The organism is Cohnella abietis, from assembly GCF_004295585.1.
GTDB lineage: Bacteria > Bacillota > Bacilli > Paenibacillales > Paenibacillaceae > Cohnella > Cohnella abietis.
Map to the genome: position 1 here is coordinate 4,197,132 of NZ_AP019400.1, position 57,671 is coordinate 4,254,802.

Sequence of the window (57,671 nt, forward strand, 5' to 3'; positions counted from 1 at the left end):
AGGTTGAATTCCTGGAAGGACGGGAATGCTTCGCAGACTTCATGGAAATGAATTACACATTAGCACGTCGATTTAAGCTATACGCGCTTCGCAGATATACTCTCGAATATAATGCTAACGATCAGACACTCACCATTAGTCCTTCACCGCTCAGCGAGACTGTTGCGGTCATTACACCGAATACATTAAGCCCCAGCGCACTGTCTGTAGGCTATGAGCTGCTCTCCAGACTGGGGATACCTGAGCGCCAAGGTGCTCTTATTAAAGTTCGTCAAGGTCGAAACGTTGTTCGTACTCGTTTGATAGTCCCTGCCAATTTGTCGGATGATAGGCTCCGGCTTTCTTCCTATTGGTTTCAAAAGTGGAGGCTGAGAGCGAATCACTCCTATTCCTTACAATTCGACCAGAGAAACTCAACCTTAAGCCTTGCTCCTCATACACCAACCAAGGATGGGCTTAAGTAGAGAAAGGACCACGCAACCAGCGTGGTCCTTTCTCTTTATTATGATCTTAGTCGCACTCTTCCGGAGCTTCAGCAGGAGTCGCTGCTTCCACGTCGAGCTTCTCCGCAACTGAATCACGAATGATGGAAACAATTGATTGAAGCAAGTAGTTCACATCTTCTTGGCTTTGCTGGAACTGCTGTACAATCGGAATATTGTCCAATTCATCTTGGATAAGATCAATCTCCGCCCCAATTTTATCAACCATGGTTTGGTTTTTGAACGTCTTTTCGAAGGCTACCAGTTCCTTTTGCTTTTTCTTAATGGTAGTAATAAGTCCCTGAACCTTCTCGTGACCTTGAATAAGCTTCTCCGAGCGTTGATACAAATCTACTTCTTCCGTAGTCGTAATAAGATGAGCCAATTCCTTAGCGCGTGCTAATATATCCTCACGAACAATCAGCTCCCGATTATCGAATACTGGTACTGAGCAGCCGTCCCCGTGGTTATGATTGTGATCATGTGCTTCTGCAGACATTTTATTTTCCTCCTGCTCGATTTGTTCTCGTAATCCGTTTATACTGCTTGGCTAGCCAGCGCAGGCTCACTTATTGCTTCCGCCTTCACGTACCAGGTTTGAGCAGCCGTTACCCGCACTTGAATGAACTTGCCAATCCAATCCTTGGGCCCTTCAAAATGAATCAGCTTATTCGAGCGCGACCGCCCAGAGAGGACATTCGCGTTATTCTTACTCTCGCCTTCTACTAGCACCTCGAAGGTTTGTCCAATAAGACCCTGATGATAAGCTAGCGATAGCTCTCCAATCAGAGCATTCAAGCGAGCTAGCCGCTTCTGCTTCTGCTCTAGAGGCACATCATCAGCCATATCGAACGCCGGCGTACCTTCCCTCGGTGAGTAAATGTACGTATACGCAGAAGTAATTTGAGCCTCGCGCATTAGCGTCATCGTCTCTTCAAACTGCTCCTCAGTCTCTCCTGGGAAACCAACGATAATATCTGTCGTTAACACAGCGTTCGGGATAGCCTTCCGGATACGGTTAGTTAGCTCCAAATACAATTCTCGCGAATACTTCCGACTCATCCGCTTCAGAATTTCTGTGCTTCCTGATTGTACGGGCAGATGGATATGCTCCATCATATTGCCGCCTTTCGCAAGCACTTCAATTAAGCGATCATCGAAATCTCGAGGATGAGAGGTTGTGAACCGAATACGCGGAATGTCAACTTTATGGATGTCATCCATGAGATCGCCGAAACGATAGCTTCTATCCACGAAATCCTTGCCATATGCATTGACGTTCTGTCCGAGCAGCGTAATTTCCTTGAAGCCTTGGCGCGCCAGATCACGAACCTCTGCAATAACATCCTCAGGCATACGGCTTCTTTCTTTACCACGCGTATAAGGAACAATGCAATAGGTGCAAAATTTATCACAGCCATACATGATATTCACCCAAGCACGCAATCCTTCGTTACGTTTCTTAGGTAAATTTTCAATGATGTCGCCTTCCTTGGACCACACCTCGATGACCATTTCTTTACCGAAATGAGCGTCCTGCAATAAATACGGAAGACGATGGATGTTATGCGTTCCGAAAATAATATCTACATGAGCGTGCTTCTGCATAATCCGATTGACGACAGAAGCCTCCTGCGACATACACCCACAAACACCAAGTATAAGCTCCGGACGCTGCTGCTTAAGCACCTTCATATGCCCAAGCTCGCCGAACACTTTATCCTCTGCATTTTCTCTTACTGCACAAGTGTTGAACAAGATGACATCAGCTTCCATGCGATCATCCGTAGACACGTAACCCATATCTTCGAATAAACCGCGCATCACTTCCGTATCGTGCTCATTCATCTGGCAGCCGTACGTATAGATCAAATACTTCTTCCCTATTCCGAGGTTCTTTAGCTCGTCCGTTACGGCATTCTCATAGTGGACTTGAATTTCTTCTTTGCCCCGCTTTTTCTCATCTCTATAATTAGGGGCAGAATTAATTTGGACATTACGGCCTTTTATTCTGTAAGTTGTCTTCCCATCCTCTTCGCTCAACAATTTCGCATCAGAGAAGTCGAAGTACTTGGAATAGTCCTTGTCTGAACCCTTGCCAGATTTTAAGTCTGGTGAATTCTCAGTCTCCTTCGTCAAAGTATTTCACACCCTTTATCTTCATTGGCAATATGCAATTATCTATATTTTTAAAAGTATCAATGAAAAATTATACCACATTCCTCATGACTAATCCATTGATCAATCAGGGGACTGTCAGCAGAATTTAACGAAGTAAGCATGGGTTATATTCAGACCGCTTACTGTACACAAACATATTGGAAATGAATAGAGAAAAAAGGAGATCTCTATGTCTTCACTTTGATAAAGAACTGCTCTTCTTTAATTTGAGCAGCTGCAAAAAAAGAAAAAGCCAAACACTATGTTTTGGCTTCTTCATTTCAGATATTTTCCCTTAAACACTTTATCCCTATTCCATAATCTCGCCAAAGTCCCCTGTGTTGACTGCAGCCGCATTTCCTTCGTCTGTGTCAATGTGCATATCTAGAGCGAACTCATCGGAGACACGTGCTAATACTTGCTCGAATACAATGCCGCGCTCACCACCAACACGAACCTTCAGCAATTGCTTATCAGCTATACCCCAACGCTCAGCATCCGACGTATGGAAGTGGATATGACGTGCAGCGACGATAACCCCTTTGTCTACCGTAACTTCCCCAGCAGGTCCGACGATGCGTATACCCGGGGTGCCTTCAATGCTGCCAGACTCACGCAAGGGCGGTTTAAGTCCTAAAGAGAAAGCATCCGTCCGAGACACTTCTAGCTGAGTCGCTTTACGTGCAGGGCCAAGAATACGAACTTTAGGAAAAGAACCTTTCGGTCCGAAAATAGCAACTGTTTCATTAGCGGCGAACTGACCTGGCTGTGACAGCGGTTTGAATTCCGTTAACACTGCTCCCGCTCCGAATAAGATTTCCACATGCTCCTGTGCAAGATGAATGTGACGAGCCGATACGCCGACGGGTACTTTCTTACTCTCAGACAAGAGCGAAGATGAAGATGTAGACATGAGCAACCCAACCTTTCCTTTACTTTCCTCCCTTTAGTATAACGCAAGAGACGCACGGGACAAACCCGTGCGCCTCTTATTAACGTTACTTATTTGAATTCCGTCAACAGTTTGTCAAAGTCTTCACGGGACAGCTGTAAATCCTGCTTCACAAGTCCCTCTTCTTTGAACCCAACAATTAACTCATCGTAAGCTTTACGTTCCTTGTTCTGGTAGATCAGACCCGTAATCATCCCGTTCGTTTCCATGATCTTAGTCATCGCAGCGATTCGGTTCGATGGATCATAATCTGGGAATTGCTCTAGGTTAACGATATTACTCTTAAACCAGTCATACGTATTCACCTTGTTAAAAGTAACACAAGGGCTAAATACGTTGATAAGCGAGAAGCCTTTGTGCTGCAGCCCTGCTTCAATGAGCGCCGTAAGCTGCTTCAAGTCGCTAGAGAACGATTGCGCTACGAATGTCGCACCGGCTGACAACGCAATTTCTAGTGGAGACAAAGTCGATTCGATGGACCCTTCCGGAGTTGACTTTGTTTTGAAGCCTTCCGCACTGCGCGGGGAAGTCTGTCCTTTAGTCAATCCATAAATTTGGTTGTCCATTACAATGTATGTGACGTCAAGGTTACGACGAATCGCATGAACGGTATGACCCATTCCTATTGCAAAGCCATCTCCGTCACCGCCAGAAGCGATTACGGTAAGCTCACGGTTAGCAAGCTTTACGCCTTGCGCGATAGGAAGTGAACGTCCATGAATACCATGTAATCCATATGCGTTAATATAACCAGAGATCCGACCAGAGCAGCCTATTCCCGAAATAACAGCTAGCTGCTCAGGCTCCAAGCCTATGTTAGCCGCTGCACGTTGAATTGCCGCCTGCACGGAAAAATCACCACAGCCCGGGCACCAGTTCGGCTTAACATTATTACGAAACTCTTTAAAAGTTGCCATCTAGTTCAGCTCCTTACAGGCTTTGTGAATTTCCGAAGGCAGGAATGGAGTTCCATCATATTTAAGTAGATTACGGATTTTATCGTGATACCCGATGTTCTGCTTAATTAAGTTAGATAGCTGACCAGTTGCATTGTTTTCTAACACTACAACCTGTTTAGCAGCATTAAGATACGGCTCCAGCAATTCACTTGGAAAAGGGTGCATTTGCCTAACCATAATCTGATTCGTCGCTATGCCGTCAGCTGTCAAGCGGATACGAGCTTCTTCAATCGTACCCCCTGTGGAACCCATCGCAATAATAAGAAGATCTGGATTCTCGTTCGGGGCATCCGCTTTAATCGCGTTAGTAACACGAAGCTCGCTGATTTTTCCTAAGCGTTTGTCCATCATTTTCTCGCGATTAAGCGCATTCTCAGAAGGTCTGCCCTCTTGGTCGTGCTCAACTCCCGTTACGTGATGGATGCCATTCTTCATGCCTGGAATGACACGAGGAGATATTCCATCCTCCGTCAGCTCGTAACGCTTGAACAAACGATTATCCTCGTTAGCTGGTAATTCGCCCGTCAGCAGCTTGCCACGATTAATGACAATCTTATCGTAATCAAGAGCCTCCGATGTTTGCTTTCCAAGGGATAATTGCAAATCTGTCGCAATAATGACAGGGATTTGGTATTGTTCCGAGATGTTAAAGCCCTCTATCATATCGTAAAAGCATTCTTCGATCGTGCTCGGCGCAACTACTAACTTCGGAATTTCGCCGTGCGTACCGTAGATAAGCGCATTGATGTCTGATTGTTCTTGTTTAGTAGGCAAACCCGTAGATGGACCGCCGCGCTGCGTATCAACGATAACAAGTGGTGTTTCCGTCATACCAGATAGTCCAATTGCCTCCATCATTAGAGAAAGCCCTGGACCAGCCGATGCCGTCATCGTACGAACACCTGCATAGTTAGCGCCGATGGCCATTGTGACCGCCGCGATTTCATCCTCCGTCTGAACGACTGTTCCGCCGAACTTGGGAAGCTTCTTAATTAAGTATTCCATAATTTCTGAGGCAGGAGTAATCGGATAAGCGGCCATTAATCGGCAGCCTGCAGCAACGCAACCAAGTGCCATCGCTTCATTGCCAATCATGAACAGCTTCTGCTTTCCGTCTGCATCCTCAAGCTTGAATTCGTCTAACGGGCCACCTGCTTGCTCAAGAACAAATTCAGCGCCTCGACGAACAGCCTCTATGTTCTTCTCTACTATTGCCGGACCTTTGCGTCCGAACTCTTCTTCTACTGCGGTATTAAATACTTCCATCGGTAAACCAAGCAGCCCCCAGGAAGCGCCGGAAGCAACCATATTTTTCATGAGGGAAGTGCCAAGCTCTTCTGCAATTGCCGTAATAGGTACTGCGAAAAGTCGTGCTTGCACACCTTCAGGGATCGTCGGGGAAAATTTCGCATCAGCGACAACAACACCACCCGGACGAAGCTCACCTGCGTTCAGATCAATACTTTCCTGGTCAAAAGCAACTAGAATGTCCAGATCATCGGAAATCGCTCGAATCGGATTCGTGCTGATGCGGATTTTGTTATTCGTGTGTCCGCCCTTAATCCGCGAGGAAAAATGTCGGTACCCATACAGGTAGTAGCCCAGACGGTTCAATGCAGTAGAAAAAATACGATCCGTACTTTCTACGCCCTCCCCCTGCTGGCCGCCAATTTTCCATGACAGTTGACTGATCACAGTGCCCATCTCCTCTTAATCTCCGGTTCGTCGATTTTCGACAGAATAACCCTATATTATATTTTTATTACCCTAATAAATATTATGTTTTAGCTGAATAAATTGCAAGATATATTCGTGTAAACGAAGTATAGTTCTTTGCGATCAGATCAATGCCATTCCGAGATGGGTACAAACATAAAGGTTCACTTAGGGAGATTTTTTGTAAAATAACGGATTGCATTCCCGCTCATAAATCCTTCTACCCTATCTTCTGAATAATGCTTTAATAGCTCCTCTATCAAATCAGGGTATTTGCCCGGGTGCTCCAGCCCTTGAACATGTCTCGATATTCCGTCGAAGTCAGAGCCGAACGCAATATGATCCGCTCCTCCAAGCTCACACACATGCTCGACATGACGTATAAAATCATCAATCTTTGCAGGCTCCGGCGAAGAGACGAACCAAGGCACAAAGGTTAGCCCAATAATGCCTTGAGCCGCTATAATCGTCTGAATTTGAGCATCCGTTAGATTACGAGGGTTATCCTTGATTGTACGTGCATTAGAGTGCGAAGCAAAAAAGGGCCTTGTAGCAAGCTCGGCCACATCCCAGAAGCCCCTATCAGATAAATGTGACACATCTATTAGGATGCCCAAAGATTCACATTCTGTAACTAGCTGTTTTCCCGCCTTCGTGAAGCCAGCTCCTCTAGGCTCTAATGCGCCATCACATGCCCAATTGGCGTGATTCCATGTGGGGCCTAACAATCGCAAACCCAAACGATATAAGAGATGTAACGCCCATAGATTCCCTTGCAGTCCATCGACACCTTCGAGGGAAAGCAGAGCACCTATTTTCCCGGCTTCCAGTGCATGCTGAATGTCCTCGCCCCTGCGAATCAGCTTCATCCCGCGAACCGACAGAACCTCACTCCAAAAAAGCTCCGCCGCGCGGAAAATAGATTCAGGATTACTCGGAATAGTGTCTGGCAAATAAATCGCAAACACCTGCAGCTCCACACCGCTCTCCCTTAAACGCTCAGGAGTAACATCGAACAGCCCCTCAGGCTGAGATTTTCCCCACTTGGCATCTGGATATTCAAGCATTTTACAAATTACATCTACATGCAAATCGGCTATCTTCACGTTATTCACCCCAGCACATATCAATCTGCTTTCTGTTCGTACAAAAAAACCTGCTGCATCGATGAAATTACACGGTAACGTCCATCGCGTTACTTGCGTCATTCATCCTGGAACAGGTCAACATACTTCAAAGCTGTTAGTTTATCTCGGTTCTACAATAAGCTTAATTGCTGTCCGATCCTCACCATCAATCACAATATCCGTAAAAGCCGGAATGCAGATGAGATCTACTCCACTTGGTGCTACAAACCCGCGGGCAATTGCGACCGCTTTAACTGCTTGATTAAGCGCTCCAGCGCCAATAGCTTGCAGCTCGGCTACACCTCGTTCTCGAAGCACACCTGCTAGCGCTCCTGCTACGGAATTGGGATTGGATTTTGCAGAAACCTTTAATACTTCCATGACCAGTACCTCCTCTTATGACAACCTGCATATGTCTCCGGTTGCATCGGGGGATGACAACTGAGGGCTACACAGGGTGCAGCTACGGCGGTTGCATCGGTATTAAGCGGAAATCAAAGGATAGGCTCACTAAGCCATACTTATTCGGTAAACCCTATGATAATTCCTTCTTTTCCCAAGCCGTTTGGTCATGGAAGCAATAAATATTTAAAAACAATTACATCAAGGTTAAACTGCGATCCAAGAATCCTCATCCACTGTTATATTCTGAACTTTTACAGCCTTCCCCGTTGCTTCATCAATATCTACAAACACGCCGTTTAATGTCCATTTCCCATCGGCAACGGTAAACCTACCTGGCATTCCGGTAATGAAGCGTCGAAGCACAACCTCTTTATCCATTCCAAGCACCCCATCGCGCGGGCCAGTCATCCCTGCATCCGTTAGATAAGCCGTTCCTTCCGGCAAAATCCGTGCATCATTGGTTTGAACATGGGTATGTGTGCCAACTACCAGAGAGGCATAACCATCCAAGTGCCAGCCCATTGCGATCTTCTCGCTCGTTGCTTCCGCATGAAAATCTACAAGCACGCATTTTGTGTGGCGGTGTAGCTCTTCAATTTCATCATCGGCTGTTCGGAACGGGCATTCTGCTGGAGGTAGAAAAGTACGCCCAATAAGATTTACGACACCAAGCTCCTTGCCGTTTCCTTTTACAATCATGCTCCCCCGTCCCGGTGTGCCTGGCGGCAAATTCGACGGTCGAATAATTCGAGGCTCATCATCTATAAACTCAAATATTTCACGATTATCCCAAGTATGATTACCCATCGTTATACCATGCACGCCCCACTCAAAAAGCTCACGAGCGATCGATGCCGTAATACCGCGGCCCCCGGCTGCATTTTCCCCATTAGCGATGATGATATGTGGATTGTATTTATCCTTGATCCAAGGCAGCAGCCGCTTAACGGTATCCCGTCCAACGTTGCCGACAATATCCCCAATAAAAACGACTTTCATGTCTTTCACTCTCTCTTTCACTTTCGGTATAAAAAAGGGAAAAGTGGCTGCATTTGCCGCAGCCACTTTTCACCCTTCCTGCCAAACGTCATTTATTTCGCGTATTCCACAGCACGTGTTTCACGAATGACCGTAACTTTAATGTGTCCTGGATAGTCCAGTTCACCCTCGATCTTCTTCGTAATATCCCTAGCTAAGCGGAAAGCTTCTGTGTCATCGATTTTCTCTGGTTGAACCATGACGCGAACCTCGCGTCCGGCTTGAATTGCGTACGATTTCTCGACGCCCTCGAACGATTCGGAGATGGCCTCCAGCTTCTCGAGCCGGCGGATGTAAGTCTCCAAAGTTTCACGGCGTGCGCCCGGACGAGCGGCGCTAAGCGCGTCAGCCGCGCCAACAAGCATTGCAATAACCGAAGTAGCTTCGACGTCGCCATGATGGGACGCAATACTGTTGATAACCACGGGATGTTCCTTGTACTTCTTGCCCAATTCCACGCCGATCTCGACATGCGAGCCTTCCACTTCGTGGTCAAGCGCTTTGCCGATGTCGTGAAGTAAGCCGGCACGTTTAGCAAGCGTGATGTCTTCTCCTAATTCTCCAGCCATTAAGCCAGTTAAATAGGCAACTTCCATCGAGTGCTTCAACACGTTCTGACCGTAGCTCGTCCGGAATTTCAGACGACCGAGAATTTTGATCAAGTCTGGGTGCAGACCATGAACGCCTACTTCAAAAGTAGCTTGCTCGCCATACTCGCGAATTCTTTCGTCGACTTCCTTGCGGGATTTCTCCACCATTTCCTCGATGCGAGCCGGATGAATACGTCCGTCTGCCACCAATTTCTCCAGTGAAGTCCGTGCAATTTCACGTCGAATCGGATCAAAACCTGATAGTATAACCGCTTCCGGCGTATCATCGATGATGAGGTCAATCCCCGTCAACGTCTCAAGTGCACGGATGTTACGGCCTTCGCGACCGATAATTCGACCCTTCATCTCTTCGTTAGGCAACGTTACAACGGATACCGTTGTTTCCGCCACGTGATCCGCGGCGCAACGTTGAATAGCTAGTGAGATAATATCGCGAGCTTTCTTGTCGCCTTCTTCTTTCGCTTGGTGCTCGATTTCCTTGATCAGCTGCGCGGTTTCGTGACGCACTTCCTGCTCCACATTCGACAAAATCATCTGTTTGGCATCTTCTGTCGTTAGGTTTGAAATGCGCTCCAATTCCTGCATCTGTTGTTTGTGTAGCAATTCAATTTGATCTTGGGTTTCTTCAACCCGTTTCTCTTTGCTGGCGACTTGCTCCTCTTTACGTTCCAACGCCTCTAGCTTGCGATCCAGCGACTCTTCTTTTTGCAGCAGTCGCCTTTCCTGGCGTTGAATTTCGTTGCGGCGCTCGCGAATATCGCGTTCCGCTTCATTACGGAGCTTGTGCACCTCGTCTTTGGCTTCCAGCACCGTCTCTTTACGAACGGCTTCCGCTTCTTTCTTGGCAGCTTCAACGATCTGAATGGCAGCCGCTTCGGCGCTAGAAATTTTGGCTTCCGCAATGGATTTACGTGCGACATAACCGATCCCAAAGCAAAGGACGCCAACAACGAGAATAATTACGATCCAGATCCATGAATCTATCATGGTCTTTCACCTCCTCGTTGCATCACCAAGGCAATCGCTTGGGGACACTTATTCAATTGATTGTCCGGTTTTCAAACCGCTTGATTACATTTGAACAAAGCATAATGGGTCGAATTAACACGTTCCGAATCGTCTTTTGGAAGGAAAAAACGTTCAGTTGGTAAGATTAATTACAAATTCATTTTATCTTTTGATAAATTAGATTGTCAAGCAAGGTTCATATGTAACTTACGACACCGATGAGCCTTGTACCATTAATCTTCCATATATTCCGATTCGAATAGCCCACCCTCTTCATAATCAGTGTCCACAGCTTCCTCTTCCAACTCCAAAATGGCCTGCTGTACCGCGGTTTTAACAATCCCTAAAGAGAATCCCCTGCGCAGAAGCATCGTCATCAGCTTTTGCCTTCGTTCCCTGTCAATTCCTTTAATATTAGGCCATTTTTTTCGCGCTAATGCGAGTGCCGAATTGTGCTCAATTTGCTCATCTAACTCTCCGATTGCTTCCTCTGCATCCTCACGTCTTACTCCACGCTGCATAAGCTCCTGCTTAATCAGCATACGACCCTTACGCTGTCCCACTGCACGCTGCTCCGTGAAGCGTTTTGCATAGGCGGTATCATCTAACATCCTCCGGGATTGCAGACGCTGTAAACAACCTTCTACGACCTCTGGGGCGTATCCTTTGCGCTTTAACGCCTTGGACAATTCCGCCGTTGTCCTCGCTTTGCGTTCCAACATCATCAACGATGACCGATAAGCCTCTTCCTTCTGCTCATCTAGCTTTAATACTTCATATTCCTCAGCCGTCAACCGCCGACCTTTAAGTAGTCGCCAGCTAACAAGCGTATCCTCATGAATAGTTACTAAAGTCTCTCCCGCTCCGCTACTCTTCCCAGCAGCTTGAGCACCTGCAATAAGAGCATCCACCTCATCCGCCCAAACCACGGTAAGCTGCCCTTCCTGCACGACATCTAAATCAGTCTCAATTCCCCCCATTTCCTCATCTTGTGATTCATCAAATTCCAGCTTCAATATTACACGATACATATGAGGCTTCTTAGGATGCACCTCAATCGCTATCACTTCAGCTCCGACCACAGACATTTCCATTGCCGATCCCTCATCATTCTGAGCATTCCCAGCATTTCCGGCATTTCCTGCATTTCCGGCATATCCGCCATATCCGCCATATCCGCCACGCCTACCATTTCTAGCATTCCCACCATATCCAGTTTGGCTGACATTCCCGCTATGCCCACCATATCTACTTTGTCCAGCTTCTCCAGCATTCCCACTATGCCCAGCTTGTCCAGTTTGGCCAGCATTTCCGCTATGCCTACCATATCCACCTTGTCCAGTTTGGCCAGTTTGGCCAACATTCCCAGCGTTAGACCATCTGCTAGCTTTAGAGTTAGCTGCCTCCCCTGTAGGCAATCCGTCTTCCCCGTGACCATCTCCCCAGTTTTTGCGTCCGCTTGCGCGTTTGGGTATATTCATCCGATCCCCCTCCAATTCCATTTAAAACAAAAAGCGGCAAAAATACGCCGCCTTACATGTTATAAATAATGACTTCTCAGTTCTGAGAATGCTAAGTGCTAGTGCTTTCTTGCTATAGTGCTTTCTTGCTATAGTGCTTTCTTGCTATAGTGCTTTCTTGCTATAGTGCTTTCTTGCTACTTAGTTTTCTTCTTCAAATTCACTATCATCATCAACATTATCTGCTGCTAATGAACCTGCTTGAGCTACTATCGAGGAGCTCAGAAGGGCTTCACGAATTTGCTTCTCAATTTTTTCAGAAATCTCTGGGTTATCCTTCAAATATTGCTTCGCGTTCTCGCGACCTTGACCGAGACGCTCGCTATTATAAGAGAACCATGCCCCGCTCTTCTGAATAATATCCTGCTCAGCACCAATATCAATGATGCTACCTACTTTGGAAATGCCTTCACCATACATAATATCAACGTCCGCTTGTTTGAACGGCGGCGCTACTTTATTTTTCACGACTTTGATCTTAGTCCGGTTACCGACCACATCATTGCCTTGCTTAATAGCTTCAACACGACGAACATCGAGACGTATGCTTGCGTAGAATTTCAGAGCTCGTCCACCCGGAGTCGTCTCTGGATTACCGAACATAACGCCAATCTTCTCACGAAGCTGATTAATAAAGATTGCAAGACATTTGGACTTGCTAACAGCTCCAGAAAGCTTCCGCATAGCTTGTGACATTAGACGTGCCTGCAAACCAACGAAGGAATCACCCATATCTCCTTCGATTTCCGCTTTAGGAACCAATGCTGCTACAGAGTCAACAACGATAATATCGACTGCTCCACTACGAACGAGGGCTTCAGCGATTTCTAAGGCTTGCTCACCTGTATCCGGTTGAGATAGCAATAGCTCATCAATATTGACGCCAAGACTCCTGGCATATGCCGGGTCAAGAGCATGCTCTGCATCAATAAATGCTGCAGTACCACCAGCGCGCTGAACTTCAGCAATCGCATGAAGGGAAACTGTCGTTTTACCTGATGATTCTGGTCCATACACTTCTATAATACGCCCACGTGGGTATCCGCCTATGCCAAGAGCAATATCCAACGCGAGAACTCCGCTGGAAACCGTTTCAACAGCGAGCTGTGCATTCTCTCCAAGTTTCATTACCGAACCCTTACCGAACTGCTTTTCAATCTGGCGCAAAGCCATGTCTAATGCGGCGCGACGATCTGACAAGACACCCACATCCTTTTCTTTGATAGTTTTATCATACCTTGTTTCCAAACGTTTGCCAAGCATTTTAAGAACATTTGTTCGATTTTTTACAAAAAAAGAACCGCAGCAAAGTTAAACTTCGCCACGGTTCTTCCGCAACTTTCTATTTAACCATATCACAATTCCAAAATTTTTACAACTATCGACAATTTTCACAACAGAAAAACTAGAATCATATTCCCAGCAACACACCTAATGTGCCAAGCAAACCCCTATCTCCAACCTCGTATTCACATTATCCCCTTAACTCAGAACGTACACACTATATATGCATTTCTACTAAAATGGTTTCGATGGGTCGAGTTTACTTGGAGTGTGTACCATATCGTTTGCGTATTAGCCACTTTGGAGAAAGATAAGTAGTTGGCAGTTCTCTATTTCAGTGCTGAAGCTCCGGTGCGACGGATTAAGTAGCCCTCAGTGCGTTGTTCGTCCGGGGACGAGCCTTTGCAGCTCTATTAGTAGCCCTCAGTGCGTTGTTCGTCCGGAGACGCGTTTTTGTGACTTTCTTAGTAGCCCTCAGTGCGTTATTCGTCCAGGGACGCGTTTTTGCGGCACTCTTAGTAGCCCTCAGTGCGTTATTCGTCCAGGGACGCGTTTTTGCGGCACTCTTAGTAGCCCTCAGTGCGTTATTCGGCCAAAAATGAGTTTTTGCGGCTACCTTAGTAACCCTCAGTGCGCTATTTCGACGAGGAGTCCATAAGTAGCTTTCAATGCTCTATGTAGAAATTAGACAAGCTGTGCCCTTGCTTCAAGCGAACTTCCAATATAAAAAGACTATTAGTGACGAGGACATCAACTGAGCCTTAGGGATAATGGACATACGTGGTCGAGATAGTTGGTGGGCTTGTTGGTGGGCTTGTTGGTGGCTTGTTGGTGGGCTTGTTGGTGGGCTTGTTGGTGGGCTTGTTGGTGGGCTTGTTGGTGGGCTTGTTGGTGGGCTTGTTGGTGGGCTTGTTGGTGGGCTTGTTGGTGGGCTTGTTGGTGGGCTTGTTGGTGGGCTTGTTGGTGGCTTGTTGGTGGTTGTTGGTGGGCTTGTTGGTGGGCTTGTTGGTGGGCTTGTTGGTGGGCTTGTTGGTGGGCTTGTTGGTGGGCTTGTTGGTGGGCTTGTTGGTGGGCTTGTTGGTGGGCTTGTTGGTGGGCTTGTTGGTGGGCTTGTTGGTGGGCTTGTTGGTGGGCTTGTTGGTGGGCTTGTTGGTGGGCTTGTTGGTGGGCTTGTTGGTGGGCTTGTTACCTGAGTCTCAGGGATAATGGAAATAAGCCGCAAATAACCGATGCTAGCCTTCAACCTCGCCACCTGCATTATCAACAACCCTCATAGCTAACCTGAGCTAACGGGATAATGGGCATAAGAGGAAAACTCCAACAGCCGACTAAGCTAGGGAGGCTACCAACACTTCTTTCCCTAGCTTCGACCGACTAAACTATCATCGCTTCTCTCTCACCTAGCTACGATCGACTATGCAACCAGGACTTCTCTCTTGCCTTGCCACAACCGACTAAGCTACCAACATCTCTCTAACCTAGCCACGACCGGTTAGAGACAGCCACAGCATGTAGAGAGCCCGCTTAGTTGCACGGAGGCGGATGCCCTCGCGGTCACCGGATAGCTGAAGCTTCTCAACCCGAGTCTCACGTTCCCGCTCAGCTAGGCCCACATAGACTAGTCCAACCGGCTTATCCTCAGCCGCTGCAGGACCTGCATTGCCCGTTATGGACAATGCAAAATCAGAATCTGCAGCAAGTCGCATACCTTCCGCCATTGCCGCAGCAGTCTCCGAGCTAATTGCCCCCGGTGCACCGTCCCCTTCAAGCAGTTCAGCAGGAACGCCCACTTGCTGCATTTTCATTTGATTACTGTAGGTCACAATCCCACCAAGAAAAACAACTGCGCTGCCAGGAATTGTGGTAATGAGCTCAGATACCATACCTCCCGTGCAGCTCTCAGCCAATGTTAATGTCTGCTGCTTCTCGGATAGTAAACGCACTATCGCAGCTTCAATAGGGATGTCCTCTTCTGCATACAAGTAAGCCACTGTCCGACCGCGGATTTCAGTTAGTACACCCTCAAGCTTCCGAGAGGCTTCTTCTGAATCCGTTGCTTTCGTCGATACCCGAATGGCAACCTCCCCTTCTTTGGCGTAGGGAGCGATCGTTGGATCCTGCTGGTCACGTATGAGATCAATTAACAAATCCTCTAGACCGGATTCTCCGATGCCAGCGAATTTGAGCATAACCGAATGCAGCATTAATGCGGGGCCTAGTTGTTCCTTCAACCACCCCGTTCCATCATTATCGAACATTGGCTTCATCTCACGTGGAGGTCCCGGAAGCAGCAAATAACAAGTTCCATCGACATTCAAAGCATTGCCCACAGCTAGCCCAGTATCATTACGCAACGGAGTTGCACCCTCAACCAGCAAAGCCTGACGGCGATTACTTTCGACGAAGGCACCGCCTCGGTTAGCGAACATCTCCATAATTTTTGCCATAGTAGGCTCATGCAATTCAATACCAAGGCCAAGAAATTCTGCTAACGCATCACGCGTTAAATCATCAAGCGTAGGTCCCAATCCACCCGTAAATACGAGCAAATCCGCTCTATCACGAGCAATGCCGATTGCTTGCTTTAATCTCTCTTTGTTGTCACCCACCACAGTCTGATAATAAACATCAACACCCAGCTCTGCCAAACTACGTGACAGATACTGGGCGTTAGTGTTTACGATTTGACCGAGGAGTAGCTCTGTGCCGACAGCTATAATTTCTGCTCTCATGCTTGTAAAGCACCTCGATATGTCCGGTCTAGTCTAAGACTAAGCTTAATCTACCGGGATTAAATTTTTATTTTTCACAAAATAATCGACACCAGAGTAGACCGTAATTAATACAGCAGCCCACACGACGTACAAGTCGATACGCAGATCAATGAAGTTAAACGGGAAATTATTGAGCAGAAGCACTATAATCATCGTGATCTGCACAGCAGTCTTCCACTTACCCCATTTACTCGCAGCAAGCACCGTGCCTTCCAGCAAAGCTATCTGCCTCAAGCCTGTAACAGCCCACTCACGGCTAATAATGATTATGGCAACCCAAGCACCTAGCTTCTCCATCTCAACTAGTGCAATGAGTACTGCAGCCATGAGCAGCTTATCCGCTAACGGATCCAGCAGCTTACCTAAATTCGTCACGATCTTACGTTTACGTGCAATATAACCATCTAACCCATCGGTGCTCGCAGCAATAATAAAAATTAATAAAGCAAACACCTGATTATAGGAGATGGAATAACTACCTATGGAAAGTGGTTCAACGTCTAATTTGATTAAAAGAAAGATCGTCATCACAGGTACTAGAAAAATCCTTACAAGCGTGATCCGATTAGCAAGGTTCACGCAATTCCCTCCCCTGACAAATCATACTCGTAAGCATGCGTAATTCTAACCTTGCTTATTTCACCAATTTGCACTGGGCAATTCGAGATATAGACTTCTCCATCAACCTCAGGAGCATCAAACTGACTACGCCCAATAAAGACATCACTACGTCCATCATAACGTTCTACAAGAACGTCTATCGTACGTCCTACATATTTAGAAGCATTATCCTTAGCGACTTCACGTTGGATTTCCATCAACGTATTCTGACGGAACTGCTTCACTTCATCTGATAGCTGATTAGGCAAACGGCTCGCAGGTGTATCTTCTTCTTGAGAATAGGTGAACACACCTAAGCGGTCGAACTTGATCTCGCGAACAAACTCACATAGCTTCTCGAAATCCTCTTCCGTCTCACCAGGAAAACCAACGATCATAGACGTGCGTAGAGCTACTTCCGGAATACGAGAACGAATTTTGCCTACGAGCTCACGAACATCGCGTTGGCGTCCCGGTCGGCGCATTCTTTTTAAGATAGAATCCTCACTGTGCTGCAAAGGCATATCAATATAATTACATACTTTAGGATTATTCGAGATCGCCTCGATTAGTTCATCTGTAAAGAAGCCCGGATATGCATAATGAAGTCGTACCCATGCGATCCCTGGTACTTCACTAACCCGATTAAGCAATTCTGGTAGCTTAAAGCCCTCATACAGATCAGTACCATAGTTAGTGGAATCCTGAGCGATCAAGCTAATTTCCTTAACACCCTGATCCGCCAACATTTTCACTTCAGCCAAGATAGACTCTATTGAACGGCTGCGGAACTGTCCCCTCATAATTGGAATGCTGCAGAAGGTACACGCATTATCGCAGCCCTCTGCGATTTTTACATACGCAGTATGACGAGGAGTCGACAAAAGTCGTGGCAGGTTTTCTTCATAATTAAAAACGGGGTTTCCTACATAGACCGGCTTGCGCCCACGAAGTGCCTCGTCAATAATATCATTAATACGATGAAAATCGCCTGTACCAACAATCCCATCGATTTCCGGCATTTCTTCCATTAATTCTTTCTTATAGCGTTGAGTCAAACACCCCGACACAATGAGTGCTTTCAGACGTGACGTATCCTTCAATTCTGCCAAATTAAGAATCGTATTTACGGATTCTTCCTTCGCAGCATCGATGAAGCCACATGTATTAACAATAATAACCGTCGCATCTTCCGGCTTTTCAACCAATGAGAATCCTCTTTGGTGAATGAGTCCCGACATAATCTCGGAGTCGACTAAATTTTTCTCACAGCCTAGCGTGACGACGCTGACTTTCTCTATCATTGATGACTTCCCCCAAACGTTCGTCCGTTACTATTCACAACAGTATAATCGAACCCACATGACGTGTCAAAATGGTAAATGATTAACGATAATTAATAAATTGCAGCTCCAAAGGCAAATCTGCCCCTCTTAGCAATGTCATAATAGCTTGCAGGTCATCCTTGCTCTTCCCTGTTATCCGCAGCTGGTCACCTTGAATCTGACTTTTCACTTTGATTTTGGAATCCCGAATCAGAATATTCATCTTCTTAGAATTCTCTTGATCAATTCCTTGCTTCATCTTAATGTTCTGACGAACTGTACCGCCTGAAGCAGGCTCGATTTTACCAAATTCCATATTGAGGATAGGTACTCCTCGTTTAGTCAGCTTTGATTGTAAAATATCGACTACGTTTTTGAGCTTGAAATCACTATCTGAAGCAACCACAAGCTGCTCGTCCTCTAGTGTGATGTTACTTTTGCTGCCCTTGAAGTCAAAGCGCGTTTCGATTTCCTTAAGCGCCTGCTGAACCGCATTGTTCACTTCTTGAATATCTACCTTGGATACTACGTCAAAAGAGTATTCGGATGCCATTAAAACCTCTTCCTTTCATCTATTGCCCAATTTATTCATTATTATAGCATGAGTATGCCCATGGATTAAAACAAAAAGCCCTTCGAAGAGGGCTCATCGCATAAATCAAAGCTTATTCCGCAGTTTCTTTCACTGGTGTGAAAATGTATTTGGTGGAACCAGCTGTCGTTCCATTATCAAATGTCTTGTCTTCTACATAGAACTTTACATGATCTGTCCGACCAACAATTACGTATAAAGGTACGGTTAAATCAAAGGTTTGCGATTGAGGATCAGTAATCTTTTTCGAAAAAATGGTCTTCCCGTTCTTTGAATTCTCTTTAATCTCAACCCAGCATTCTCCAGTAAACTCCAGCTTAAGCTGATTCCCTGCACCGGCTATCACATCGTAATAATTGATACCGTTTCTTTTTTCTTTAAACGTAATCGCAGCCGTGCTTACAGAAGGCGGCGGTGTGCTTGGTGGAGGTGTTGAGCTTGGAGCAATAGATGCTGAAGGGCTAGGCGTTGACGTTTCTGTTGAAATAGGCGGATTCGGGTTTAATTCTTTCGTGTCAGGCGCTTTGTTATTCGATATATATACATATACAACAACGACAATCAAAATAGGGAATGCCCACATCAGTAATGAAACGGCCACTTTTCCTAGTCGGTCATTATGCTGTACGCTCCGTCTTCCCACTTTCATTCGAGGCTCAGTTCGAGCCACTTCTGTAGTTGGCGCTTGAGGTAGTTCTTTGTGGTAAAGACGTAAAACCTCTTCCGCATCTAATCCGACTGTCTCCGCATAAGTTTTCACGAAAGCCCGCACGTAAAAGGAACCCGGCAGCACCTTATATTCGCCTGCCTCAATGGCTTCTAGGTATCTTTTACGAATTTTCGTGTACTCTTGAATATCATCAAGCGTATAACCGCGCTGCTCGCGGGCTTTGCGAAGCAACGCGCCCAAATCGGACATGCCTTTCACCTCCCAATATGGTGTTGGCGTATGTAAGTTTAGAAATCATCTGTTAAACCAGCCGTTGTGAATTTTTCGTATGAAATTTCTTCATCAGGCGTATTACGTAATTCCACGATACAATCGAAAACATCATAATCATACTGAGATTCTCGCACAAAAATATCAGGATGCTCAATTACTTTCGTTGAAGGCATCGCCATTAATTCCTGAAGTAAACAATAGTGCTTCTCATTAGAACGAATTGTACTTACAATGCCATCGATAATAAATACATTATTAGGATTCATTTCTTCTTCTGACAGCTGGCTTCTTACTGTTTGGCGAAGTAACGTAGAGGAAACAAACGCCCATCGTTTGTTAGAGCACACACTTCCTGCAATAATTGATTCTGTTTTCCCAACCCGAGGCATCCCTCGAAGTCCAATCGTTTGATTGCCATCCCGCTTAAACAGCTCACCCAGGAAATCTACAAGAAGCCCCAATTCATCGCGAGTAAATCGAAAGGTTTTCATGTCATCTGAATCGCGTTCAATATAGCGACCATGCCTAACCGCTAAAATATCGGTAAGACGAGGGGGGCGTAACGTATTCACGGTGATGTTTTCTACTTTGCCAAGCATTTTGCCAAGCAGCTCAATTTTCTCTTCATCGTCGGTTTGTAGCAGCATTCCTCGGGTTCTATCTTCCACGCCATTAATCGTTAGAATGTTAACTTCCAGCATCCCAAGCAATGAAGCGATATCGCCAAGCAGCCCGGGGCGATTTTTGTGGATTTTGTACTCCATGTACCACTGTTTGGGTTCCATCCTACACCTCATTCAAATAACAAAAAATAAAACCTATGTCCTCTTACTCTTTTTATTCTACAACGCTCATCATTATCCTGCAAAATAAAACCGATTATTACTCCAAAAGTCCTATAAATTATTTATTGGAAAAGAAAGCCCCCAAAAGGAGGCTTTCTTTCATTTTTCGATTAAAATTAGCTATCATTTCCAGCTAGCTTCACCATCAGGCGAGCCATTGTCTTGCGTTCGGCTTCGTCACCAACATCCCATAGCTCCTTAAGAACGCGCTCCTCGTTGTTCTTCGGATCTACTTTCTGATCGAGAAATTCGCCAATTTCATAAGCAAGCTTGGAAATGGCTTCCTCATTGATGCCTAGCTTCTTGGCCGCCTCGACGCGATCTCCCAAAAACTTCTTCCATGTATCGAAATTACTGAGTACGGTTGACATGAAGTAGCCTCCTAACAAAATGGGGATAAAAGCTCAACAGTAATATGTCCGTATGAGTCCTTAAGTATGCGAGCAGTCCTCCACTTTTAGCGAGGTCATTACATATGCCAACCACCGTTTAAGCCAATAATTTGTCCTGTAATATAGCTGGCATTGTCCGAGATAAGAAATCGTACCAATTGCGCTACTTCATCAGCCTGTCCGAGCCGCCCAAGAGGAATTTCCGCATTTAGTTGCTCTAGGTCCGATGGCTCCAGCGCCTCCAGCATATCTGTGGCAATCGCTCCAGCAGCAATCGCATTGACTGTTACTCCTGACGACGCCATTTCTTTAGCCACCGACTTGGTAAAAGCATTTAAGCCGCCTTTGGAGGCTGCATAAGCCACTTCACCAGATGCCCCAACAGCACCCCATATGCTGGAGAGATGGACAAACCGCCCCCATCTCTGCCACCTCATAGAAGGACCAAACCACTGTGTTAAATAATATGCGCCTTTAAGGTTTACATTCATCATATCGTCCCACAGCTGGTCATCCATATCTTCCAGAAGCCCATAATGAGTAATTCCAGCACAATGGACGACAATATTAGGTGTCCATTCCGACTCCTGTATCTGCTGCAATAGCTGTCCAACAGATTCCTTATTTCGAAGATCAGCTTGCAGCTCGATCGTTCTCACACCGAATTCCCTACACTCTCTTGCTACAGCTGCAGCAGCAGCTGAAGCTACAGAGTATTGGATGGCAACATCGATGCCATCCGCTGCCAAACGACGGGCCACCGCGGCTCCGATCCCCCGCGATGCCCCCGTCACAAGTGCAATCCGCTTCAATCCGTCCCGCTCCTCACGATAGATATCGCTCGTCTTTGCGGATTAGCATGCTCCTTAATCCTTGCGTTAATTTCCTGAAGTGTCAGACTCTCGTACACTTCAACCAAATTAAACAAATCCCCGCCTTTGTGACGATAACGGGTAAATTCACTTGCGATGGATTCAGGGCTGTTCATCATCCGCAAATAAGCCCCTATTTTTTTCCGCCGCGTCCGTTCAAAAATGTCTGGGGAAATGCCTTGTGCTGCTGCATCGTACAGCGCCTGGCTTACTCGTGTAACCAGTTCATCCGGATCTCTCGTCTCACCACCAATAATCGAGAAGGAATATCCAGGTCCTGTATTATACTCGTGGCCGAAGCCGTCCGATATCAGGTTGTCATCATAGAGCTCTTGATACAAGGTTGAGCTCGCACCCAGCAAAGCCTCAAGAGCAAGCTTAGTCGCTAGCTCAAGACGAACCGCGTCCTGCTCAGCATCTCCAGCTTCTTCCTTGAAACCAAACAAACATTTCGGAAGAGAAACAGGAAGCTCAAGCACCTTCTTTTCTTCTTTAACCTGCACGGGCTCGTCTTCAAACAACCGTTCGATCGTACCTCCCGGAGAGAAGGTCTTGCTTGCCTGATCTTGCTTAATCCGGTCCATCGTCTCCTGTGGATCTACACCACCAACAACAAACAAAGTCATATTGGAGGGGTGATAGAACGTATTGTAGCAGTCGTACAGCATCTCTTTAGTAATGGACCTCACAGAGCCGGCTGTACCCGCAATATCGATGTGCACAGGATGCTTTTGATACATAGCCTCAATCAACCCGAAGTAAACACGCCAATCCGGATTGTCCCTGTACATATCGATTTCCTGAACAATGATCCCCTTTTCCTTCTCCACATTCTCATCTGTGAAATAAGGATTTTGCACGAAGTGAAGCAGCGTATCCAAATTCGCTTCCACCTCATGTGTAGCTGTGAAGAGGTAGACGGTTCTGTCAAAGCTCGTGTAAGCGTTGGCTGAAGCCCCTTGGGAAGCAAACTGGGTAAAAATATCACCCTCTGGCTCCTCGAACATTTTATGCTCTAGAAAATGTGCGATCCCATCCGGCACCTTGATCTCTTGCCCACCTGGTGGAATAAAACGATTATCCACGGAACCAAATCGTGTCGTGAAGGTCGCATAGGTTTTCGTGAAGCCCGGCTTCGGGAGGATGAATACCTCTAAGCCGTTATCAAGCTTCTCATGCCAAAGAGTTTCTTGCAGCTTAGGATAAGGTGTTGTAGACATCTTAGCTCTCCTCCTTCCGGTCACGCAGGAAATATATCGTATCCAGCTCGACGTCTTGGGCGACAGCCTTAACCATCTCCGGTGTGACCGCTTCAATTTCGGCTATAAAGCTTTCCCCTGAGCGCTCCACACCTGACAGGATACTGCTGAAATCAAAGGATATTCTTTCGAATGCGGAATCCTGCAGCTCACGGAGCTGATTAGTAATCATCGCTTTTGTACGTTTGAGATCGTCCAGAGCGAATTCTCCAGCCTTCATTGCCTCTAGCTGCTCACGTATTATTTTTACAGCACGCTCATAGTTGGCAACCTCAATGCCCGATTGGAGCGTGAGAATACCTTTGTGACCATCCAAACGAGAGGATGCATAATAGGCCAAGCTTGCCTTCTCTCGTACATTAACAAACAGCTTAGAGTGCGGAAAAGCACCCAACAAACCGTTATAGACAAGCAACGCTGCGTATTGCTCGCTTCCATAGGTTACTCCGACACGCAAGCCCATGTTTAGCTTTCCTTGACCGATATCAAGCCGCTCTACGATGGTTTGAACTTCAGAACGTGCTGGCTTTACCTCCGGTGCTGTATAGCTAGATGGCTGTCCTGACGGCAGCTTAAAGGACTTAGCGACTAAAGCTTGAACCTCTTCTAGAGTCGTATCTCCCGAAACATATAAGTCGAAGGAAGCCTCTTGCAGCCACTTCTTATAAGCTTCATAAAGAGAATCTGCGTTTAAGGCAGCCAGCTCATCCTTGCGTCCTAGAGCAGGAAGACTGAACGGCTCATTTTTGCACATTTCTTCAACACAGCGCTCAGAAGCATAACGGATTTTATCGTTAATAATCGCATCAATCCGTTTGCTTACTGTTGTTTTCTCAGCCTCAACATATTTGCTCCGAAACTTGCCACTACTATCTAGCGCAGGCGAAGTCACAACCTCACCTAGGAAGCTTAATGCTTCGCCTAGTAAGGAATCCGTTACAGAGACAAACCTATCGTTAATAATATCCAGCCGAAATTGGACGATTTGATGCTCGCCCCGTTTGTACAAGTCAAAGCCGAATCCCGCGCCATATAAATCATCCAGGCGCTCGCGGAAAGCGATCGTTTCCGGGTAGGTCTCTGTACCTCTTCTCAGAACAAAAGGGGTAAGCGCAATTGGCGTTACCCCGGCATTGGACAATGGTACTCCTGCAAACAGAGACAATGCGAATGTTTTAAACCGCTTGGTCGGCAATACGTGCAGACGTAACCGACCCCATGTACCTCTCTGGAACTGTTCCGACATCATCTCAAGCCCCTTTGGCTATAATCGCTTCGAAAGCGTCCATCGTGTTATTTCAGCCCCATTCTAACCGATTGGACAAGCAGGAAGCAAATGTTGGAAATGCATGGCTTGATCGCAACCCTGAATGGTCAATCTTTAATGGGGGTCGCACTTGTTAATTATACTAACGACAGAAGATATGCTTGCCTATTGTCTTGTACTGTGGACGAGTCCATATCCATTTGGAAGTAGCTGTCTCTGGATTAAAGTAATAGAGGCAGCCATCACTTGGGTCCCAACCACTAACAGCGTCTTTGACCGCTTTTTTGGCAGTCTCGTTGGGTTCAAGATTAATCTGACCATCAGCTACTGCTGTGAAGGCGCCCGGCTGGTATATAACGCCTGATGCCGTATTCGGGAACTGCGATGACTTTACACGATTAATAATAACCGCTGCTACCGCAACCTGACCGACATACGGTTCTCCTCGCGATTCTCCGTAAACGGCATTAGCCATCATCTTAAGGTCTTTCTCCGTAAAGCCGAGATTGTTAGATGCAGGTAGCTTATTGTCGTTCCCACCTGTTGGCGCTGTTGAAGGCGCGCCTCCAGTGTTACCCCCAGTCTGTGGTAAATCTGCAGCCGTAGGCTTCCAATCCTTCGTCGCTGTCCACAGCTTCAGCTTTGTCTTTGCACCTACGACTCCATCAGACTTCATTCCGAACTTCCACTGGAACCAGGTAACCGCATTTTTGGTACTCGCACCAAATTGACCGTCTACCGCTCCATTAAAAAATCCAAGTGCTTTCAGTCTTCCTTGCAGCTCATAAATATCTTTGCCGGCTGAGCCTTCTTTGAGAATGGCACTACTGAATGTTTCACGGCTTTGCGAGCTGTGCTGCAGCGTGTATAGGCCAAGAAGACCGAATACAACGCAAAATGTCAAAATCACTAGACGATAACTCACTAGAGGTCACGCCTTTCTGGGTCCATGTTGTGTGTTCTCGAACGTTAGTATGAGAAAGGTGAAAGGCTCTTATACCCATAATTGCAAGCAAAAAGCCCGCAACCCAAAAATTTAGGTTAAACGGGCTTTACTAGTTAGGATGGGATACGTTGCTGGTACTGCTCCATCGTCATAAGAACCTCACGGGGCTTGCTGCCCTCATAAGGGCCGACAATGCCTTTAGCCTCCATCGAGTCGATAAGTCTCGCCGCGCGCGTATAACCGATACGCATGCGCCTCTGAAGCAGTGATACAGAGGCCTGCTTAGCTTCGAGCACGATTTGAACCGCCTGATCGAACAGCTCATCCAATTTTTCTTCCGCAGAGTCTCCGAATGTATCGTCAACCTCCGGAACAAGATCATCAACATATTCCGCTTCGGCTTGACCACGACAATAGCTGACTACCGATTCTACCTCACCATCGGATAAGAATGCTCCCTGCACACGGATAGGCTTGGAAGCTCCCATAGGTAGGAATAGCATATCTCCTCGACCCAGAAGCTTCTCCGCACCGACCATATCCAGAATCGTCCTTGAATCGACTTGCGAGGATACACCAAATGCAATACGACTTGGAATGTTAGCTTTGATAACCCCTGTAATAACGTCAACCGAAGGTCTTTGTGTCGCAATTATCAAGTGAATACCAGATGCCCGCGCCATCTGGGCTAGTCGGCAAATCGCATCCTCGACATCACCCGCCGCAACCATCATTAAATCTGCGAGCTCATCCACGATAACTACGATATAGGGAAGCACAGCGTCTGGATTGTTGCCGCTTAGCATTAAAGCATTGTAGCCTTCAATATTTCTTGTCGCCGATTTGGAAAATTTCTCGTATCTCTTTTCCATCTCCACTACAATTTTCTTAAGTGCAAGAGAGGCTCTGCGCGGATCCGTAACGACAGGAGCGAGCAGATGAGGAATGCCATTGTACACATTAAGCTCAACCATCTTAGGATCGATCATAAGAAATTTCACTTCGTCTGGGTTTGCTTTATAAAGCAAGCTTGTAATAATTCCGTTAATACATACGGATTTCCCAGATCCAGTCGCCCCCGCAACGAGTAGATGGGGCATTCTAGCCAGATTACCGACAATAGGCTGACCTGAAATGTCTCGTCCAAAAGCAATTGTCAGCTTCGCTGTAGATTCTTGGAACGGTTGAGTCTCCAGCACTTCTCGAAGGGTTACTACGCTAACTTCATTGTTAGGAACTTCAATTCCAATAGCTGCCTTCCCTGGAATTGGCGCTTCCATCCGAATGTCCTTGGCTGCAAGTGCTAAGGCTATATCATCCGTCAAGCTAACAATTCGGCTAACCTTTACCCCAACATCCGGCTGCAGCTCGTAGCGGGTAACCGCAGGACCACGGGCAACATCCAGTACCTTGGCCCTAACTCCAAAGCTTTCTAGAGTCGCTTCTAGCTTACGAGCTATGCTCATATAATCAGCTGGATTGCTTGATTTATTTCCGCCAGCAAGCTTATCGAGCAAATTCATCCCAGGTAAACGATATGGCTTAGGTATTTTCTTCACTGGTTTCAGCTCTGGAGTGACGACTACCGCTGCAGCCGATACTTCATCCTTATCCAGCTCCACGTCCAAGTCTGCATCGAGATCGGCTTCAGCATTAGGAAGTGGAGTGTCCGACTCGATTTCTAGTGGCAACGACTGCTGACCTAATTCAGAATCCTCGTCCCACTTTGGGTCGGGATAGCTTTGTGCTGTAAAATCTGTAAACCTCGGCGCTTCAGGCTGTTGGATTTCTTGCTCTTCAGCCTCATCCTCTTCCTCGTCCTGAGGAATTTCTTCAGGCATCGGTATATCCTTTTGATTTTTCTTAGTTGATGTAAAGCCTATGACTGTTGCCGGTTTGCCAGAATAAACAGTTGGCTCATCAGCGTCCCAAGTCTCCTCTTGCGTAGCATCCTCTTCCCTCTCAGGTTTGCCATGGAACAGTTGGAAAAATAGCGGTGTTTTTCTCACTCTAGGTGTAAGCGTCTGCTCGTCCAACTCATCATCCACAGGCAACATCGGGACAACTGCTTGTGCTGGCGATTTATTAGCTTTTCCAGTCTTTTTCACAGGAGTAGCTTTCACAGCAAGCAATTTGCGACCAGATGACAGGCGTGCTGCTAGTAAAGGCATAACTCTAAGTATGAACAAACGTATGCTTCGCCCAATTTCAACATAAGAACGATTTGTAATAAGCATGATAGCAATCGCAATTTCGATGATAAGAACAAATTTGGCACCGTAGTACCCAAACAACCAATAAAGTACAGAATATTGCAGAGCACCGACAATCCCGCCGCCAACATCTACGTTAAATACTTTAAGATTTGCCGAGGAAGGCGCTTGCCAAAGCATTTCCTTAAGCTGAGCCATTGTCTGATTAACGATGCTTGCAGGAGTCAGGGCTACAGATTCGATGGCCCCAAAGCTATTATCAATAGCTGCCATAGCGCTCCACAATGAAACGACCAATGAAACTAAAACAAAGCCAGAACGCTTTGACGTCCAGCCTCTTGGCCAACTTCGTTTAATCATGACGTATAGCCCTATCCATATGCCCGCCAAACCAAGCAAATAATAATGCTTGCCCAGTAAAAACCCGAATAGCTTGGAAAGTGAACGACCAACCGCAGCTTCTCCCGAGATGGCAATAACAGATAATGTAATTAAAAGAATACCGTAAACCTCATATTTCAAGCCCGATCCGAACGAAGCTCTTTTCTTTTTGCGCTTGGCCAAATTTGCCACCTCCCGGTTCAACATTATATCACAGTTGGTGGGAGGTTGGCAGATATCCTAGCTTACATCAGTTCTTATATCCCAAACCCGGAAAAATCAATAGCTGCAGAGGGTTCTGAAGTCGGATAATAACAGATCGTTTGACCCGGTGTGAAGTGGGATTGCAAATAACTGTTTAGTGGCGCCGACAGCAATCTCTCAATGCGTCCGATTCCCGGCGCGACAGGCACTAGCTGTAAGGTTACCCCTTGTATGGTCACTTCTACAAAAGGTCCAGGAGTATTTTGAATCCCGTCCAGCACTAGCTCCAATGGCATTGCCGTATATAAAGTCATCTCTGTCCCCCCCCTATACGCTACTTTGCTTACGTTCCATAATTCGCCGATTCAGCTCTCTTAGCGCCTCTCCAAGCCCACCCACCGCATCAATTAATCCATGCTTAACTGCATCCCCGCCAATGACAGTTGTTCCGATATCCCTCGTCAATTCCCCCGTTTTGAACATAAGGCTTTTGAAGGTCTCGTCTGAAATTCGAGAATGACGGGTTACAAAACGGGTTACTCTGTCCTGCATTTTATCCAAGTATTCGAATGTTTGAGGTACTCCAATTACAAGCCCATTCATCCTAATGGGATGTATGGTCATAGTAGCAGTTTCGGCAATAAGGGAATAATTCGCTGAGACAGCAATCGGCACACCGATGGAGTGACCGCCTCCAAGCACGATTGTCACTGTAGGCTTAGTCATGGAGGCAATAATTTCAGCAATCGCCAGCCCTGCTTCGACGTCTCCCCCTACTGTATTCAGCAGGACGAGGAGCCCTTCCACTTTAGGGTTTTGCTCGGCAGCTACAAGCTGTGGGATAACATGCTCATATTTGGTCGTTTTATTTTGCGGTGGGAGCATGAGATGCCCTTCAATCTGACCGATAATCGTCAGACAAAAAATGTTGCTTTCCCCTGAAGGAAGGGAGGTTTGGCCTAGCTGAACAATGGATTCTGTTACTGTATCTGTTTTACGCTCTTCTTCGGAGACATTCGGCTGCTCTGCGCCATCCCCTGGTTTCGCTTCATTTTCACTCATGATATGGCCTCCTAGTATGCGCGGCTTGACATAGTATGGGCGTTCCACCCTACTTTATCCTCATGAGCTTCATTGCATAAACAAAAACCGCTTCCCTACCGTATAGACGGTGGAAAACGGTTTTATATGAGTGTGGGGTTAAATGTTCTACACTTCCATGATGATCGGCAAGATCATCGGTCTTCTTCTCGTCTGTTCGTACAAGAAACGTCCTAGCGCATCTTTGACATTAGTCTTAAGCGATGCCCATTCGTTAACGTTTTCATTCATGAGCTTATGCAAAGTATTCGTTACAATGCGGTTAGCTTCCTCCAGAAGTCCTTCTGACTCCCGAACATATACAAAGCCTCGTGATATAATATCTGGTCCCGACATAATTGTGCCATCTTGCTTACTAAGCGTTACGACGACAACAAGAATTCCATCCTGAGACAATAGCTTACGATCACGAAGTACGATATTACCAACATCGCCCACACCTAATCCATCAATCAGTACATTACCTGCAGGAATTTTCCCTGCTTTCCGAGCAGAACCATTCTGAATTTCAACCGTATCCCCATTGTCTAAGAGGAAAATATTTTCCTTAGGAATTCCTACGGCTTCAGCAAGCAGACCATGATGGCGAAGCATTCTGTATTCACCGTGAATCGGTATGAAATATTCCGGACGCATAAGATTCAGCATGAGCTTAAGCTCTTCTTGGCTACCATGTCCAGATACGTGAACGCCTGATACGGAGCCTGGACCATAGATGACACTTGCACCTAAACGCATTAACTCATCCACAGTTCGTCCAACGTACTTTTCATTACCTGGGATCGGAGTAGCTGCAATGATGACCGTATCACCTGGTAAAATGTCTACTTTACGATGTGTAGAACGAGCCATCCGCGTTAATGCAGACATCGGTTCACCCTGACTACCCGTAGAAAGAATGACAACGCGATCAGCAGGAAGCTTGTTTACTTCTTCTGGCTCGATTAGCATACCTTCAGGTATGGTCAAATAGCCAAGCTCTGATGCAATGCTAACTACGTTTACCATGCTTCTGCCGATTACAGTCATTTTACGACGTGTTTCTGCGGCAGCGTTAATAACTTGTTGAATCCGATGTACGTTAGACGCGAAGGTTGCAACAACGACACGTTGTTTGGCACTGCGGAATAGCGACTCGAATTCTTTACCGATATTGCTTTCTGAAGGTGTGTATCCTGGACGTTCAGCGTTTGTACTATCAGACAATAGAGCTAGTACGCCACGGCTACCTATAGCAGCCATCTTCTGCAGATCGGCGAATTGCTCATTAACTGGAGTATGATCAAACTTGAAGTCACCTGTATGCACAACCAAGCCTTCTGGTGTTTCCAAGCACACGCCCACAGAATCCGGAATACTGTGATTTGTACGGAAGAAGCTGGCCTTAATCGTACCCAATGTCAATTCCGATGATTCATTGATCAAATGACGTTTGGTATCGCCCAGCAATCCCGCTTCTTTCAGCTTGTTTTCTATCAAGCCTAGCGTGAGCTTAGTTCCGTAGATCGGAACATTAAGCTGCTTCAGTACATAAGGAAGGCCACCAATATGGTCCTCATGTCCATGAGTTATCAGAATTGCGCGAACTTTATCGCGATTTTCTAATAAATAACTGATATCCGGGATGACTACGTCGATTCCAAGCATCTCTTCTTCCGGAAATTTCAGACCAGCATCTACGACCACGATGTCGTTACTATACTGGATGCAATACATGTTTTTGCCGATTTCGCCAACGCCACCGAGCGCGAAAATCAGTAATTTATCTGTGTTGTTTTTCTTTGACACCTCTAGTACCTCCTAAATCAATTCGACGTTCCCGATCGATATGAAATTTTCAATTTGCTAAAATATTAGCCGCACCCAATCACTCTCAATCATTATACATGAAGCAAAACAAGAAATACAAGATCGACGATTTTATCTTTTCCTTGAATAAAAAACGGCTTTGCCGTCCTCAAGACGTCGGTATACGTTTGTATTGAGCGATAAGATGAGTATAAAGACATTGAAATTTATACTGTCTTATCGTACTAAAAAAACCGATATCCTGAGGATATCGGTTTTCGCAAATTAACGACTGAGCGACCGACGGACCCCTTAATTACCTTTAAACAGGTTTTGCAGGAAACTCGCTTCCGCATCATTTACTGACACTAATGGCAACCGTACTCCGCCAACAGGTAAACCGCGCAAGGAAAGTGCGTATTTGACAGCAACCGGGTTTGGAACCGGATGCGGGCAACTAAATAGTCCTTTAAAGACTGGAAACAGCTTTGCATTTAGCGCAGTTGCTTCCTTAACATTGCCTTCCAAATAAGTTGCAATTAAATCCTTCATTTGCGCCCCTATCAAATGACTTGCGACGCTTATAATGCCGAATCCACCTACTGATAAGGTGGGAAGTGTAATCGCGTCGTCTCCGCTATATAGGACGAATCCTTCTGGAGCACCACTAACGATTTCAGTCATTTGCTCTAAACTAGCGCATTCCTTGGTAGCCACGATATTTGGAATTTGTGCCAAACGCAGCGTAGTCTCTGTTGAAATACTCACAACTGTACGTGAAGGAACATTATATATGATTATCGGTAAAGTAGTCGCTTCCGCGATAGCACGAAAATGCTGATAAATGCCTTCTTGGCTTGGCTTATTGTAGTATGGGGCAACGATTAATATCCCATCGACGCCAACTGCTTCGGCTTTCCTCGTTAAATTCACCGAGTGCGCAGTCTCATTACTACCCGTACCCGCGATAATTTTACAGCGACCTGCTGCATACTTAACGGAAAAATCGAACAGTGCAACCTTTTCCTCATCAGTCAAGGTAGGGGACTCGCCCGTTGTACCAGAAATAACAAGACTATCGGTTTTTTGTTCGTTAATTAAATAATCAATCAACCGTCCGGTCGCTTCCCAATCAATATTTAATTGTTCGTCAAACGGTGTTACCATTGCAGTAATTAATCGCCCGAAACTCATTACTATTTCCTCCTTATTCCCAATGAATAAATCTATCTAGCCATTTTTAAGTAAGATGTAGTCCGAAAGCTGTATGCAAGGCTTGCAACGCTTCAGCCAAGTCATTTTCGGATATAAGCACCCAAATCGTTGTATTGGAATCTGCGGATTGTAAAATTGGAATGCTGGAGTTTGTTAAAGCCTCTACTATGACAGCCATGACTCCAGGCTCTCCGTTCATGCCGCCTCCAATAACGGATACTTTGGCACATCCTTTACGGATATGTGGCTCAAATCCTAAACCTTGTAACAGCTGCAATGCCATTGGTGTGTCGTCTTCAGAAACCGTATAGTGAACGCCCGTTGGCATGACATTAATAAAATCAACACTGATTTCATGTCTGGCCATAGCGCGAAATACTCGTAATTGCAAATCTGCCAAACCATCATGGTTTATTACACCTAATTGCGTGACACCTCGTACATGAGCAAGTCCAGTTACTGTTCGATCAAACCAAATCCCTTTATTTCGTAGAGCTTGAGTATGAGTGACCAGTGTTCCTTCTCCCTCAGAGAAAGTAGAGCGAACTCGGATCGGAATTCCGGCTTTCATTGCAATTTCTACAGCTCTGGGATGGATTACTTTTGCCCCATTTTGCGCCATATTACAAATTTCTTCATAGCTAACGGCAGCTAGAGGCTTGGCATCGCTAACCCATCGCGGATCCGCAGTAAGTATTCCATCTACATCGGTATAAATGTCTACAATGTCTGCATTTAAAGCGGCTCCTACAGCAGTAGCTGTCGTATCGCTTCCACCCCGGCCGAGTGTAGTCATTTCGCCGTCCGTCGTCATCCCCTGAAATCCAGTAACTATTACGATTTTGCCTTCTTCAAGCTGGCGCCTCATTTTATGTTGCTTAATATCAATGATGCGAGCGGAACCGAAGCGATCATCTGTCATAATCCCTGCCTGTCCTCCAGTTAGAACAACAGAAGAAAAACCTTTAGCATGGAGCAGACTGCAAAGCACAGTAGCAGATATTAATTCCCCGCAGGAGAGCAGTAAATCCCGCTCCCGCGAGGGTAATGAATTGCCATTATGACGTACAAGTTCAAGTAATGAGTCTGTCGCATAGGGCTCACCGCTTCGTCCCATTGCTGAGACGACAACGACGATGTTAAGGCCAGCTTCATACTCACGAATGATATGTCGAAGGACATGATATCTACCTTGCTCATCTGATAGCGATGTCCCGCCGAATTTCTGCACGATCAGTTCCATCTTTTCTTCCTCCGCTCTGCTAGCACACAAATGAGATAGATAAGAGTAAGAAAAGAAGAGGACCAATGCTGCAATTAGCTATTATTGTTTAGGAATTGCGATGTACTCCGCAATTTGTACCGCGTTCCAAGCAGCACCCTTAAGGAGATTGTCGGATACGATCCACAGATTTAAGGCACGAGGATTGGATAGATCACGGCGCACGCGACCGACGAATACATCGTTCTTGCCAGCTGCATCCGTAGCTAGTGGGTATTGCTGACCAGAAGGATCATCGACAAGCGTAATTCCTGGAGAATCAGATAACAATGCTTTAATTTCCTCAACGTCGAAATCGTTCTTTAATTCAACATATACGGATTCGGAGTGACCATATGTGACAGGAACTCGTACGCATGTCGCAGTTACTTCCAATGCTTCGTCGCCCATAATCTTTTTCGTTTCACGAATCATCTTCATCTCTTCCAAAGTAAAGCCGTTATCTTGGAACTTGTCGATTTGTGGAATAACATTAAAAGCAATCTGGTGCTTCACAGGTAAGGAAGAAACAGGTAGGATACCTGGATTGGAATCATTACCAGCCAGAACCTCACCGGTTTGGCGAAGCAATTCAGTAACTGCTGAAGCTCCAGCTCCAGACACGGCCTGATATGTCGAGACAATAATTCTCGAAATACCAAAGCGATCATAAAGCGGCTTTAATGCTGCCACCATCTGAATGGTAGAGCAGTTCGGGTTAGCAATAATACCTTTGTGTTCGCTGATTTTATCGATATTGACCTCAGGAACGACAAGCGGTGTTTCCGGATCCATACGATAAGCGTTTGTATTATCAATACAAACAGCACCATGCTCAACGGCATGGGGAATGAGGGCTTTACTCACATCCCCGCCAGCGCTGAATAAGGCAATATCCACCCCACGAAAGCTTTCCGGTGTGGCCTCCTCAATCGTTATTGGTTCTCCTTTAAATTCAACCTTTGTTCCCGCTGAACGAGCAGACGATAATAGCTTTAAGCTGGCAATCGGGAAGTTTCGTTCTTCAAGTAATCTGCGGATTTGTTCCCCAACGGCACCGGTCGCTCCCACGACGGCGACATTAAACAACTGTTGTGTCGACATTTAGTATTTTCTCCCCTCGGATGCGGCAAAGTATATCTCAAGCGTGTAAGAAACGCTCTATGAGTAATGGTTGCAATTGTGTTCCTTTTAGTGCAGCTTCGCAGGTTTCCATTACAAGATCCATTCTAGCAACTAGAGAATTGGGCTTAGCAATTGGATTATCCTGTCCATACGGCACAAAGTAAATATTTTTCATATTCAGCAGCTTAGCGATATTACCAGCGTTTAGACCTAAGCCATCGTTAGTCGATATGGCCAGCACCAAAGGTCTTTGATTCCGCATTTGCGATTTGGCCGCCATCAGCACCGGTCCATCTGTCATAGCATTAGCTAGCTTGCTAGTAGTGTTACCGGTACAAGGTGCAATCGTCAAAATGTCCAACCGTTTAGAAGGACCTAATGGCTCAGCATCTACAATAGTGGAAATGATCTCATTTCCTGTGATGGAGCGTAATGATTCCTGCCAATGATTTGATGTTCCAAATCGAGTATCTGTAGTCATTATCGTTGAGGAAACGATTGGTACAACATTAGCACCTGCGTCTACAAACCGCTGAATTTGCGGCATAATTTCCTCTAACGTACAATGAGAACCTGACAGCGCATAGCCTACGGTAATCCCGTGCCAATTCATGGTTTATTCCCCCGTAATCGGTTGTCTTCCAGAATAATCTGGGTTAGACTGTTCGCGATGATTCGACCGGCTGTCTTTGGAGCTACAATTCCGGGTAGTCCGGGAGCGAGCAATGCTTTAATTCCTCTCTTCTCGGCAAAACGGAAATCAGTACCTCCAGGCTTTGATGCCAGGTCGATAATACAGGCGCGCAGGGGAAGTTGTAAGATCACTTGTGCTGTGACTATCATAGTCGGAATTGTATTAAAAATCAAGTCGATATTCCCCGCCTGACGCGCTAATTCAGCCATATAAAACGGCTCAAAACCCATCTCAAACGCACGCGCGAACGCTTCATCGCGACGCACTCCAACCTTGACGTGTGCACCAACTGCCTGAAGTATCCGTGCCATTGTAAACCCTGTTCTCCCAAGACCAAGCACGATACACTTTGAATCATGGATCGTAATATCAGTATTCTGAATAGCCATCATCAATGCGCCTTCCGCCGTCGGAATCGAATTATAGATAGCCACGTCATCTCGTTCAAACAACTCAATGAGCTCCAGATGGTATTTTTCACAAAGCACACGCAAAAAGGGTTTAGCCATACCCGTTATCACCTTGCAGTGTGTGGGAATCTCAGCAAGATGAGCATCAGTAAGCTTTAGTTCCCGATTGGTAAAAAGTGATGGTATAATTCCCTCGTCATCAGTACCAACCGCTGGTAATACTAACGCATCTGCCTGCTTCAATATATCCGGTGACCACTCCGCTTTAACTACACCACTAAAAGGAGTATCCAACGTATCGAAGCCCACAATCGTGACAGAGGCATCCAACTCCGTCAACCGCCGAATCACTTCCAACTGCCGGGCATCTCCACCAGCGAGCACAATGTTTACTCCTGTAAGTATTGCAGCCCCCTCCTTTCGGCATTCTTGCATAGCACATCGTATGCATACGCCTACCATGGGGTGACTTCCCTATCGTCTACATCTTACAACCATTATCCCACTCGCTCAGTTTGACCTCCATGGTCTCCTTCCTGTTATATGTTGCTCTAGCCATTATCCCTTCCCGTCAGTTTGACCTCCATAGTCTCCCACCTGTTATAGATTACTCTAGCCATTATCCCTCCCGTCAGTTTGACCTCCATAGTCTCCTTCCTGTTATAGATTGCTCTAGTCATTATCCCTCCCGTCAGTTTGACCTCCATAGTTTCCTTCCTGTTATAGATTGCTCTAGTCATTATCCCTTTACCTCAGTTCGAGCATATCTATTTCCAATTTGCAGCGTCCCCTTTCTTCTAACTCTCTCCCCCCAACTCTATTCTCTATTTTATCGCGTATAAGCACTATCCCTTTGTCTCAGTAACACTTGTAAAACTAATTGGATTTATGTAATTTTTTTCAATAAATTACTTTAAATAAGAACATGCGTTTGGTATAATTAAAGAGAACATACGTTCCACTCAGGAGGGATATTAATGGATCAGCCCGCTTCATTTCAAACACTTTGCCTATCCTCTACAGATGAGCAGTTTTGGGTACAGATGATCTATAATGCAAGATGGCCAGATGGATTTTGTTGTCCCTCTTGTGGCAATCGTCATGCCTATTCGATCCTTACTCGTAGGCTCCCTCTCTATGAATGCAGCTCCTGTCATGTGCAGACCTCTTTAACTAAAGGAACAATTATGGAAGGAAGCCGCACTCCACTTAGGCTCTGGTTACTCGCAATACACCTTCATTCTCAGCCAGAAGGTATCAATGCTTTGAGATTAGCTTCTATTATAGGAACGACATACAAAACATCCTGGTTAATTTGTCATAAAATTCGCCACGCGATGTCAAAATCAGATGAATCTGATTTATTAAAGGGACTGGTCCGCATTAATTTTGCTCAATATGGCACTCCATATAACCCAACCATCTATCGACACCCTCAAGAGCAACCTCTACTCATCGGCGCTACAATAAACGAACAGGGCGAATACGCACATATTAAAATAAAACAAGCGGTTGAAGAGTGTTCTTACTCCCAATTTACTTGCCCCTTAGACAAACATCCCTTTATTCGCAAACATGTCGATTCCACCGCTAAGGAAATCATTGCGGTTACCCTTAAATACAGTAAAAATCGAAACAGGCAGCTCCTACAAATCTGCAACAGTGCCTCCAACTGGATTAATGATTTATTCATGGGCATTGGACCCAAGCATTTACAAGCATATCTAGATCAATATTGTTATCATTTCAATCGCTCTGTGCAAAACCAGCAAGGATTACAGCATTTATTGAAAATCTGCACATCAACAGCCACCATAATTTATCCAGAACTCATCCGCAAATCAAACATCAAACCTAAATTGCGAGTTCAGTATGCCAACTACCTTAAATCTGTAAGCTAGTTTTAAAATAATACTGGACATTCTTACACTCTATTTTGATTCCGTTTAATCTCATTCCTCTTTCCTCATTCTTGTTGTCTCATCTGACTTAGTAGTCGGTTTATTAAACCATTCTTCGAATTGGTTTGGTTTATTGATCATTGAATTATATATGTTTTAATGATATTAAAATCACTTATTGATTTTAGACTCCCTTTTTCTTCATGCAGTTCTTCCTCATAGACTTCAAACTGAGCAAAGGGGATAGTGGTCATACGCGAAAATTAAGTGGATAACCGCAATGCGTTCACTAAGTCATGGGGATAGCAGCTGTACGAGATAATTAAATTAGGTCGACTTGAACGTGGGAGCATTGAGCGGAGGGTATAGTGGTCATACGCGAAAATTAAGTGGATAACCGCAATGCGTTCACTGAGTCATGGGGATAGCAGCTGTACGAGATAATTAAATTAGGTCGACTTGAACGTGGGAGCATTGAGCGGAGGGTATAGTGGTCATACGCGAAAATTAGGTGGATAACCGCAATACGTGCACTGAGTCACGGGGATAGTGGCTGTATAAGAGAATTAGGTGGTATTGAATGGGGAATCACTGAGCGGAGGAGACAGCGGTCGTACGCGAAAATTGAGCGAGAATACAATAAAACAGCCTAACATGGAGTTTGTTCCAAGTTAGGCTGCTGCTATTAATAGCTATGATGTATACAATTATTTGCCTGTGTGTCCGAAGCCGCCTTCACCGCGGACTGTATCTGATAGCTCTAGGACTTCCTCTAAAGTTACTTGAGGTACGCGTTGGAAGACAATCTGAGCGATGCGTTCGCCGCGTTCAATGGTGAATGGCTCCTGGCCTAAATTAATGAGCAGAACCTTTACTTCACCACGATAATCAGCATCAATTGTTCCAGGTGAATTTAAGCAGGTAATCCCGTGCTTGTAGGCCAATCCACTGCGAGGTCGAATTTGAGCTTCGAGCTCTCTGGGCATTGCCATTGCAAAACCGGTCGGTATTAATGCCCGCTCTCCCGGACTTAGAATAACAGGCTCACCTACTGCTGCATGCACATCAAATCCAGCTGCCCATTCCGACATTTGGCGTGGCAGCTGTACATCTTCATTCCCCGGCAGACGTTTCAACTGAATTGGATACAATGAATTCCCTCCCGCTTCCCGACAGCACTTTCTTATTGGCGCCTACCAGCGCAACAGCACAAGGCTGGGCCATCATATCTTCCATTATTGCTTTAACATCAGAAAGCTCGACTTGGTCTATCCGTTCTAGCATCTCATCCAAAGTATAATGACGGCCAAGCATTAACTCGTTCTTTCCTAAACGGTTCATGCGGCTGCTAGTACTCTCCAAGCTTAAAATCAGATTGCCTTTTAGTTGCTCCTTGCCACGATGGAGCTCCTGTTCGTTCATACCCGTAGCGGCAAGTTCATTAAGTAATTCCATCGTTATATCATAAACTTCCTGCGTTTGTTTCGGCGCTGTTCCTGCGTATACCGTAAACAGACCATTATCAGCATAAGAGGAATGATAGGAATACACAGAATAAGCAAGCCCACGTTTTTCTCGAACCTCTTGGAACAACCGCGAGCTCATTCCGCCACCAATCGTATTATTCAATAAAATCATGGCATACAGATTAGGCGATTTAATTGTTGAGCCTGGGAAGGTTAGACATAGATGATTTTGCTCCGTCTTCTTCTTGTGAAACAATGCTTTAGAATGAAAGACAGGAACTTCCAGGGATACATCCTTGCTATGTACATCAAATCTGCCGAAATGCTTCTCAAGCAGCTCCAGTACCTCTGGCCCTACATTTCCTGCTACGCTTATTACCGTGTTTTCAATACTATATCGCTCACCCATATATTTTCGTAAATCCGCAGACCCCATGGCATTCAGACGCTCGACTGTCCCAAGAATGGAATAGGCTAACGGGTGGTCCTGATAGGCAGCACGAGAAGCCAAATCATGAACGGTATCGTCTGGAGTATCCTCATACATCGATATCTCTTCGAGGATAACGTTTTTTTCTTTAGCTAATTCCCCGTCCGCAATCTGGGATTCAAAAAACATGTCGGATAGAATATCTACCGCAATCGGTAAATGTGTATCCAGCACTTTAGCATAATAACAAGTATATTCCTTGGAGGTAAAGGCATTAACATTGCCACCAATACCATCGAATAAATCTGCTATATCCTTCGCACTATGGCGCTTAGTCCCTTTGAAAAGCATATGTTCAACGAAATGGGAAATTCCGTTGTTATTTAGATCCTCATAACGGGAGCCTGTTTTCACCCATATTCCAAACGATACTGACCGGCAGGTTGGTATCTGTTCGATCATCACGCGCAAGCCGTTTTTGAGCTCATATTTGTTCATCCGATTTCCCCCTTTACTTAAAGCTTAACAAACAGTGATACCACTATATCAAATTCCGACAGCTGTCACAACCGCTCCTCTATCCGTTCTGGGGAGAGCGTTTCTGAAACCGTCCCTAGTACATATCCCTTTGCCTTAATTGCCTTAATCATGCCTTTTAATGCTCCTTGCGAGGCAGCTGTAGGATGCATCAAGATCATTGTACCTGGTCCAACTTTTCTGGATACTTTATCGACTATTGTCCATGATTGAGGTTTTTGCCAATCAACCGTGTCCAATGTCCATAAAACCGTTCTTAACCCGAACTCAGAAGCTACCTTAACCGTATTTGAATTATAATCTCCAGAAGGAGGTGCGAACCACACATTAGATGCGCCTAATTTCTTCAAAAGCGCTTCCGTCTTGCCTATTTCCTCGCGTTGTCGGGTCATCCCAAGTTGACTCATATTAGGGTGAGAATACGCATGATTAGAAACCTCGTGACCTTGCTTAATAATGCTCTGAGCCATTTCCGAGTTTTTAGACAACCACTTCCCGTCAAAGAAAAAGGTTGCTTTTACATTAGCTGCCTTTAATGTTGCGAGCATTGGAGGCAGAAATTCATCTCCCCAAGCCACATTTATCATTAAAGCGACCATTGGTTTGGCAGGATTCCCTCGATAAATAGGTTGGAGCGGTAAATCCTTCAGATCTACCTTTGGTTTCAAAACGCGATAAACCCATGGAAAACCGTGTTCACCACCTGTAGTTAAACCAAGCGCTTTAGCCTTGCTGTAAGTCGCTTCCACGTCTACTTCTCTGCCGTTGTAACCGGGAATTGCCTTCCAAATCCGGTCGATGACAGCGTCGACCGGTAGTTCATTATGCTTGGGTGCTTCCGCTTTAATCCAGATCATTAATTGATCATTGGAATTATCCTGACCTAGTGCTTCAGCTGAGACCATCTGTAACTTAACCGCTTGTACATAAGTCTTTATTGGACCCCTTGTCCCAGCTAATAGTATAGCTAAGAGGCATAGCAGCATTAACGCTAGCAATGTGTAAGACGACTTTCTATTCATATGGCTCACCCCCGTCTTGTCCCGATGCCCTGCATCATACTATGCCACGATAACGGAGTTTATGAGTGAGCTTCCCATTCCTTTACTTATTTATACAAAACAAAAAGAGACCTTCTTATTGGAGTCTCTTTTGTCATACCTGTTATTCAATTCAAAACAAAGATGGTTATACGGAAACTTGCTCAGAGCTAAGTAAAGCTTTGCGGGACAAATTAATACGACCCATATTATCGATTTCCGTAACTTTCACTTCGATTTGATCGCCGATGTTAACGACATCCTCCACTTTAGCAACCCGCTCGTTAGAAAGCTGGCTGATGTGAATGAGCCCATCCTTGTTCGGCAAAATTTCTACGAAGCAACCGAATTTCTCGATTCTCTTAACCGTACCCGTATATACCTCGCCAATGACAACTTCTTTGACGATGCCTTCAATAATTCCACGAGCGCGTTGATTCGCCGCTTCATCCGTCGAGGCAATATAGACAGTTCCATCTTGCTCAATATCTATTTTCACGCCGGTTTCTTCGATGATTTTATTGATGATTTTACCGCCAGAACCAATAACATCACGGATTTTGTCCGGATGAATTTTAAGCGAAATAATTTTAGGAGCATATTTGCTTAATTGTTTACGCGGCTCTTGAATCGCTTCAAGCATTTTACCCAAGATGAACAAACGTCCTTCTTTGGCTTGCTGCAGTGCGTCCGTTAAAATCTGACGATCGATTCCGTCGATTTTAATATCCATTTGGATAGCGGTGATGCCGGCTGCTGTTCCAGCTACTTTGAAGTCCATATCGCCAAGGTGATCTTCCAGCCCTTGAATATCAGTGAGGATGGATGTATGTTCACCATCTTTAATCAATCCCATAGCTACACCAGCAACCGGAGCTTTAATTGGAACACCTGCATCCATCATAGCAAGCGTGCTAGCGCAGATACTCGCTTGGGAAGTGGAGCCGTTAGATTCCAGCACCTCGGAAACAAGACGGATTGTGTATGGGAATTCTATTTCAGACGGCAATACTTTCAATAGTGCTCGCTCGCCGAGTGCTCCATGACCAATTTCACGACGACCAGGCGGACGCAAAGGACGAGCTTCGCCGACTGAGAATGGCGGGAAGTTGTAATGGTGCATAAAGCGTTTGGATTCTTGCGGGCTAACCCCATCCAAAATTTGAACTTCTCCAAGTGGTCCTAACGTACAGATACTTAGAGCTTGTGTTTGTCCACGAGTAAACAACCCAGAACCATGCGTTCTCGGCAGAATGGAAGTGTCGCTTGATATTGGACGGATCTCAGCAAGTCCACGACCATCTGGGCGCACTTTATCATGCGTGATGAGACGACGGACTTCGTTCTTAACAATATCGTACAAAATCTCTTTAACATCCTTTAGCTTGCTCGGCGTCTCCGCGTACACGTTGCTAAAGTGTTCCACTGCTTCACCGTTGATTAGATCAATAGCTTCTTGACGCGCATGCTTCTCAGCAATGCTAACAGCTTGTACTAAGCGAGCCTTCGCGAAGCCTTGAACATCGGCCTCAACAGAAGCATCTACACTATGCAGCTTCACTGCCATCTTCGGTTGACCAGCTATTGCTACCAATTGATCAATGGTATCAACAATTTTTTTGATTTCCTCATGTCCAAACATTATTGCTTCTAGAATGTCGGACTCAGATACTTCATTGGCTTCTGCCTCAACCATCATTATCGCATCACGCGTTCCTGATACAACAACGAACAAGTCACTTACAGCCTCTTGCTCTTGGGTAGGGTTGATAATATACTTACCATCAATCCGACCAACTATAACTCCTCCAACAGGGCCGTTAAACGGCACATTCGAGATAGCTAATGCAGCTGAAGTACCAATCATTGCAGCAATTTCAGGTGCACAATCATGATCTACGCTAAGTACAAGGTTAACGATCTGAACATCATTACGGAAGCCTTCCGAGAACAACGGGCGAATCGGACGATCTGTCAGACGGCTGGACAAGATAGCCTTCTCACTTGGGCGTCCTTCCCGTTTAATGAATCCTCCGGGAATTTTACCTACAGCGTACAAACGTTCTTCATAGTTTACGGTAAGTGGAAAAAAATCAAGATCCTTCGGCTCATTGGAAGCCGTAACAGTGGACAAAACAACTGTATCTCCATAGCGAACGACAACTGCTCCATTCGCCTGCTTAGCGAGTCGTCCCGTTTCCAATTCAAACGAACGGCCGCCTAGCTGCATTTGCACGCGATGTTCCAAACAGATTCCCTCCTTCTAATTTCACGTTATGTAATTTCGACACTCTTCCCATTATTTCCTGCCTAGCCCTAGCTTAGGCATTCAAGCAAAAACAACTGCCGCTGTTTATGAGATAGGAATTGATCTCCCTTATATGGGAAAAAGCAACCTGATGCCGAAAAGAGCGGTGTGCTCTATTCGACGCGGCCAGGTTGCTTTCGTGCGGTAGAAAATTAACGGCGAAGTCCCAATTTTGCAATTAGGGCGCTGTACCGGCTAACATCTTTGTTTTTCAAATATGCTAGTAGCTTACGACGTTGACCAACCATCTTGAGTAGACCACGACGGGAGTGATGATCTTTCTTGTGCTCCCGAAAGTGAGTTGTCAGATTGTTGATGTTCTGCGTAAGGATAGCAATTTGAACTTCCGGAGATCCGGTGTCCGTTGCATGTGTCTTATGCTCTTCAATCAATTCTTGTTTACGCTCTTGTGTCAATGCCATCCTTGTTCACCTCCTTCAATAGAATCGCCATTAGCCACGCAGGCGTCGGTGAGGGCGCTCTGCCAAGCTAAGGTTCTTGTTTACAGATGATCTGGTTATGCACCGATCTCTGCAACGTGATCTAGTATAGCATAATGTGCATTACACATACAATGCTAAACCAGCAGGAAAAGCTATCATTGCCGACTAAATCTTACTTTCTCACACTAAGAATTTCTCTAGCTTCTGCAGCATCGCTCGTAATTTGACCAACTAGCTGTTCAATTGATTCAAATTTTTTCTCCGACCGCAAGAAAGAATGTAACGTCAACGAAAGCTGACGTCCATAGAGATCTCCGTCGAAATCGAACAGATGCGCTTCAAGCCTCAACGCTCCCCCTGGTGCATCGAATGTGGGCCGATAGCCAACATTCAGCACACCTTGGTAACGTCTCTCGCGTGATCCAGAATCAGATAATACGTCAATGTCTATAGCATATACCCCTGACCGAGGAATCACATAGGGCTGCTCAGGCAATACATTCGCCGTTGGGAACCCCAACAGCCTACCTCTAGCATCCCCATGAACGACTAAGCCCTTGATCTCATAAGGCCGTCCTAGAAGCTTAGAAGATTCGCTGCTATCGCCTTCCGCTAGTCGATCACGAATACGAGTGCTGCTTACCTTCTCCCCATCCAAATAGACCGGAGATACGACATGTACTTGGATCTCACCATTTCCATACATACGCAATGCATCCGCATTCCCGGCTCCACGATGCCCAAAGGCAAAATCAAAGCCAACGACGGTTGTCTTCACTCCCAGAGGGACAATAAACGACTTAACGAATTGCTCAGCCGTCACTTCAGAGAAGGCTTGATCGAAGTGAATAATATATGCCGCCTCGACGCCTAACTCCGAAAGAAGGGCCAGCTTGTCCGAGAGCGGAGTAAGAACGGTCTCATACTGCGAGCCGTGACCGAGCACTACTCTTGGGTGCGGATTAAAGGTCATAACTGCAGGTACCAGACCTTGCTCACGCGCTATAGAAACCGCCTGACGAACAACCTCAAGATGCCCAAGGTGGACACCATCGAAGAAGCCAATCGCCAGCGATATTCCATTTGCCTTAGATGCTCCTATAGGTAGAGCACCTGTTACATTCGCTACTGATAGATCATACCGTTCCACCTGATGCCCTCCTGCTCAATCGGACTGACTATAGGCTCTACGTGCCTTCCGGAACGTGGAATACCTTTTCCGGACGGACCGTTTCCCCATTCTCATCAAGAGAGAACAATCCGAGAAAAACCCCATCCGATCGATAAAGCTTCAACAAACCTATTTTATCAGGCGGCGGCTGCAGTCGCAAAGCCTGCACCACTTTCCCCTGAAGAACATGCAAGGATTCAGGATGTGAAGCTATGGCAGAGGGTAGCTCTGTAAGCATCACATCCGGAGCCAATAGCTTCTCCTTCAGACGATCCTGCATTAACAGCTCAGGAATTTCCTCGAGTGTAACGCATTGCTCCTGATTTAACCCAGCACTTTCCGTACGAACGAGCTCAGACATAACCGCGGGAACTCCTAGCTTACGTCCTATATCAACGCATAACGTACGAATATAAGTACCTTTAGAACATACAACAGAAAATGAAAGCTCAGGCTGTTCTCCAGCCATCGATACTTTCAATATATGAATTTCATAAATGCTAACGCGTCTAGAGGGTCTTTCGACCGTAATCCCTTCACGCGCTAACTCATAGAGTCGCTTGCCATTGATTTTAACCGCAGATACCATTGGAGGGGTCTGATCAATCTCTCCAATAAAAGATAGAGCAGCATCAACGATCATCGACTCCGTCAAAAACGAAGCATCCTTCTGCTCGGTGATATTCCCGCTCAAATCCTCTGTATCCGTTGCGATTCCAAACCGTAGCGTTGCTTCATATGTCTTAGGCATTTCTTGCAAGTATTCAACAAAGCGCGTTGAACGTCCGATACAAAGCGGAAGAACCCCCGTCACGGCAGGATCTAATGTACCCGTATGTCCTATCCTCCGAACGCGGACCATCCCCCGGACCTTGGCCACAACATCGTGGGAAGTCCAGCCAGCTGGTTTCCATACTGCAAGAACACCATCTAAATTTTGATCCGGTTGCTGCTTCATTCGCTATCCAACGCTTTCTGTACAATGCTAACAACCTTATTAATAACTTCAGGGAGAGGCTCTGTAAGCCGACAGCCTGCAGCTCGAACATGACCTCCACCGCCAAAGTGCTGCGCAACAGCGGCGACATTAACTCGTCCTGCCGAACGCAAGCTAACCTTAACGGATTCCTGACCATTTTGCTTGAAAAGAATTCCGACCTCGACACCTTCGATGTTACGCGGATAGTTTACGAGACCTTCTAAATCTTCATTAGTTGCTCCCGTTTCCTCCAAGTCTTCTGAATTCACCCATAACCAGCCAATGCGGTGATCAGGAGTGAAGGCAAGTCTTGAGAGACCTCTTTGAATAACACCAAGCTGCCCTATCGTCATACGCTCCAATAGATGCTCAGCCAGTTCAGGACCATTGACGCCAGCTTCAAGTAATCTTGAAGCCATCGCCATTACAAGCGGGCTAGTGCTGGAATATCGGAAGCCACCTGTATCTGTCAGTAAGCCAGTATAAATCGCAGTGGCAATATCAACGTCTAATGTCATCTCCAGCTCGTCCAATAACTCAAACAAAATTTCGGCAGTGGCCGCTGCGTGAAACTTCATTAAGTTCACACGTCCAAAGCCGTCATTCGTTGGATGATGGTCGATATTGAGCAGCTCCGCATCAGGCGCAAACCAAAGGTGCGTTCTGCCTACTCGTGCGAAATCAGCACAATCTACACAAATAACGTTACGATATTGCTTTACTGACTCATTGCCATCCAAAGTGAGGATTTCCGAGCTCTTCCATAAAAAATGAAGCCGAGAGGGCACGGGACCCTCATTCAGCATCGTAAACTTCTTCCCTAGCTTCTCCAGCAGCCAAGCTACGGCAACCGTAGAGCTAATCGCGTCACCATCGGGCTGCACATGAGAAACAATCAGGAAATCGTCTCTTTCACGGATGAAAGTCGCGGCTTCCTTCAAATCCTTGGCCCACATGCCTTTTCCCCCTAGCCGATATTAAGACCCCAGAGAATCTTGGTTAATTTTCTGTAGCAGTGCCTCGATATGGCTACCGTAAGCAATAGAGCTGTCAAAACGGAATTCCATAACGGGAGTATGGCGAAGCTTCACGCGGCGACCCAGCTCGGAGCGCAAAAATCCATTTGCGCGTCCAATCGCTTTGAGGGTCTCCTCTTTCTGCTCTTCGCTGCCTAGAATACTAATGTATACTCTTGCAAGCGAAAGATCGTTCGTGATATCAACGCCGGTTACTGTAATAAACCCGATACGGGGATCCTTCAGCTCCGTCTGAATGATGGAGCTGATTTCCTTCTTAATCTGTTCGCCGACCCGTCCGACTCGGAATTTGGCCATGCTGATCCCACCTTAATGATGTTAACGCTCTACAGACTCCATCACAAACGCTTCGATGATATCGCCTTGTCTGAGATCATTAAATTTATCTAGAGTTATACCACATTCATAGCCTTCCGAAACTTCCTTCGTATCATCCTTAAATCGTTTAAGGGAATCAATTTTTCCTGTGAAAATAACGATTCCATCACGAGTAAGGCGAGCCTCAGCGTTGCGAGCGATTTTACCGTCTGTAATCATACAGCCTGCAATCGTTCCAACCTTCGTTACTTTGAATGTTTCGCGTACTTCGGCATGACCGGTTACTCTTTCCTTGAATATCGGATCGAGCATTCCCTTCATAGCCTGTTCGATCTCTTCAATAACCTTGTAGATAATTGAATGCAAGCGAACGTCAACTTTTTCTTGTTCTGCAATACCTTGCGCGCGTGGCTCTGGACGTACGTTAAAGCCGATCACGATCGCAGAAGAAGCAGAAGCCAATATAATATCGGACTCAGTAATCGCACCTACACCGCTATATATTGTTCTAACACGTACGCCTTCAATCTCAATTTTCTCGAGTGAGCCTTTGAGCGCTTCGAGTGAGCCTTGAACGTCTGCTTTAAGGATAACGTTAAGCTCCTTGATGTCGCCTTCCTTGATTTTGCTGAACAGATCCTCCAGCGTAACCGTTTGGTTGGCTTTCATCTGAGACTGACGAGTCTTGATTGAACGCTTATCAGCAATTTCACGTGCCTTACGCTCGTCTTCGAACACCATGAATGGATCGCCTGCTTGAGGAACTTCCGTCAAACCAGTAATTTCTACCGGTGTTGATGGACCAGCTTCCTTAATACGACGACCACGGTCATTCGTCATTGCACGAATACGTCCGAAGCAGTCACCGGCAACGAATGCATCACCGACTTTAAGCGTTCCGTTCTGCACGAGAATACGCGCAATAGGTCCTTTTCCTTTGTCAAGCTCGGCTTCCATAACAGTAGCGCGTGCGCGTTTGTCTGGGTTAGCTTTATAATCATTCACTTCAGCGACAAGAAGAACCATTTCTAGAAGACCGTCAAGGTTAATCCGTTGCTTAGCTGACAATTCAACGAAGATTGTATCTCCGCCCCATGCTTCTTGAACAAGACCATATTCAGTAAGCTCTTGTTTTACTTTATCGGGGTTAGCGCCCGGCTTGTCGATTTTGTTAACGGCAACGATAATCGGCACGTTAGCTGCTTTCGCATGTGCGATTGCTTCAACGGTTTGTGGCATAACGCCATCATCTGCTGCAACGACAAGAATCGTAATATCAGTAACCTGAGCACCACGAGCACGCATCGTTGTGAACGCTTCGTGACCCGGTGTATCCAGGAAAGTAATTTTCTTGTTATTGATTTCGACTTGGTATGCACCGATGTGCTGAGTAATTCCGCCTGCTTCTCCGCTTGCTACTTTCGTTTCACGGATTGCATCAAGCAATGTTGTTTTACCGTGGTCAACGTGACCCATGATTGTAACAACAGGAGGACGGGAAACCAAAGCATCCGGATCATCGTTCTCTTCAATCGTTTCGAATTGAGTATCTTCTACCGCGATCTTAACTTCGGCTTCAACACCATATTCAGTAACGACTAGAAGTACAGTATCCAAATCGAGATCTTGGTTAATTGTTGCCATAACGCCCATCAGCAACAGCTTCTTGATAACCTCAGAAGCATCCTTATGCAACAATTTCGCCAATTCGCCAACCGTCATGTTACCGCGAACGATAACCTTCTTCGGCGTGTTGTCGATTTTCTCACGTGGCGGCTGATTGCTCTTGCGCGCGTTCTTACCACCCTTGCCTTTACCGCCTCTGAAGCCGCCTCTGCTATCATCGAAACGACTATCCTTGCGCTTGCCAGCTGCTCCCGGACCACCAGCGCCAATGCGGTTGAAATCTCCGCCTTCGCCCGGACGACCCTTAGCATCTCCACGCCCAGCTGGACGATTGCTGTCACCAGGACGACCGCCGCGTGCGCCTGCAGCACCAGCTGCTGGACTGCGACCTGCGCCTGTACCTTGACCTGGACGGCTAGGGGCTGCACTGCTGCCACCTTGACCTTGCGGACGACTTGCGCCTCCGCTGCTATATCCACCTTGGCCCTGCGGACGACCTTGACCGCCACCGCTGCTATAACCGCCTTGACCTTGCGGACGACCTTGACCGCCGCCACTGCTATAACCGCCTTGACCTTGCGGACGACCTTGACCGCCGCCACTGCTATAACCGCCTTGACCTTGCGGACGACCTTGACCGCCGCCACTGCTATAACCGCCTTGACCTTGCGGACGACCTTGGCCGCCGCCACTGCTATAACCGCCTTGACCTTGCGGACGTGGTGCGCCTCCGCTGCTATATCCACCTTGACCTTGCGGACGCGGTGCTCCTCCGCTGCTATATCCGCCTTGACCTTGCGGACGCGGTGCGCCTCCGCTGCTATATCCACCTTGACCTTGCGGACGACTTCCGCCTTGGCCTTGTGGACGGCTTCCGCCCTGACCTTGCGGACGGTTTCCACCACCGCTGTTATATCCACCTTGACCTTGCGGACGGCTTCCACCTTCACGCTGGTTGTAGCTACCTTGACCTTGCGGACGTGGTGCTTGACCTTGGGAAGAAGCTGGCGCGCTGGAAGGAGCTGCTGCTGAAGGTGTCGCAGGTGCAGTAGCATTATTCGCCGCTGGTGCAGATTCTGCTGGCGGCGGAGTAGCTGATGCTTGCGAAACTTGCGCAGTTGGTGCCGCAGGTGCAGATGCAGCCGGGCTAGACTGTGGCGCTTGCTGCTGCGGTGAGCTTTGAGCAGGCGTACTCGAAACAGCCGGTGCTCCCGTTTGTGGACGGCGATCGGCTGCTGGCGCTGCTGCTGTTGAAGTTGCTGGCTTGGACGCTTGGGCCATTTTCGCAGCCGCATTCGCTTTTACATCGCGGAAAAACTTTTCCACCGCTCCGGTCATTCCATTTTCCATAACGCTCATGTGGTTATTGACCGGCATATTCATTCTTTTCAATATTGTGATAACCTCTTTACTGCTCATGTTGAGCTGTTTGGCATATTCGTAAACCCTTAGCTTATCCGTATTATCTTGTTTACTCAATATTCTCCACCTCCGAATGTTGACCCCAACCGACTGCTAGCATGTCGGCAAATCCCCGATCTGTTACCGCGAATAGAACGCGCTCGGGCTTGCCTACGGCAGATCCCAGCTCAAATCGGGTAAATCCTATTAACAAAGGCACGTTATAGCTTTTGCATTTGTCCTTTATTTTCTTAGTCGTATTATCCGAAGCATCCGCTGCAAGCAAGACTAGCTTAGCCTCTCCCGTACGAACAGCCTTCAACACAACTTCTTCTCCGCTGACTAGCTTGCCTGCTCTCGTAGCCAGGCCTAATCGGGATAGCACCTTATTTACCGTTGTCATTATCGTCCTCAAGCTCCTTGCTTGCCTGAAACTCGTCCTCGACTTGAATGAATTCGGCTTCCAGACGATCGTATATATCCGCACCGACCGGTGTTTTCAAGGCACGCTCGAACGCCTTTGACTTTTTCGCCAGCTTAAAGCAAGCGACTTTGCCACATAAATAGGCGCCGCGGCCAGGCTTCTTGCCGGTCAGATCGATTTGAATTTCTCCCTGCGGAGAACGTACGATTCGAATCAATTCCTTCTTAGGCATCATTTCCTGACAGGCCACGCACTTACGCTGAGGTATCTTTCTCGGTCTCAAGGTTGATCCCCCTTAGTCGATGGATACGCTGTCCTGATGCATGGTTGTTCCAGTAGATTTCGGACGTCCATACTCCTGCTCAGCCTGCGTTTCACTCTTGATATCAATTTTCCACCCTGTCAGCTTTGCAGCCAAACGAGCGTTCTGGCCTTTAATACCGATCGCGAGAGATAATTGATAATCAGGTACGATTACGCGAGCCATCTTCTCTGTCTCAAAAACAATAACCTCAAGTACTTTAGAAGGGCTTAGCGCGTTAGCAACATATTCATCGATAGATTCAGACCATCTAACAATGTCAATTTTCTCGCCTTTAAGCTCAGTAACGATAGATTGCACACGAATTCCGCGCTGTCCAACACAAGAGCCTACAGGATCAACTTCCTCATTGCGTGAATGAACCGCAATTTTAGAGCGAAACCCAGCCTCGCGGGCAACGGAACGAATTTCTACTGTTCCATCGAAAATTTCTGGCACTTCAAGCTCGAACAAACGCTTTAACAGTCCTGGATGAGTCCGCGAAAGAATAATTTGCGGGCCTTTGCTCGTATTTTCAACCTTCGTAATGAAGGATTTAACACGATCTCCCTGCTTGAACTTGTCAGTTGGCATCAATTCAGTCAACGGCAGCGCAGCTTCCACTTTACCAAGATCAATGTATAAATTACGTAGGTCCATCCGTTGCACGATACCCGTAACAATATCTTGCTCTTTATCCACGAAAGCATGATAAATGAGACCGCGTTCTGCTTCGCGAATCCGTTGTGTGACAACTTGCTTCGCCGTTTGCGCTGCAATCCGTCCGAAATCCCGAGGTGTTACTTCTATTTCTGCTATATCCTCCAATTGATAATGTGGATTTATAGCTCTTGATGCTTCAAGCGAAATCTCCAGACGAGGATCGAGAGCTTCTTCCACAATCGTCTTACGCGCATAAACTTTAATTTGCCCTGTTGTCCGATTAATGTCGACACGAACATTCTGAGCTGTATTAAAATTACGCTTGTAGCTGGAGATAAGTGCCGCTTCGATAGCTTCGATCAGGACGTCTTTGCTGATGCCCTTCTCGCGCTCGATTTCGGACAGCGCTTCGATGAACTCCATGCTCATGACTTGATTATTCCTCCTAATGTGCGATTAATTGCGCTACTAATGCGCTGGGATTGTCGTCACTGAAATAGTTTTAGAAAACAATGGCCAACCGTGCGGAGGCCACTTTATTGTAAGGGATGGCATGTTTACGGCGTCCGATGACAATGACTATTGTCTCTCCGTCAAAACCGTCAAGCCTTCCTTCAAACTCTTTGGCCCCGTTAATCTGTTCGTATGTCGTCACAAACACATGTTTGCCGACGGCTTTCGTGACATCCTCTGCCTTCTTAAGCGGCCTTTCGGCGCCTGGCGAGCTTACTTCTAGGAAATACGCTTCTTCGATAGGATCTAGTTCATCTAGCTTTGCGCTAACGAATTCGGAAACGATGCCGCAATCCTCGATATCGATGCCGCCTTCCTTGTCCACATAAACGCGCAAAAACCAGTTGCTGCCTTCCTTCACGTATTCCACGTCCACTAGCTCAAACCCGTTCTCCTCTAAGTAGGAGGTTGCGAAGTTTTCTACTATGGATTTTATTTTCGGTGCATTCAAAATGGTTGACCTCCCGATGCTCCAAATGGATTCCTGCAGTCTGTCACAACTCGTAAGACCCGCAGACAAAACGGAAAGAGTGGGTTTCCCCACTCTTCTGCAGACAGTGATATCCACATGATTACCAAAATTAATATAACATAACCTTAAAGCGACTGGCAACCACAACTTTCCTCTGTGTGGTATAACTAAACCCCTAGAACAGCATGAGCTGATTGGACTCAGGCAGCCCTCGGAAGGTACCTAAACCGGTCAAAACTTCTATTATTGTTTTACTTGCTTTTGAGCGTTGCTGGAAATCCTCAATGGATAAAAAGTCACCATCATTCCGTGAAGCAGCAATGTTGCGAGCAGCATTCTCGCCCACTCCAGCGATAGCTCCATAAGGCGGTATTAAGCTGTCACCATCAACAATAAACCGTGTAGCGTCGGACCTATATAAGTCTATCGACTTGAATTTTAAGCCGCGAGCTGTCATTTCGAGACCCATCTCTAGAATGGATATCATGCTCTTCTCCTTCGTTGTTGCTTGAAAGCCTTTTTCCTCGATTTCAAGCAGCATCTTGAGGATGGCATCATAGCCTTGACAGAACAGCTCAACATCGAAATCTGCAGCACGTACTGAGTAGTAAGTTGCGTAATATTCGATTGGATAGTATAGCTTAAAATACGCTGTTCTTACCGCCGAAATAACATAAGCAGCAGCATGAGCTTTCGGGAACATATATTCAATGCGCAAGCAAGAATCGATGTACCATTGCGGTACCTTGCATCGCTTCATCTCCTCGATCCACTCCGGAGTGAGCCCTCTTCCCTTCCGCACGCTCTCCGTAATTTTGAACGCTAATGCGGCGTCCATACCTGCTTTATAAATGAGGAATAGCATGATGTCATCCCGACAGCCGATTACCGTCTTAATTGTGCAAGTGTTATTTTTAATGAGCTCTTGAGCGTTACCAATCCATACGCCTGTACCGTGTGATAAGCCTGATATTTGCAAAAGATCGGCAAAGGACGACGGCTTCGTCTCCTCAAGCATCTGTCTAACAAATCGGGTACCCATCTCCGGCACACCGAAGGTCGCGACGCTAGAACGGATTTGCTGTGGAGAAACACCTAGTGCGCTCACGGAGCTAAAAAGGCTCATTACTTTAGGATCATTCATAGGGATGGTCGTTGGATCAACACCGGTTAAATCCTGCAGCATCCGCATCATCGTCGGATCATCGTGACCAAGAATATCGAGCTTAAGTAAATTATCCTCAAAGGCATGATAATCGAAATGAGTCGTTTTCCACTCCGAGTTTCTATCATCTGCAGGGAATTGTACTGGAGTAACATCTTCTACGTCGATGTAATCAGGAACAACAACGATACCCCCAGGATGCTGACCTGTACTACGCTTAACCCCCGTACAACCAGAGGCAAGACGATTAAGCTCCGCACCACGCCAAGATTTACCTTGCTCTTCCTCGTACTTCTTCGTATATCCAAATGCTGTTTTCTCCGCAACTGTTCCAATTGTACCTGCACGAAATACACATTTTTCGGTAAATAGTACTTTCGTATAATTATGTGCTTGCGGTTGATACTCACCAGAAAAGTTGAGATCGATATCGGGAACTTTATCGCCTTTGAAGCCGAGGAAGGTTTCGAACGGAATATCTTGACCTTCGCCCTTCATCTTTTGGGAGCAATTCGGACACAGCTTGTCTGGAAGATCGAAACCGCTTGGCACGCTACCATCGAGGAACCATTCACTGTGCCTGCACTCTGAATTTAGGCAGAAATAATGCGCTGGCAAAGGGTTTACTTCAGAGATTCCAAGGAACATTGCCACGACAGACGAGCCAACGGAACCCCGGGACCCAACGAGATATCCATCCTGATTGGACTTCTTAACCAGCTTCTCGGAAATGAGATAGTTGGCAGAGAAACCAAACTTGATGATCGGAACCAATTCCTTCTCTAGTCTGTCAATGACAAGCTGCGGCAGCTGCTCTCCATACATCCCCTTAGCCGTGTCGTAGCAGGTCGTACGAATTTCCTCGTCTGCACCTTCGATAATCGGAGTGAACAGCTTGTCTGGAAATAGCTTGATTTCCTCGAACCGATCTGCCAGCTCAGACGTATTTTTCACGACAACCTCATATGCCTTCTCATTACCAAGGAATTGGAAGGCTTCGAGCATCTCTGCAGTCGTTCTAAAGTGGGCATCCGGCTTACGCTGATCCTTAAGCGGGCTAAATCCCGTAATTCCGTTAATCGTGATGTCCCGGAAAACTTTCTCCCTAGGGATTAAGTAATGGACATTACCTGTTGCGATTACCGGGATAGTGAGCTTCTCACCTATTCGACAAATCCGACGAAGCGCATCTTCTAATGCCGCACGACTGCTGACTAGCCCCTTATCAAGGAGATGCATATAGAAATCAATTGGCTGAACCTCAAGAATATCATAGAATGCAGCAACATCTTCAGCCTCTTCCTGCGACTTATTCAGAACAGTCTCGAATAACTCGCCCTTCTCGCAGCCTGATATGACGATCAAGCCTTCTCGGTGTTCAATTAATTTGCTCTTAGGGACGCACGCAACGCGGTTCAAATAATCGGTATGAGATAATGAGATCAATTTGAAAAGATTTTTCTTTCCAACCGCATTCGTAGCATAAATCCCGCAATGGAATGGTCGAGTCGTTCGCCAGCTATTCCCATTCACTTCATTCAAAGACTCCAGCTCAGTAACCCCGCGTAACAAAGCTTCCTTCAGCAATCCAACGAGAATTCCACCTAACGCAATCGTATCATCAATAGCTCTATGATGGTTATCTAGAGAAACCTTATATAAGGATGCCAATGTGTTCAAACGATGGTTTTTCATCGTAGGATGAAGAAATCTTGCCAGCTCAAGCGTATCTAAAGCCGGATTCTTTAATGGAGGCAGCCCGTGTTGTTTGCAAGCTTCTTGCATAAACCCAATATCAAAACGAGCATTATGTGCTACAAGTACAGCATCTCCGATAAAAGCAATAAATTCCTTCAGCTTCGGCTCAAGCTCAGGTGCGTCCTTTACCATCTCATCGGTAATGTTCGTTAACTGTTGAATGTTATAAGGAATCGGTTCATGCGGATTTACAAAGGTTTCAAAACGGTCAACCTCTTGGCCGTTAATCATTTTAATACCGGCTAGCTCAATAATCTTGTTGTTCGTGACAGATAATCCTGTCGTCTCGATATCGAATACGACATACTCGGCATCTGCCAAGCTCTGTTGCCTAGGCTGAATGACCATTGGAACAGCGTCGTTGACGACGTTAGCTTCCACGCCATATATAACTTTAATTCCATGCTTTTTACCGGCTTTCGCAGCGTCCGGGAAACATTGAACATTCGCATGATCTGTAATAGCTACGGCCTTGTGCCCCCACTTAGCAGCTGTTTTGATATAGGCATCTACTGGGGTTACCGCATCCATCGTGCTCATTGTCGTATGTAAATGAAACTCTACGCGCTTTTCCTCGGCCGTATCTTTAGGCTCAGGCGGGGCCAGAACTTCACGAATGTCGTTTGGAAACATAACGAGCTCAGGAGGATTAAGAAACCGATCATATTCAATCTTTCCTCGCATTTTGACCCATTTGCCGTTGGCAAGCAGGTTTAACATCTTAATGTCCTCTTTGTTCTTACCGAAAATCTTAATCGACAAGGAATCCGTAAAGTCCGTAACGTAGCATTGAAAAAGCGTGCTACCCGTCCTAAGCTCTTTCGTTTCCAATCCAAAAATAACGCCTTGAATCGTAACCTTCTTCTCTTCCTCACGAATTTCCTGAATAGGAAGAGCAGGGTCCTTAATCTCATAGCCATGCTGTAGCACTTGCGGGGCCTCTCCCTCTACAACAGGGGCTTCTTCTCTGACGCTAGCCATCATTTGCTGAATCGCATCGCGATTTTCCTGCTCTATTTTCTGAGCGAATTCTGTGTAGGTTTCGGGGCTCACCTCACCGACGGCAAGCTTTACACGAAAAACCCGCTGAAATCGCTCCTCGAAAAATCGTGCAGCGTGAATATCCACTTCTTTCTTTCTCGCCATCTCAATGTTCGTCTCATTCAACAGTGTAATGGTAACAAGATCACCTTGTGCGTCCAAATCCGCTTTGCCCAGCCACCCATTGACCGATGGAACCTCTTGCTGCATCCACTCCACGAACACCGGCCAGTACTCCTCCACAATGCTTTGTGTGGATACTGCTTGTCCGTATTGCATTACTTTTTTAATAGCCGCATGGTGCCCAAGCTTTGCCTTTACCCGTTCAACAAATCCTACGTATATGGCCTTAGGCAATAACGTTTCCTTACCAATATAAAAAGTCCATTCCTTGCGGGAACGGTGAATTTCCACCTTTTCAATAAACCCATCTCGAAAATGCTGCCCCAACCACTCGGTCGGCAATTCCGCTTGCTGCAGAAGCACCTCGAACCGTTTGCGCCTATCATCCGTCGGCTGCATTATTACTTTCCTCCCCACAATCCTTACCGCATTTAAAAGTTTATACATAAATGAAAAAGCTATAAAGTAGGAATGAATCGTTAAAAAAAGCTCCCGGCTTAAGTGGCCCTGCGCTTACAGCGCATCTTAGGGACCTGCATTAATTCGGAAGCTGCTCATACGCTGTAACTCATTTTACCTTATGACGTGTATCCCATCAATAGACAATGATCGACATTTAGTTGTGTATATTGATGGTAAAATAAATCAGCACCCCAGAAGCAGGGTGCTGGCTCATATTCATCTCATTTAGTAAGCTCTAGCGAAAACAACCGTGTGCTGAGATTCGTCACCGCATACTAGACACTTGGACTTGGTTTCGGCAGGCTCGAACGGAATGTTCCGGCTTGTTGCTCCCGTTTCTTCCTTGACCTGCTTCTCACAAGCTTCAGATCCGCACCAGCCAGCCAATGCGAAGCCTCTTTTCTCTTCCATCGCAGTCTTGTATTCATCCAACGTTTCGACGGAGAAGAAGTTTTCCTCACGGAATGATAATGCACGCTCAAACATATCATCGTGAATTTGAGCTAGCAGAGACTGAACCTCCGCCACAAGATTATCAAGTGCTACCGACTTTTTCTCTCCACTTACACGGGAGACAAGCACACATTGACCATTTTCCAAGTCACGTGGTCCAAGCTCCAGAC

Annotated in this window: 51 protein-coding genes (2 of these 51 cut by a window edge); 3 read left to right on the plus strand and 48 right to left on the minus strand. The window is 46.2% G+C overall.

The features are described 5' to 3' along the window. A protein-coding gene (locus tag KCTCHS21_RS18335) for a hypothetical protein (protein ID WP_130611513.1) crosses the window boundary here: on the plus strand, window positions 1-464 show its 3' portion. 154 nt of this gene lie to the left of the window's left edge; 464 of the gene's 618 nt are visible here — the last part of the coding sequence; its start codon lies beyond the left edge, outside the window; it ends in the stop codon at window positions 462-464. A gap of 46 nt (window positions 465-510) precedes the next feature. Here the strand turns inward: KCTCHS21_RS18335 and KCTCHS21_RS18340 are convergent, their stop codons facing one another. The 12 genes from KCTCHS21_RS18340 to recA form a co-directional block, all read right to left on the minus strand. Further along, window positions 511-981, minus strand: coding sequence for a YlbF/YmcA family competence regulator (locus KCTCHS21_RS18340; RefSeq protein WP_130611516.1), 471 nt, complete (start codon window positions 979-981; stop codon window positions 511-513). 38 nt (window positions 982-1,019) lie between these two features. Beyond that, entirely contained in the window at window positions 1,020-2,621 is a 1,602-nt protein-coding gene (gene miaB, locus KCTCHS21_RS18345; protein ID WP_130611519.1) for a tRNA (N6-isopentenyl adenosine(37)-C2)-methylthiotransferase MiaB, read from the minus strand. 331 nt (window positions 2,622-2,952) lie between these two features. Next, window positions 2,953-3,555, minus strand: coding sequence for a phosphate propanoyltransferase (gene pduL / locus KCTCHS21_RS18350; protein WP_130611522.1), 603 nt, complete (start codon window positions 3,553-3,555; stop codon window positions 2,953-2,955). A gap of 89 nt (window positions 3,556-3,644) precedes the next feature. Then, window positions 3,645-4,511, minus strand: a complete 867-nt coding sequence (locus KCTCHS21_RS18355; RefSeq protein ID WP_130611525.1) for a 2-oxoacid:ferredoxin oxidoreductase subunit beta — start codon at window positions 4,509-4,511, stop codon at window positions 3,645-3,647. After that, window positions 4,512-6,248: a 2-oxoacid:acceptor oxidoreductase subunit alpha gene (locus KCTCHS21_RS18360; protein ID WP_130611528.1), complete on the minus strand. Its 1,737-nt coding sequence runs from the start codon at window positions 6,246-6,248 to the stop codon at window positions 4,512-4,514. A gap of 185 nt (window positions 6,249-6,433) precedes the next feature. Beyond that, window positions 6,434-7,477 carry a dipeptidase gene (locus KCTCHS21_RS18365; RefSeq protein ID WP_130611531.1) on the minus strand — a complete coding sequence of 348 codons (1,044 nt, stop codon included), beginning with the start codon at window positions 7,475-7,477 and terminating at the stop codon, window positions 6,434-6,436. A 39-nt stretch (window positions 7,478-7,516) separates the two neighbouring features. Then, window positions 7,517-7,777, minus strand: coding sequence for a stage V sporulation protein S (locus KCTCHS21_RS18370; RefSeq protein WP_130611534.1), 261 nt, complete (start codon window positions 7,775-7,777; stop codon window positions 7,517-7,519). A 228-nt stretch (window positions 7,778-8,005) separates the two neighbouring features. Beyond that, window positions 8,006-8,800 (minus strand): TIGR00282 family metallophosphoesterase, encoded by a 795-nt coding sequence (locus KCTCHS21_RS18375; RefSeq protein WP_157994166.1) that lies wholly within the window; start codon window positions 8,798-8,800, stop codon window positions 8,006-8,008. 92 nt (window positions 8,801-8,892) lie between these two features. After that, on the minus strand, window positions 8,893-10,437 hold the full coding sequence (gene rny, locus KCTCHS21_RS18380) for a ribonuclease Y (protein ID WP_232057880.1): 1,545 nt from the start codon (window positions 10,435-10,437) through the stop codon (window positions 8,893-8,895). A gap of 254 nt (window positions 10,438-10,691) precedes the next feature. Then, complete coding sequence (locus tag KCTCHS21_RS18385; RefSeq protein WP_162309349.1) at window positions 10,692-11,552, minus strand: regulatory protein RecX; 861 nt, start codon at window positions 11,550-11,552, stop codon at window positions 10,692-10,694. Continuing rightward, complete coding sequence (locus KCTCHS21_RS31185; protein WP_162309350.1) at window positions 11,522-11,896, minus strand: hypothetical protein; 375 nt, start codon at window positions 11,894-11,896, stop codon at window positions 11,522-11,524. The genes KCTCHS21_RS18385 and KCTCHS21_RS31185 overlap by 31 nt, the downstream gene beginning before the upstream one ends. A 223-nt stretch (window positions 11,897-12,119) precedes the next feature. After that, window positions 12,120-13,178, minus strand: a complete 1,059-nt coding sequence (gene recA / locus KCTCHS21_RS18390) for a recombinase RecA (protein WP_130616579.1) — start codon at window positions 13,176-13,178, stop codon at window positions 12,120-12,122. A gap of 854 nt (window positions 13,179-14,032) precedes the next feature. Here recA and KCTCHS21_RS18395 point away from each other — a divergent pair. After that, on the plus strand, window positions 14,033-14,455 hold the full coding sequence (locus KCTCHS21_RS18395; RefSeq protein WP_179952623.1) for a hypothetical protein: 423 nt from the start codon (window positions 14,033-14,035) through the stop codon (window positions 14,453-14,455). Between the two features lie 285 nt (window positions 14,456-14,740). Here the strand turns inward: KCTCHS21_RS18395 and KCTCHS21_RS18400 are convergent, their stop codons facing one another. From KCTCHS21_RS18400 to dpsA, 20 genes are all read right to left on the minus strand, one after another. Continuing rightward, on the minus strand, window positions 14,741-15,994 hold the full coding sequence (locus tag KCTCHS21_RS18400) for a competence/damage-inducible protein A (protein WP_130611540.1): 1,254 nt from the start codon (window positions 15,992-15,994) through the stop codon (window positions 14,741-14,743). A 45-nt stretch (window positions 15,995-16,039) separates the two neighbouring features. After that, on the minus strand, window positions 16,040-16,615 hold the full coding sequence (pgsA, locus tag KCTCHS21_RS18405) for a CDP-diacylglycerol--glycerol-3-phosphate 3-phosphatidyltransferase (protein WP_130611543.1): 576 nt from the start codon (window positions 16,613-16,615) through the stop codon (window positions 16,040-16,042). After that, on the minus strand, window positions 16,612-17,940 hold the full coding sequence (gene rimO, locus KCTCHS21_RS18410; protein ID WP_130611545.1) for a 30S ribosomal protein S12 methylthiotransferase RimO: 1,329 nt from the start codon (window positions 17,938-17,940) through the stop codon (window positions 16,612-16,614). The genes pgsA and rimO overlap by 4 nt, the downstream gene beginning before the upstream one ends. 82 nt (window positions 17,941-18,022) lie before the next feature. Then, window positions 18,023-18,514, minus strand: coding sequence for a YajQ family cyclic di-GMP-binding protein (locus tag KCTCHS21_RS18415; protein ID WP_130611548.1), 492 nt, complete (start codon window positions 18,512-18,514; stop codon window positions 18,023-18,025). A gap of 112 nt (window positions 18,515-18,626) precedes the next feature. Then, window positions 18,627-19,472 carry a helix-turn-helix domain-containing protein gene (locus tag KCTCHS21_RS18420; RefSeq protein ID WP_130611551.1) on the minus strand — a complete coding sequence of 282 codons (846 nt, stop codon included), beginning with the start codon at window positions 19,470-19,472 and terminating at the stop codon, window positions 18,627-18,629. A 38-nt stretch (window positions 19,473-19,510) separates the two neighbouring features. Beyond that, window positions 19,511-20,281 carry a DUF3388 domain-containing protein gene (locus KCTCHS21_RS18425; RefSeq protein ID WP_130611554.1) on the minus strand — a complete coding sequence of 257 codons (771 nt, stop codon included), beginning with the start codon at window positions 20,279-20,281 and terminating at the stop codon, window positions 19,511-19,513. A 176-nt stretch (window positions 20,282-20,457) separates the two neighbouring features. Then, window positions 20,458-20,712, minus strand: a complete 255-nt coding sequence (locus KCTCHS21_RS18430; protein WP_130611557.1) for a DUF3243 domain-containing protein — start codon at window positions 20,710-20,712, stop codon at window positions 20,458-20,460. Window positions 20,713-20,810: 98 nt separating this feature from the next. Beyond that, window positions 20,811-21,545 carry an elongation factor P 5-aminopentanone reductase gene (gene ymfI / locus KCTCHS21_RS18435; protein WP_130611560.1) on the minus strand — a complete coding sequence of 245 codons (735 nt, stop codon included), beginning with the start codon at window positions 21,543-21,545 and terminating at the stop codon, window positions 20,811-20,813. Beyond that, a complete protein-coding gene (gene yfmH, locus KCTCHS21_RS18440; RefSeq protein ID WP_130611563.1) occupies window positions 21,542-22,825 on the minus strand; it encodes an EF-P 5-aminopentanol modification-associated protein YfmH in 1,284 nt (427 codons plus the stop codon). Before yfmH ends, ymfI begins: the two co-directional genes overlap by 4 nt. A 1-nt stretch (window position 22,826) precedes the next feature. After that, window positions 22,827-24,113 carry an EF-P 5-aminopentanol modification-associated protein YfmF gene (yfmF, locus tag KCTCHS21_RS18445; protein ID WP_130611566.1) on the minus strand — a complete coding sequence of 429 codons (1,287 nt, stop codon included), beginning with the start codon at window positions 24,111-24,113 and terminating at the stop codon, window positions 22,827-22,829. Window positions 24,114-24,273: 160 nt separating this feature from the next. Then, on the minus strand, window positions 24,274-25,056 hold the full coding sequence (sleB, locus tag KCTCHS21_RS18450; RefSeq protein WP_130611569.1) for a spore cortex-lytic enzyme: 783 nt from the start codon (window positions 25,054-25,056) through the stop codon (window positions 24,274-24,276). A 134-nt stretch (window positions 25,057-25,190) separates the two neighbouring features. After that, entirely contained in the window at window positions 25,191-27,854 is a 2,664-nt protein-coding gene (locus tag KCTCHS21_RS18455; protein WP_232057881.1) for an FtsK/SpoIIIE family DNA translocase, read from the minus strand. Between the two features lie 74 nt (window positions 27,855-27,928). Continuing rightward, window positions 27,929-28,189 carry a YlzJ-like family protein gene (locus tag KCTCHS21_RS18460; RefSeq protein WP_130611575.1) on the minus strand — a complete coding sequence of 87 codons (261 nt, stop codon included), beginning with the start codon at window positions 28,187-28,189 and terminating at the stop codon, window positions 27,929-27,931. A 13-nt stretch (window positions 28,190-28,202) separates the two neighbouring features. Next, window positions 28,203-28,937, minus strand: a complete 735-nt coding sequence (locus KCTCHS21_RS18465) for a ClpP family protease (RefSeq protein WP_130611579.1) — start codon at window positions 28,935-28,937, stop codon at window positions 28,203-28,205. 147 nt (window positions 28,938-29,084) lie between these two features. Next, a complete protein-coding gene (locus tag KCTCHS21_RS18470) occupies window positions 29,085-30,764 on the minus strand; it encodes a ribonuclease J (RefSeq protein WP_130611582.1) in 1,680 nt (559 codons plus the stop codon). A gap of 312 nt (window positions 30,765-31,076) precedes the next feature. Continuing rightward, entirely contained in the window at window positions 31,077-31,958 is an 882-nt protein-coding gene (dapA, locus tag KCTCHS21_RS18475; RefSeq protein WP_130611585.1) for a 4-hydroxy-tetrahydrodipicolinate synthase, read from the minus strand. 46 nt (window positions 31,959-32,004) lie between these two features. After that, window positions 32,005-33,222 carry an aspartate kinase gene (gene dapG / locus KCTCHS21_RS18480; protein WP_130611588.1) on the minus strand — a complete coding sequence of 406 codons (1,218 nt, stop codon included), beginning with the start codon at window positions 33,220-33,222 and terminating at the stop codon, window positions 32,005-32,007. A gap of 81 nt (window positions 33,223-33,303) precedes the next feature. After that, on the minus strand, window positions 33,304-34,344 hold the full coding sequence (locus KCTCHS21_RS18485) for an aspartate-semialdehyde dehydrogenase (protein ID WP_130611591.1): 1,041 nt from the start codon (window positions 34,342-34,344) through the stop codon (window positions 33,304-33,306). Window positions 34,345-34,381: 37 nt separating this feature from the next. Next, a complete protein-coding gene (locus KCTCHS21_RS18490) occupies window positions 34,382-34,978 on the minus strand; it encodes a dipicolinate synthase subunit B (protein WP_130611594.1) in 597 nt (198 codons plus the stop codon). Then, entirely contained in the window at window positions 34,975-35,874 is a 900-nt protein-coding gene (gene dpsA / locus KCTCHS21_RS18495) for a dipicolinate synthase subunit DpsA (RefSeq protein ID WP_130616580.1), read from the minus strand. Before dpsA ends, KCTCHS21_RS18490 begins: the two co-directional genes overlap by 4 nt. Window positions 35,875-36,446: 572 nt before the next feature. On the opposite strand from dpsA, the gene KCTCHS21_RS18500 reads away from it, so the two are divergent. Beyond that, window positions 36,447-37,370: a transposase gene (locus tag KCTCHS21_RS18500; protein WP_130611597.1), complete on the plus strand. Its 924-nt coding sequence runs from the start codon at window positions 36,447-36,449 to the stop codon at window positions 37,368-37,370. A 707-nt stretch (window positions 37,371-38,077) separates the two neighbouring features. Here the strand turns inward: KCTCHS21_RS18500 and dut are convergent. The 16 genes from dut to proS all read right to left on the minus strand — a co-directional run. Next, a complete protein-coding gene (gene dut, locus KCTCHS21_RS18505) occupies window positions 38,078-38,521 on the minus strand; it encodes a dUTP diphosphatase (RefSeq protein ID WP_130611600.1) in 444 nt (147 codons plus the stop codon). Then, the gene (locus KCTCHS21_RS18510) at window positions 38,484-39,764 is read right to left on the minus strand and encodes a M16 family metallopeptidase (protein WP_130611604.1); all 1,281 of its coding nucleotides are present in this window, start codon (window positions 39,762-39,764) and stop codon (window positions 38,484-38,486) included. Before KCTCHS21_RS18510 ends, dut begins: the two co-directional genes overlap by 38 nt. 65 nt (window positions 39,765-39,829) lie before the next feature. Continuing rightward, window positions 39,830-40,825, minus strand: a complete 996-nt coding sequence (locus KCTCHS21_RS18515; RefSeq protein ID WP_130611607.1) for a polysaccharide deacetylase family protein — start codon at window positions 40,823-40,825, stop codon at window positions 39,830-39,832. A gap of 166 nt (window positions 40,826-40,991) precedes the next feature. Next, window positions 40,992-43,091, minus strand: a complete 2,100-nt coding sequence (gene pnp, locus KCTCHS21_RS18520) for a polyribonucleotide nucleotidyltransferase (RefSeq protein ID WP_130611610.1) — start codon at window positions 43,089-43,091, stop codon at window positions 40,992-40,994. Window positions 43,092-43,303: 212 nt separating this feature from the next. Then, window positions 43,304-43,573, minus strand: a complete 270-nt coding sequence (gene rpsO / locus KCTCHS21_RS18525) for a 30S ribosomal protein S15 (protein ID WP_120976316.1) — start codon at window positions 43,571-43,573, stop codon at window positions 43,304-43,306. Between the two features lie 193 nt (window positions 43,574-43,766). Beyond that, window positions 43,767-44,744, minus strand: a complete 978-nt coding sequence (locus KCTCHS21_RS18530) for a bifunctional riboflavin kinase/FAD synthetase (RefSeq protein WP_130611613.1) — start codon at window positions 44,742-44,744, stop codon at window positions 43,767-43,769. Between the two features lie 37 nt (window positions 44,745-44,781). Then, window positions 44,782-45,723: a tRNA pseudouridine(55) synthase TruB gene (gene truB, locus KCTCHS21_RS18535; protein ID WP_130611616.1), complete on the minus strand. Its 942-nt coding sequence runs from the start codon at window positions 45,721-45,723 to the stop codon at window positions 44,782-44,784. Continuing rightward, window positions 45,720-46,700 carry a DHH family phosphoesterase gene (locus tag KCTCHS21_RS18540; protein WP_130611619.1) on the minus strand — a complete coding sequence of 327 codons (981 nt, stop codon included), beginning with the start codon at window positions 46,698-46,700 and terminating at the stop codon, window positions 45,720-45,722. Before KCTCHS21_RS18540 ends, truB begins: the two co-directional genes overlap by 4 nt. Before the next feature lie 21 nt (window positions 46,701-46,721). Continuing rightward, window positions 46,722-47,078, minus strand: a complete 357-nt coding sequence (gene rbfA, locus KCTCHS21_RS18545) for a 30S ribosome-binding factor RbfA (protein WP_130611622.1) — start codon at window positions 47,076-47,078, stop codon at window positions 46,722-46,724. Window positions 47,079-47,099: 21 nt separating this feature from the next. Beyond that, on the minus strand, window positions 47,100-50,204 hold the full coding sequence (gene infB / locus KCTCHS21_RS18550) for a translation initiation factor IF-2 (RefSeq protein ID WP_130611625.1): 3,105 nt from the start codon (window positions 50,202-50,204) through the stop codon (window positions 47,100-47,102). Continuing rightward, on the minus strand, window positions 50,197-50,529 hold the full coding sequence (locus tag KCTCHS21_RS18555) for a YlxQ family RNA-binding protein (RefSeq protein ID WP_130611628.1): 333 nt from the start codon (window positions 50,527-50,529) through the stop codon (window positions 50,197-50,199). Before KCTCHS21_RS18555 ends, infB begins: the two co-directional genes overlap by 8 nt. Then, on the minus strand, window positions 50,513-50,833 hold the full coding sequence (gene rnpM, locus KCTCHS21_RS18560) for an RNase P modulator RnpM (RefSeq protein WP_130611631.1): 321 nt from the start codon (window positions 50,831-50,833) through the stop codon (window positions 50,513-50,515). The genes KCTCHS21_RS18555 and rnpM overlap by 17 nt, the downstream gene beginning before the upstream one ends. A gap of 12 nt (window positions 50,834-50,845) precedes the next feature. Then, on the minus strand, window positions 50,846-51,943 hold the full coding sequence (gene nusA, locus KCTCHS21_RS18565) for a transcription termination factor NusA (RefSeq protein WP_130611634.1): 1,098 nt from the start codon (window positions 51,941-51,943) through the stop codon (window positions 50,846-50,848). Between the two features lie 73 nt (window positions 51,944-52,016). Continuing rightward, window positions 52,017-52,478: a ribosome maturation factor RimP gene (gene rimP, locus KCTCHS21_RS18570; protein ID WP_130611637.1), complete on the minus strand. Its 462-nt coding sequence runs from the start codon at window positions 52,476-52,478 to the stop codon at window positions 52,017-52,019. 196 nt (window positions 52,479-52,674) lie between these two features. After that, window positions 52,675-56,985: a PolC-type DNA polymerase III gene (locus tag KCTCHS21_RS18575; RefSeq protein ID WP_130611640.1), complete on the minus strand. Its 4,311-nt coding sequence runs from the start codon at window positions 56,983-56,985 to the stop codon at window positions 52,675-52,677. Window positions 56,986-57,273: 288 nt separating this feature from the next. Next, window positions 57,274-57,671, minus strand: the end of a protein-coding gene (gene proS / locus KCTCHS21_RS18580) for a proline--tRNA ligase (protein ID WP_130611643.1). Its footprint extends 1,051 nt past the window's final position; the window shows 398 of its 1,449 coding nt (coding positions 1,052-1,449); its start codon lies off the right edge, out of view; the stop codon is at window positions 57,274-57,276.

Coding starts and splice junctions, on each gene's coding strand:
- dapA (WP_130611585.1), bottom strand. CDS start 31,958: ATGAGTTTCGGGCGATTAATTACTGCAATGGTAACACCGTTTGACGAA.
- KCTCHS21_RS18420 (WP_130611551.1), bottom strand. CDS start 19,472: ATGTCCGATTTGGGCGCGTTGCTTCGCAAAGCCCGCGAGCAGCGCGGT.
- KCTCHS21_RS18365 (WP_130611531.1), bottom strand. CDS start 7,477: ATGACGCAAGTAACGCGATGGACGTTACCGTGTAATTTCATCGATGCA.
- KCTCHS21_RS18385 (WP_162309349.1), bottom strand. CDS start 11,552: ATGGAAATGTCTGTGGTCGGAGCTGAAGTGATAGCGATTGAGGTGCAT.
- KCTCHS21_RS18425 (WP_130611554.1), bottom strand. CDS start 20,281: ATGGAACCCAAACAGTGGTACATGGAGTACAAAATCCACAAAAATCGC.
- KCTCHS21_RS31185 (WP_162309350.1), bottom strand. CDS start 11,896: ATGGTCACGGGGAAGACGGATTGCCTACAGGGGAGGCAGCTAACTCTA.
- KCTCHS21_RS18400 (WP_130611540.1), bottom strand. CDS start 15,994: ATGAGAGCAGAAATTATAGCTGTCGGCACAGAGCTACTCCTCGGTCAA.
- yfmF (WP_130611566.1), bottom strand. CDS start 24,113: ATGATGTCGGAACAGTTCCAGAGAGGTACATGGGGTCGGTTACGTCTG.
- rpsO (WP_120976316.1), bottom strand. CDS start 43,573: ATGGCATTGACACAAGAGCGTAAACAAGAATTGATTGAAGAGCATAAG.
- KCTCHS21_RS18515 (WP_130611607.1), bottom strand. CDS start 40,825: ATGAATAGAAAGTCGTCTTACACATTGCTAGCGTTAATGCTGCTATGC.
- dapG (WP_130611588.1), bottom strand. CDS start 33,222: ATGGAACTGATCGTGCAGAAATTCGGCGGGACATCGCTATCAGATGAG.
- KCTCHS21_RS18430 (WP_130611557.1), bottom strand. CDS start 20,712: ATGTCAACCGTACTCAGTAATTTCGATACATGGAAGAAGTTTTTGGGA.
- KCTCHS21_RS18465 (WP_130611579.1), bottom strand. CDS start 28,937: ATGAGTGAAAATGAAGCGAAACCAGGGGATGGCGCAGAGCAGCCGAAT.
- KCTCHS21_RS18355 (WP_130611525.1), bottom strand. CDS start 4,511: ATGGCAACTTTTAAAGAGTTTCGTAATAATGTTAAGCCGAACTGGTGC.
- KCTCHS21_RS18555 (WP_130611628.1), bottom strand. CDS start 50,529: ATGACAACGGTAAATAAGGTGCTATCCCGATTAGGCCTGGCTACGAGA.
- KCTCHS21_RS18375 (WP_157994166.1), bottom strand. CDS start 8,800: ATGAAAGTCGTTTTTATTGGGGATATTGTCGGCAACGTTGGACGGGAT.
- truB (WP_130611616.1), bottom strand. CDS start 45,723: ATGAAGCAGCAACCGGATCAAAATTTAGATGGTGTTCTTGCAGTATGG.
- rimO (WP_130611545.1), bottom strand. CDS start 17,940: ATGATAGAGAAAGTCAGCGTCGTCACGCTAGGCTGTGAGAAAAATTTA.
- KCTCHS21_RS18500 (WP_130611597.1), top strand. CDS start 36,447: ATGGATCAGCCCGCTTCATTTCAAACACTTTGCCTATCCTCTACAGAT.
- KCTCHS21_RS18340 (WP_130611516.1), bottom strand. CDS start 981: ATGTCTGCAGAAGCACATGATCACAATCATAACCACGGGGACGGCTGC.
- KCTCHS21_RS18395 (WP_179952623.1), top strand. CDS start 14,033: ATGGACATACGTGGTCGAGATAGTTGGTGGGCTTGTTGGTGGGCTTGT.
- pduL (WP_130611522.1), bottom strand. CDS start 3,555: ATGTCTACATCTTCATCTTCGCTCTTGTCTGAGAGTAAGAAAGTACCC.
- rbfA (WP_130611622.1), bottom strand. CDS start 47,078: ATGGCCAAATTCCGAGTCGGACGGGTCGGCGAACAGATTAAGAAGGAA.
- KCTCHS21_RS18510 (WP_130611604.1), bottom strand. CDS start 39,764: ATGAACAAATATGAGCTCAAAAACGGCTTGCGCGTGATGATCGAACAG.
- KCTCHS21_RS18575 (WP_130611640.1), bottom strand. CDS start 56,985: ATGCAGCCGACGGATGATAGGCGCAAACGGTTCGAGGTGCTTCTGCAG.
- KCTCHS21_RS18460 (WP_130611575.1), bottom strand. CDS start 28,189: ATGACTTTATATACGGCAATGCCATTGGAGCTAGTGCTGGACGGGATT.
- KCTCHS21_RS18490 (WP_130611594.1), bottom strand. CDS start 34,978: ATGAATTGGCACGGGATTACCGTAGGCTATGCGCTGTCAGGTTCTCAT.
- KCTCHS21_RS18370 (WP_130611534.1), bottom strand. CDS start 7,777: ATGGAAGTATTAAAGGTTTCTGCAAAATCCAATCCCAATTCCGTAGCA.
- yfmH (WP_130611563.1), bottom strand. CDS start 22,825: ATGTCTACAACACCTTATCCTAAGCTGCAAGAAACTCTTTGGCATGAG.
- KCTCHS21_RS18415 (WP_130611548.1), bottom strand. CDS start 18,514: ATGGCATCCGAATACTCTTTTGACGTAGTATCCAAGGTAGATATTCAA.
- KCTCHS21_RS18540 (WP_130611619.1), bottom strand. CDS start 46,700: ATGTGGGCCAAGGATTTGAAGGAAGCCGCGACTTTCATCCGTGAAAGA.
- KCTCHS21_RS18485 (WP_130611591.1), bottom strand. CDS start 34,344: ATGTCGACACAACAGTTGTTTAATGTCGCCGTCGTGGGAGCGACCGGT.
- rny (WP_232057880.1), bottom strand. CDS start 10,437: ATGATAGATTCATGGATCTGGATCGTAATTATTCTCGTTGTTGGCGTC.
- nusA (WP_130611634.1), bottom strand. CDS start 51,943: ATGAGCATGGAGTTCATCGAAGCGCTGTCCGAAATCGAGCGCGAGAAG.